50 protein-coding genes and 2 pseudogenes (1 of these 52 running past the window's edge) are annotated in these 53,569 nt (G+C 65.0%); 22 read left to right on the forward strand and 30 right to left on the reverse strand.

All coding sequences use genetic code 11. The annotated features are described in order from the left end of the window. Positions 1-40: the start of an HNH endonuclease gene (locus ACLBKU_RS13800; RefSeq protein WP_410180129.1), read on the reverse strand. It extends 791 nt beyond the left edge of the window; the window shows 40 of its 831 coding nt (coding positions 1-40); it begins with the start codon at positions 38-40; its stop codon lies off the left edge, out of view. A gap of 239 nt (positions 41-279) precedes the next feature. Between ACLBKU_RS13800 and ACLBKU_RS13805 the strand changes: the two genes are divergently transcribed. Then, positions 280-522: a hypothetical protein gene (locus tag ACLBKU_RS13805; RefSeq protein WP_410180130.1), complete on the forward strand. Its 243-nt coding sequence runs from the start codon at positions 280-282 to the stop codon at positions 520-522. Positions 523-619: 97 nt separating this feature from the next. Here the strand turns inward: ACLBKU_RS13805 and rtcR are convergent, their stop codons facing one another. Continuing rightward, on the reverse strand, positions 620-2,215 hold the full coding sequence (rtcR, locus tag ACLBKU_RS13810; protein ID WP_410180131.1) for an RNA repair transcriptional activator RtcR: 1,596 nt from the start codon (positions 2,213-2,215) through the stop codon (positions 620-622). Positions 2,216-2,412: 197 nt separating this feature from the next. On the opposite strand from rtcR, the gene ACLBKU_RS13815 reads away from it, so the two are divergent. From ACLBKU_RS13815 to rtcA, 3 genes are all read left to right on the forward strand, one after another. Then, the gene (locus tag ACLBKU_RS13815; protein ID WP_410180132.1) at positions 2,413-4,044 is read left to right on the forward strand and encodes a vWA domain-containing protein; all 1,632 of its coding nucleotides are present in this window, start codon (positions 2,413-2,415) and stop codon (positions 4,042-4,044) included. 661 nt (positions 4,045-4,705) lie between these two features. Further along, entirely contained in the window at positions 4,706-5,932 is a 1,227-nt protein-coding gene (locus ACLBKU_RS13820) for an RtcB family protein (protein ID WP_410180133.1), read from the forward strand. Between the two features lie 42 nt (positions 5,933-5,974). Next, the gene (gene rtcA, locus ACLBKU_RS13825; RefSeq protein ID WP_410180134.1) at positions 5,975-6,991 is read left to right on the forward strand and encodes an RNA 3'-terminal phosphate cyclase; all 1,017 of its coding nucleotides are present in this window, start codon (positions 5,975-5,977) and stop codon (positions 6,989-6,991) included. Between the two features lie 20 nt (positions 6,992-7,011). Here rtcA and prfH read toward each other — a convergent pair whose 3' ends face one another. Genes prfH through ACLBKU_RS13845 form a run of 4 tightly spaced genes read right to left on the reverse strand, consistent with a single transcriptional unit; the run spans position 7,012 to position 9,409 of the window. Next, positions 7,012-7,632 carry a peptide chain release factor H gene (prfH, locus tag ACLBKU_RS13830; protein WP_410180135.1) on the reverse strand — a complete coding sequence of 207 codons (621 nt, stop codon included), beginning with the start codon at positions 7,630-7,632 and terminating at the stop codon, positions 7,012-7,014. Then, positions 7,625-8,731 (reverse strand): RNA ligase RtcB family protein, encoded by a 1,107-nt coding sequence (locus tag ACLBKU_RS13835; protein WP_410180136.1) that lies wholly within the window; start codon positions 8,729-8,731, stop codon positions 7,625-7,627. The genes prfH and ACLBKU_RS13835 overlap by 8 nt, the downstream gene beginning before the upstream one ends. Then, entirely contained in the window at positions 8,728-9,216 is a 489-nt protein-coding gene (locus ACLBKU_RS13840; protein ID WP_410180137.1) for a hypothetical protein, read from the reverse strand. Before ACLBKU_RS13840 ends, ACLBKU_RS13835 begins: the two co-directional genes overlap by 4 nt. After that, complete coding sequence (locus ACLBKU_RS13845) at positions 9,209-9,409, reverse strand: hypothetical protein (protein WP_410180138.1); 201 nt, start codon at positions 9,407-9,409, stop codon at positions 9,209-9,211. Before ACLBKU_RS13845 ends, ACLBKU_RS13840 begins: the two co-directional genes overlap by 8 nt. Before the next feature lie 248 nt (positions 9,410-9,657). Here ACLBKU_RS13845 and ACLBKU_RS13850 point away from each other — a divergent pair, with 248 nt between their 5' ends. From ACLBKU_RS13850 to ACLBKU_RS13860, 3 genes are all read left to right on the forward strand, one after another. After that, the gene (locus ACLBKU_RS13850) at positions 9,658-9,909 is read left to right on the forward strand and encodes a helix-turn-helix domain-containing protein (RefSeq protein WP_410180139.1); all 252 of its coding nucleotides are present in this window, start codon (positions 9,658-9,660) and stop codon (positions 9,907-9,909) included. Next, positions 9,909-11,237 carry a type II toxin-antitoxin system HipA family toxin gene (locus ACLBKU_RS13855; RefSeq protein ID WP_410180140.1) on the forward strand — a complete coding sequence of 443 codons (1,329 nt, stop codon included), beginning with the start codon at positions 9,909-9,911 and terminating at the stop codon, positions 11,235-11,237. The genes ACLBKU_RS13850 and ACLBKU_RS13855 overlap by 1 nt, the downstream gene beginning before the upstream one ends. Positions 11,238-11,688: 451 nt before the next feature. Continuing rightward, positions 11,689-12,396, forward strand: coding sequence for a thermonuclease family protein (locus ACLBKU_RS13860; protein ID WP_410180141.1), 708 nt, complete (start codon positions 11,689-11,691; stop codon positions 12,394-12,396). 42 nt (positions 12,397-12,438) lie between these two features. Here the strand turns inward: ACLBKU_RS13860 and ACLBKU_RS13865 are convergent, their stop codons facing one another. The 3 genes from ACLBKU_RS13865 to ACLBKU_RS13875 are packed head-to-tail and all read right to left on the reverse strand — an operon-like array spanning position 12,439 to position 13,979. Further along, positions 12,439-13,380: a HEPN domain-containing protein gene (locus ACLBKU_RS13865; RefSeq protein WP_410180142.1), complete on the reverse strand. Its 942-nt coding sequence runs from the start codon at positions 13,378-13,380 to the stop codon at positions 12,439-12,441. A 46-nt stretch (positions 13,381-13,426) separates the two neighbouring features. Then, positions 13,427-13,648: a conjugal transfer protein TraD gene (locus ACLBKU_RS13870; RefSeq protein WP_410180143.1), complete on the reverse strand. Its 222-nt coding sequence runs from the start codon at positions 13,646-13,648 to the stop codon at positions 13,427-13,429. Positions 13,649-13,670: 22 nt separating this feature from the next. Then, on the reverse strand, positions 13,671-13,979 hold the full coding sequence (locus tag ACLBKU_RS13875; RefSeq protein ID WP_410180144.1) for a conjugal transfer protein TraD: 309 nt from the start codon (positions 13,977-13,979) through the stop codon (positions 13,671-13,673). A 168-nt stretch (positions 13,980-14,147) separates the two neighbouring features. On the opposite strand from ACLBKU_RS13875, the gene traA reads away from it, so the two are divergent. After that, positions 14,148-17,075, forward strand: coding sequence for a Ti-type conjugative transfer relaxase TraA (gene traA / locus ACLBKU_RS13880; RefSeq protein ID WP_410180145.1), 2,928 nt, complete (start codon positions 14,148-14,150; stop codon positions 17,073-17,075). A gap of 35 nt (positions 17,076-17,110) precedes the next feature. Here traA and ACLBKU_RS13885 read toward each other — a convergent pair whose 3' ends face one another. The 3 genes from ACLBKU_RS13885 to ACLBKU_RS13895 form a co-directional block, all read right to left on the reverse strand. Continuing rightward, on the reverse strand, positions 17,111-17,557 hold the full coding sequence (locus tag ACLBKU_RS13885; RefSeq protein WP_410180146.1) for a MucR family transcriptional regulator: 447 nt from the start codon (positions 17,555-17,557) through the stop codon (positions 17,111-17,113). 539 nt (positions 17,558-18,096) lie between these two features. Further along, positions 18,097-19,182 (reverse strand): HigA family addiction module antitoxin, encoded by a 1,086-nt coding sequence (locus ACLBKU_RS13890; protein WP_410180147.1) that lies wholly within the window; start codon positions 19,180-19,182, stop codon positions 18,097-18,099. A 33-nt stretch (positions 19,183-19,215) separates the two neighbouring features. Then, positions 19,216-19,542 (reverse strand): hypothetical protein, encoded by a 327-nt coding sequence (locus ACLBKU_RS13895; RefSeq protein ID WP_410180148.1) that lies wholly within the window; start codon positions 19,540-19,542, stop codon positions 19,216-19,218. Between the two features lie 125 nt (positions 19,543-19,667). Between ACLBKU_RS13895 and ACLBKU_RS13900 the strand changes: the two genes are divergently transcribed. The 6 genes and pseudogenes from ACLBKU_RS13900 to ACLBKU_RS13925 form a co-directional block, all read left to right on the forward strand. Further along, entirely contained in the window at positions 19,668-20,546 is an 879-nt protein-coding gene (locus ACLBKU_RS13900) for an AAA family ATPase (RefSeq protein WP_410180149.1), read from the forward strand. Then, entirely contained in the window at positions 20,533-20,991 is a 459-nt protein-coding gene (locus tag ACLBKU_RS13905) for a hypothetical protein (RefSeq protein ID WP_410180150.1), read from the forward strand. The genes ACLBKU_RS13900 and ACLBKU_RS13905 overlap by 14 nt, the downstream gene beginning before the upstream one ends. After that, positions 20,991-21,494: a hypothetical protein gene (locus tag ACLBKU_RS13910; protein WP_410180151.1), complete on the forward strand. Its 504-nt coding sequence runs from the start codon at positions 20,991-20,993 to the stop codon at positions 21,492-21,494. The genes ACLBKU_RS13905 and ACLBKU_RS13910 overlap by 1 nt, the downstream gene beginning before the upstream one ends. Beyond that, complete coding sequence (locus ACLBKU_RS13915) at positions 21,491-22,375, forward strand: CBASS oligonucleotide cyclase (protein ID WP_410180152.1); 885 nt, start codon at positions 21,491-21,493, stop codon at positions 22,373-22,375. Before ACLBKU_RS13910 ends, ACLBKU_RS13915 begins: the two co-directional genes overlap by 4 nt. Positions 22,376-22,378: 3 nt before the next feature. Beyond that, complete coding sequence (locus ACLBKU_RS13920; protein ID WP_410180153.1) at positions 22,379-23,218, forward strand: hypothetical protein; 840 nt, start codon at positions 22,379-22,381, stop codon at positions 23,216-23,218. Positions 23,219-23,446: 228 nt separating this feature from the next. After that, positions 23,447-23,789, forward strand: a pseudogene (locus ACLBKU_RS13925) (SLOG family protein); the annotation flags it as partial. A 21-nt stretch (positions 23,790-23,810) separates the two neighbouring features. Here ACLBKU_RS13925 and ACLBKU_RS13930 read toward each other — a convergent pair. The 4 genes from ACLBKU_RS13930 to ACLBKU_RS13945 all read right to left on the reverse strand — a co-directional run bounded on the left by ACLBKU_RS13930 (position 23,811) and on the right by ACLBKU_RS13945 (position 28,030). Beyond that, complete coding sequence (locus ACLBKU_RS13930; protein ID WP_410180154.1) at positions 23,811-25,616, reverse strand: recombinase family protein; 1,806 nt, start codon at positions 25,614-25,616, stop codon at positions 23,811-23,813. Positions 25,617-25,712: 96 nt separating this feature from the next. Further along, the gene (locus tag ACLBKU_RS13935) at positions 25,713-26,012 is read right to left on the reverse strand and encodes a hypothetical protein (RefSeq protein ID WP_410180155.1); all 300 of its coding nucleotides are present in this window, start codon (positions 26,010-26,012) and stop codon (positions 25,713-25,715) included. A 627-nt stretch (positions 26,013-26,639) separates the two neighbouring features. After that, on the reverse strand, positions 26,640-27,848 hold the full coding sequence (locus ACLBKU_RS13940) for a tyrosine-type recombinase/integrase (RefSeq protein ID WP_410180156.1): 1,209 nt from the start codon (positions 27,846-27,848) through the stop codon (positions 26,640-26,642). Continuing rightward, positions 27,839-28,030 carry a helix-turn-helix transcriptional regulator gene (locus ACLBKU_RS13945; RefSeq protein ID WP_410180157.1) on the reverse strand — a complete coding sequence of 64 codons (192 nt, stop codon included), beginning with the start codon at positions 28,028-28,030 and terminating at the stop codon, positions 27,839-27,841. The genes ACLBKU_RS13940 and ACLBKU_RS13945 overlap by 10 nt, the downstream gene beginning before the upstream one ends. Before the next feature lie 142 nt (positions 28,031-28,172). On the opposite strand from ACLBKU_RS13945, the gene ACLBKU_RS13950 reads away from it, so the two are divergent. The 3 genes from ACLBKU_RS13950 to ACLBKU_RS13960 all read left to right on the forward strand — a co-directional run bounded on the left by ACLBKU_RS13950 (position 28,173) and on the right by ACLBKU_RS13960 (position 29,945). Beyond that, positions 28,173-28,721, forward strand: a complete 549-nt coding sequence (locus ACLBKU_RS13950; RefSeq protein WP_410180158.1) for a hypothetical protein — start codon at positions 28,173-28,175, stop codon at positions 28,719-28,721. 71 nt (positions 28,722-28,792) lie between these two features. Continuing rightward, entirely contained in the window at positions 28,793-29,254 is a 462-nt protein-coding gene (locus ACLBKU_RS13955; RefSeq protein WP_410180159.1) for a hypothetical protein, read from the forward strand. A 280-nt stretch (positions 29,255-29,534) separates the two neighbouring features. Then, complete coding sequence (locus tag ACLBKU_RS13960; RefSeq protein ID WP_410180160.1) at positions 29,535-29,945, forward strand: hypothetical protein; 411 nt, start codon at positions 29,535-29,537, stop codon at positions 29,943-29,945. A gap of 68 nt (positions 29,946-30,013) precedes the next feature. Here the strand turns inward: ACLBKU_RS13960 and ACLBKU_RS13965 are convergent, their stop codons facing one another. The 4 genes from ACLBKU_RS13965 to ACLBKU_RS13980 are packed head-to-tail and all read right to left on the reverse strand — an operon-like array spanning position 30,014 to position 32,320. Continuing rightward, entirely contained in the window at positions 30,014-30,271 is a 258-nt protein-coding gene (locus ACLBKU_RS13965) for a hypothetical protein (protein WP_410180161.1), read from the reverse strand. Positions 30,272-30,293: 22 nt separating this feature from the next. Next, entirely contained in the window at positions 30,294-30,881 is a 588-nt protein-coding gene (locus ACLBKU_RS13970; RefSeq protein WP_410180162.1) for a TMEM175 family protein, read from the reverse strand. Next, complete coding sequence (locus tag ACLBKU_RS13975; protein ID WP_410180163.1) at positions 30,878-31,507, reverse strand: NADPH-dependent F420 reductase; 630 nt, start codon at positions 31,505-31,507, stop codon at positions 30,878-30,880. The genes ACLBKU_RS13970 and ACLBKU_RS13975 overlap by 4 nt, the downstream gene beginning before the upstream one ends. Positions 31,508-31,549: 42 nt before the next feature. Beyond that, a complete protein-coding gene (locus tag ACLBKU_RS13980) occupies positions 31,550-32,320 on the reverse strand; it encodes a type 1 glutamine amidotransferase domain-containing protein (RefSeq protein ID WP_410180164.1) in 771 nt (256 codons plus the stop codon). A gap of 92 nt (positions 32,321-32,412) precedes the next feature. Here ACLBKU_RS13980 and ACLBKU_RS13985 point away from each other — a divergent pair, with 92 nt between their 5' ends. After that, complete coding sequence (locus ACLBKU_RS13985; RefSeq protein ID WP_410180165.1) at positions 32,413-33,312, forward strand: LysR family transcriptional regulator; 900 nt, start codon at positions 32,413-32,415, stop codon at positions 33,310-33,312. A gap of 10 nt (positions 33,313-33,322) precedes the next feature. Here ACLBKU_RS13985 and ACLBKU_RS13990 read toward each other — a convergent pair. Continuing rightward, positions 33,323-33,511 (reverse strand): annotated as a pseudogene (locus tag ACLBKU_RS13990) (KUP/HAK/KT family potassium transporter); the annotation flags it as partial. A 108-nt stretch (positions 33,512-33,619) separates the two neighbouring features. Between ACLBKU_RS13990 and ACLBKU_RS13995 the strand changes: the two are divergent. The 3 genes from ACLBKU_RS13995 to ACLBKU_RS14005 all read left to right on the forward strand — a co-directional run bounded on the left by ACLBKU_RS13995 (position 33,620) and on the right by ACLBKU_RS14005 (position 38,041). After that, the gene (locus ACLBKU_RS13995) at positions 33,620-34,153 is read left to right on the forward strand and encodes a hypothetical protein (RefSeq protein WP_410180186.1); all 534 of its coding nucleotides are present in this window, start codon (positions 33,620-33,622) and stop codon (positions 34,151-34,153) included. 133 nt (positions 34,154-34,286) lie between these two features. Then, positions 34,287-36,428 carry a TonB-dependent receptor family protein gene (locus ACLBKU_RS14000; RefSeq protein WP_410180166.1) on the forward strand — a complete coding sequence of 714 codons (2,142 nt, stop codon included), beginning with the start codon at positions 34,287-34,289 and terminating at the stop codon, positions 36,426-36,428. Between the two features lie 11 nt (positions 36,429-36,439). Beyond that, complete coding sequence (locus ACLBKU_RS14005; protein WP_410180167.1) at positions 36,440-38,041, forward strand: PepSY domain-containing protein; 1,602 nt, start codon at positions 36,440-36,442, stop codon at positions 38,039-38,041. A gap of 50 nt (positions 38,042-38,091) precedes the next feature. Here the strand turns inward: ACLBKU_RS14005 and ACLBKU_RS14010 are convergent, their stop codons facing one another. Genes ACLBKU_RS14010 through kdpF form a run of 6 tightly spaced genes read right to left on the reverse strand, consistent with a single transcriptional unit; the run spans position 38,092 to position 45,766 of the window. After that, entirely contained in the window at positions 38,092-38,778 is a 687-nt protein-coding gene (locus tag ACLBKU_RS14010; protein ID WP_410180168.1) for a response regulator transcription factor, read from the reverse strand. After that, complete coding sequence (locus ACLBKU_RS14015; RefSeq protein WP_410180169.1) at positions 38,771-41,410, reverse strand: ATP-binding protein; 2,640 nt, start codon at positions 41,408-41,410, stop codon at positions 38,771-38,773. Before ACLBKU_RS14015 ends, ACLBKU_RS14010 begins: the two co-directional genes overlap by 8 nt. A 9-nt stretch (positions 41,411-41,419) precedes the next feature. Further along, the gene (kdpC, locus tag ACLBKU_RS14020) at positions 41,420-41,974 is read right to left on the reverse strand and encodes a potassium-transporting ATPase subunit KdpC (protein WP_410180170.1); all 555 of its coding nucleotides are present in this window, start codon (positions 41,972-41,974) and stop codon (positions 41,420-41,422) included. 13 nt (positions 41,975-41,987) lie between these two features. After that, the gene (kdpA, locus tag ACLBKU_RS14025) at positions 41,988-43,646 is read right to left on the reverse strand and encodes a potassium-transporting ATPase subunit KdpA (protein ID WP_410180171.1); all 1,659 of its coding nucleotides are present in this window, start codon (positions 43,644-43,646) and stop codon (positions 41,988-41,990) included. Positions 43,647-43,667: 21 nt separating this feature from the next. After that, a complete protein-coding gene (gene kdpB, locus ACLBKU_RS14030; protein WP_410180172.1) occupies positions 43,668-45,677 on the reverse strand; it encodes a potassium-transporting ATPase subunit KdpB in 2,010 nt (669 codons plus the stop codon). After that, positions 45,677-45,766, reverse strand: coding sequence for a K(+)-transporting ATPase subunit F (gene kdpF / locus ACLBKU_RS14035; protein ID WP_410180173.1), 90 nt, complete (start codon positions 45,764-45,766; stop codon positions 45,677-45,679). The genes kdpB and kdpF overlap by 1 nt, the downstream gene beginning before the upstream one ends. A 250-nt stretch (positions 45,767-46,016) precedes the next feature. On the opposite strand from kdpF, the gene ACLBKU_RS14040 reads away from it, so the two are divergent. Then, on the forward strand, positions 46,017-46,892 hold the full coding sequence (locus tag ACLBKU_RS14040; protein ID WP_410180174.1) for a TorF family putative porin: 876 nt from the start codon (positions 46,017-46,019) through the stop codon (positions 46,890-46,892). A gap of 298 nt (positions 46,893-47,190) precedes the next feature. On the opposite strand, the gene ACLBKU_RS14045 is transcribed toward ACLBKU_RS14040, so the two are convergent. The 3 genes from ACLBKU_RS14045 to rpoC form a co-directional block, all read right to left on the reverse strand. Beyond that, the gene (locus ACLBKU_RS14045) at positions 47,191-48,561 is read right to left on the reverse strand and encodes a glutamate--tRNA ligase (RefSeq protein WP_410180175.1); all 1,371 of its coding nucleotides are present in this window, start codon (positions 48,559-48,561) and stop codon (positions 47,191-47,193) included. Positions 48,562-48,601: 40 nt separating this feature from the next. Next, entirely contained in the window at positions 48,602-49,042 is a 441-nt protein-coding gene (locus ACLBKU_RS14050; RefSeq protein WP_410180176.1) for a DNA-directed RNA polymerase subunit beta', read from the reverse strand. Between the two features lie 149 nt (positions 49,043-49,191). Beyond that, positions 49,192-53,493, reverse strand: a complete 4,302-nt coding sequence (rpoC, locus tag ACLBKU_RS14055) for a DNA-directed RNA polymerase subunit beta' (protein WP_410180177.1) — start codon at positions 53,491-53,493, stop codon at positions 49,192-49,194. Positions 53,494-53,569: the final 76 nt, after the last annotated feature.

Below are 53,569 nucleotides of genomic sequence, written 5' to 3' on the forward strand. Positions count from 1 at the left end.
CCTCGCTCCAGCGTTTCCGCGCGGGGCCTTCGATCGCCATGACAAGGGTTTAGGGGCAGAGCGCAGCGCGGTGCAAGCGGGGGATGGCGGGGTTGGCCTGGGTGTCCTGCGGTTTGGCGGCTTCGTTCTGAGCACCCGCATTGGCCGCGCACGGTCGAGGGTCAATGTCCGGCCCGCGCCGGTTCCGTCCCGTCACCCGTGTTGGACATGACCCCGCGCCCTTTGCCGGGCGGCCTTCCTGTCTGGTGCAACGAGCCACCAACACGAAAGGAACATTCCATGGCCCGCACATCCCAAGCACCCGCACCCGCCACCGCGCCCGAGCCCAAGGCGCCGGATTTCATCGCCTGGCATGTCAGCAATCGCGGCGACAAAGCCTTCTGGACCAAGGTCGGAGCCGCCTGGTTCCACCGCGACCACAAGGGTCTGTCGCTCCAGCTCGAAGTTGTCCCGATCAATGGCCGGATCGTTCTGCGGACGCCGCTCGATGACGAGGCCAAGGACTTGCAGCCGGGCGCCTAGTGCCCGGCCTTGCAGGGAGGCAGCGGCTAAACAACCGCTGCCTTCCCTTAGTGTGATGCCCCACACCGCACGGTACTATGTTGGTGCCGTCGAGCGCTCAGCGATGCGCTGCTGCGATCCCCGCCCAGTCGAGGCCCCACTTGGCGAGGTACTTTCGTAGCCGGTCAGCATCATTGATCGAACTGCGCTGGCGGCGTGAGGCGGAGAACAGGCGACGACCGGCTTCCGAGAGGCTCAGGCATTGTCGGCACACCGTCACCACATATTCGAGCTGCACACGGTCGAAAGGGTCGATGTCGGCGAGCCGCTCCGCCCCCAGCAGCGCCTCAAGCCCCGGATTGTCCGACACCTTGCCCGACCAGAGCCGCGCAAGGCGTCCCGTTTCGAGCGCAACCGCATCAACATCAATTCTGCCGCCGTGGCTGAGCGTCGCCAGGCGGGTAACACTTGCTGCGAGATCACGAAAATTGCCCGACCATTGCGCGTCGGCACTGGTGGCAAAGGCGAGATAGCGTGCGCGCGCCTCCTTGTTGAAGGTGACGCGTGTGCCTTCCCGCTCGGCGAAACGGTCCAGCTCGAAGTCGAGGTTGGGCTCGATATCCTCGCGGCGCTCGGCAAGGCCCGGGAGGGTGAAGGTCCAAAGGTTCAGGCGGGCAAAGAGATCGTCACGGAAGGCTCCGGCGGCGACTGCACTCACCAGATCGCGGTTGGTCCCCGCGATCAGCTGGAACTCGCTCTTCGCCTCGCTGTCCGCGCCGACGGGAAGAAACCGCCCGTCCTCGATCGCGCGCAGGATCATCGCCTGTTCGTCGAGGCCGAGTTCACCGATCTCGTCAAGGAACAACACGCCCTTGTGAGAACTCTTGAGCAGGCCCGGGCGATCCTGAACCGCGCCGGTGAAGGCGCCTTTCCTGTGTCCGAACAGCGCCGACATCGCGCTGTCGCCCTTCAATGTCGCGCAATTGACCTCGACGAAGGGCCCGCTCACCTGATGGCGGAGCTTCTTGAGCTCATAGACCTTGCGCGCCAGCTGGCTCTTGCCCGCGCCGGTGGGCCCCATCAGCAGGATCGGCGCGCGGCTGCGCACCGCGACCTGCTCGATCTCATCGATCATGCGGTTGAAGGCCGCATTGCGCGTGTCGATGCCGCTCTTGAGGAAACTGGCGCTCTCCTCGCTCGCTTCGGCAAAGCGGGTGGCGATGGAATCGTAGCGCGACAGATCGAGGTCAATCGCGTTCCAGGTGCCGACCGGCTGCGGCAGCCCGCGCGCGGGCTGGGTCTGGAGCAGGCGGCCGGGCAGGTATCGCGCCTCGGTCAAGAGGAACAGGCAGATCTGCGCGACGTGGGTGCCGGTGGTGATGTGGACGAGGTAGTCCTGCGTTTCGGGGTCGAAGGGAAAGCCACGCGCGAAGTCGAGGAGCTTGCCGTACACCTCTTCGAAGTCCCAGGCGTCGGCGAAGTCCATGACATGCGGCACCACCTCGGTTTCGGGCGAGACAGAGCGAATATCCTCGGCAACGAACTCGGCGAGACGGCTATGGTAGCTGCCGTGGATCAGCACGAAGCGATCGACCCTGAGATCCTCCTGCATGCAGATGCTGACCGTAGGCCGCCACTTGTTCCAGCGAGAAGGCCCGAACTTGGCGGCATCGAGTGTGGAGCCGAGAAAGCCGATCACGGTGGTGGGTTTCATCACAAGCAGCGATAAATGTTTATCGTAGGCGATACAAGTTTATCCATCTGGCTTGGAGGCGACAGATTGCCGCAGCTCTCGGATGTAGAATTTAGTCTCATGATATCAGATGTTTGAATATTGAATGCCCAGCCACGCGCAGGTTTGGCACGCGCCATGCTGTAGGAAAAGCGCCGGGCGGTCGAACACCCGGTGCGATGCAGGACAAGGGGCGGCCGGAATGGGCCGGCCGCCCAAAGCCCGGCAGAACGAATTTACGATGGAGTTGGACAATGGCCAACAAGACGCTCTTTTCCTCGGCGCTCGCGCGCTTCCTGCCCCGGGCCGACACGGTCAACGAGGCGGGCGGCAAGGCCTATGCCTATGGCCCCGAAGCCCTGCTTGCGCAGCTGGCCGCGACCGGCACGCTTTCGGACGGGTTCTATGCCCATGCCGAAGGGCAGCTCGCCAAGGCGCTCGAAGCGGCGCGCGCGGTCGATCCCCTGTGGGTCGCCAAGTGCGCGGTCTACGCCCGGAGGTCGGGTGCAATGAAGGACATGCCGGCGCTGCTTGCCGCGCTGCTTTCGGTCGTGGACCCGGACCTGATGGTTCCCGTGTTCCGCCGCGTGATCGATAACGGGCGGATGCTACGCACCTTCGTGCAGATCATGCGTTCGGGCCAGGTGGGGCGGACTTCGCTCGGCTCGCGGCCCAAGCGTCTGGTGCGCGAATGGCTGGAGAATGCCTCGACCCGTCAGCTGATGCAGGCGGCGACCGGCAATGACCCGAGCCTCTCCGACATCGTCAAGATGGTCCACCCGGCCCCGGCCTCGGCCGAGCGGCGCGCGTTCTATGGCTGGCTGATCGGCAAGCCCTATGACGTCGCCGCTCTGCCGGCGGAGATCGCGGCGTTCGAGGCATGGAAGGCGGACCGTTCGCGGCCCCTGCCCGATGTGCCCTTCGAATGGCTGACCGCTTTCGACCTCACCGCCAAGCAATGGGCGGTGATGGCCGAACGGATGGGCTGGCAGGCGCTGCGGATGAACGTCAACACGCTGGCCCGCAAGGGTGCGTTCCAGATCGACGGCGTGACCGAAGCGGTCGCGGCGCGGTTGTCGGACGAGACGGCGATGGCGAAGGTTCGTCCCGCGCCGTACCAGCTGATGACCGCGCTCGGCCAGGTCGGTGAGGGTGTTCCGCTGGCGGTGCAGGCGGCGCTGGAAACGGCGCTCGAAGCCTCGCTGGCGCGGGTGCCGAAGCTGGAAGGACATGTCGTGGTCTGTCCGGACGTGTCGGGCTCGATGAGCTCGCCCGCGACCGGGTACCGGAAGGGTGCGACCTCGGTCGTCCGCTGCATCGACATCGCCGCGCTGGTGGCGGCCGCGATGCTGCGGAGCAATCCGCAGACCCGCGTTCTGCCGTTCGAGAACCGCGTCGTCGACGTGAAGCTTGATCCCAAGGCGCGCGTCGCGGTCAACGCGACGAAGCTGGCGGCGGTTGGCGGTGGGGGAACGTCGGTTTCGGCGCCCCTCGAGCTGCTCAACCGCGAGCAGGCCAAGGTCGATGTGGTGGTGATCGTGTCGGACAACGAATCCTGGCTCGATCCCTCCCGGCGCGGGGCGACGGCGACGATGAACGAGTGGACCCGGCTGAAGGCCCGCAACCCGGGCGCGAAGCTGATCTGCATCGACATCCAGCCCTATGGCTCGACGCAGGCCAAGGACCGGAAGGACATCATGAATGTCGGTGGGTTCACCGACGCGGTGTTCGACACGATGGCGCGCTTTGCCAATGGCGAGGCTCGCGATTGGGTCGAGATCGTCAACGAAGTGGAGATTGGAATGAACTGAACCGTGCGGCTCGCGGCGAATGCCGGGAAGGACTACATCCTGCCACGATGGTGGCTCTCAACCGAGGGCGCCCGTCTTTCCCGATCCTCGTCGCCGCGGCCGCACTCACATTTGGCAAGGGTCGGGGCAAATTCCGGTGGGACTACACCTCCACACCATAGGCCCGACGAGTAAAGCGCCGCGCGGGAGCAATCTTGCGGGGAGATGCGGGTTCGAACCCCGCCGCCGGAACGTAGCTTAAGGGCCGTCGTCTCACCACAACTCGTTGCCCCGACCCTTCCGCGCTCAAGCAGTGAAGCGATAGCGCAAACAAGAATCCAAGCTCACGGCGAATGCCGGAAGGACTACATCGACTGTTAATCGCCTGGTCGCGGGTTCGAATCCCGCCAGGTCCACCAAATGCGGACCTGTAGCTCAGTGGATAGAGCGGGAACGTCTTTCCAAACCCTCGTCGCCGTGAGCCGAGAACTTCAACCAAAATCGCTGGCGGATGCCGGCGGGACTACATGGGTAGAGCGTCTGCGAAAGCAGGAGGTCGGCGGTTCGAAGCCGCCCCCGGGCAACCGGAGTAGCTCAGCAAAACTGTCTCGCCACACCTCGCCGCCAGCACCTTGTGCCTGCGCCGCAAGGCGGTAGCACGAACAGACTACAGGAGGTCGCCATGACCCAGACGACGTACGAATTTCATCAGCCGGAAGGCGGCGCGCCGATCAAGATGTGGACGCGCGGCGTGCCGGTCGAAGACGATGCCCGCGCGCAGCTCGCCCGGGCGGCGCAGATGCCGTTCATCTTCAAGCATGTCGCCGCCATGCCCGACGTTCACGTGGGGATCGGCGCGACCGTGGGCTCGGTGATCCCGACCAAGGGCGCGGTGATCCCGGCGGCTGTCGGCGTGGACATCGGCTGCGGCATGATGGCGGCGCGCACCTCGCTCGTCGCCAGCGACCTGCCCGACAACCTTGCGAAGATCCGCTCGGCGATCGAGGCGGCGGTGCCGCACGGGCGCACGGCGGGTCGCGGGCAGCGCGACAAGGGTGCGTGGGGCGAACCTCCGCGCGTGGTGGTCGACGCCTGGGCCAAGCTTGCCGAGCGCTTCGGCCTGATCGTCGCCAAGCACCCGCGGCTGCGCAACACCAACAACGTCATGCACCTCGGCACGCTGGGGACGGGGAACCACTTCATCGAACTGTGCCTCGACGAGGAGCAGCGCGTGTGGGTGATGCTCCATTCAGGATCGCGGGGCGTAGGGAACGCCATCGGCACGTTCTTCATCGAGCTGGCCAAGCAGGATATGCGCAAGTGGCACATCAACCTGCCCGACCAGGACCTCGCCTACTTCCCGGAAGGGACCGACCATTTCGACGACTATGTCGAAGCGGTCGAGTGGGCGCAGGACTTCGCCAAGCTCAACCGGCACGTCATGATGGCGCACGTTATCGACGCGCTGCGGTCGCAGATCGCCAAGCCCTTCGATGCGGAGTGCGAGGCGGTGAACTGCCACCACAACTACGTGACGCGCGAGCATCACTTCGGCGAGAACGTGCTCGTCACCCGCAAGGGGGCGGTGCGCGCGGCGAAGGGAACGCTCGGGATCATCCCGGGTTCGATGGGAGCGAAAAGCTTCATCGTACGCGGGCTGGGCAACCCGGAGAGCTTTGACAGCTGCTCGCACGGGGCAGGCCGCGTGATGAGCCGCACCGCGGCCAAGAAGCTCGTGACCCTCGACGAACACCTTGCCGATACGGCAGGGGTCGAATGCCGCAAGGACGAGGGCGTGATCGATGAAACGCCCAAGGCCTACAAGCCGATTGAAGCCGTTATGGCCGCGCAGGCCGATCTGGTGGAGATCGTCCACACGCTGAAGCAGGTGGTGTGCGTGAAGGGGTAACGCCTTCGCGGGCATCACCTGCCCATTCTCAGAAGAAGACACATGATCACCATCGACGGATCGGAAGGCGAAGGCGGGGGGCAGGTGCTGCGCTATGCGGCGGCGCTGGCGCTGCTGACGGGGGAGCCTTTTACCATCGCCAACGTTCGCGGTGGACGCGCGAAGCCCGGGCTGATGCGCCAGCACGTCACCGCCCTGGAGGCGGCGGCTGCCGTTGGCTCGGCGGAGTGTTCGGGGCTGACGGTCGGCTCACGCGAGCTGACCTTCCGGCCCGGCAGCGTTGTGCCGGGCGAATATCACTTCGCCATCGGCACGGCGGGATCGACCGCTCTGGTGGTGCAGACCGTGCTGGTGCCGCTGATGCTGGCGGACGCGCCCTCGCGCCTCGTGATCGAGGGCGGGACGCATGCGGCTTCGGCCCCGCCCTTCGAATTCCTCAGCCAGACGCTCCTGCCGGTGCTGGAGCGGATGGGCCCGCGCCTGTCGGTAACGCTTGATCGCCACGGCTTCTACCCGCGCGGCGGGGGGCGGATCATGCTCGACATCACGCCCGCGCCTCTCACGGCTATTGCCTGCATGGAACGCGGGACGTTCAAGGCCGGCAAGGTCGAGGCGCTGGTTGCGGGGATCCCGTTCGACATCGCCGACCGGGAACTCAAGGCGGCGCGAAAAGTGCTTGCCGATTGGCCTGACGATGCCTTCGCTCCGGTCCAGCTTTCCGCCGAGCTCGGCCCCGGCAACGCCTTGCTGATCACCGCCGAATGCGAGCATGTGACCGAGGTCATGTCTGCCTTTGGCCAGATCGGCATTCCGGCCGAACGCCTTGCCAAGACGGCGGCGAAGCGGATGGCGGGATACCTCGGCTCGGGCGCCTTTGCAGGGCCGTATTTGCAGGATCAGCTGTTGCTGCCTTTCGCGATGGCCGGACAAGGTGCGTTCACCACGGTCAAACCGAGCGAACACTCCCGCACGGCCGCAGCGCTGATCGCCCGGTTCACCGGACGTCAGTTCAGCTTCGGCGAGGATGCCGAGGGGCGGTGGCTGGCAAGCCTCGGCTAGGCCAGCCACCGCCCCCGGCCTCAAGCTTTCAGCTTGAAGCCCGGCCCCGCATAGACCCGCACAGCGTTGCCGCGTTCGAGCTCCTGGTGGGCCTGCCATTGCGAGCGGCGCACATGGCCGAGCGCCTGCCCGTGCCGTTCTTCCAGCATGATCGCAAGCTTCAGGCGTGCCAGCTTGCGATTGGCGTGCTGCGATCGCTGCTCCTGTGCCGTAGCTACAAGACCGGTCGGCAAGTGCGTTGCCCGCACTGCGCTATCGGTCTTGTTGACATGCTGCCCGCCCGGCCCGCTTGCGCGCATGACCTGATAGGCAATGTCGTGCTCGCCCAGATAGGGAATGGCATCGGGCACGGGGGCCAGGGCCACGCCGACAAACCAGTTGCGGCGTTTGTGCGCGGGACGCTGCGGGCTGGTGCCGATCCACTGGTTCGTGCCGACCCGTGCTGCGGCGAAGCCGAGCGCGCCCTCGCCCGCGATCCGCAGCAGGACGGAGGCGGGCAAGTCCTCCGTCCCGTCGAGCAACTCGCTTGTCAGCCCGACATCGCGTGCCTCACCAGCGAAAGCGCGCGTCAGCTGCGCCACCACCCAGCGACATTCCTGCGGGCCTTTGCCTGCCGTGATGTGCAGGATCACCTCAGTCATGGCGCCCTCTCGTCTTGTAGCTCAGCAATGGGCGGAGCTGCGCGATCACGCGGATCAGGCCCGCCTGCTCCAGATCGGCGATCACCATGCCGATGTCCTTATAGGCATCGGGCGCTTCCTCGAAGATCAGGCGGCGGTCTTCGCAGATCACATGACTGCCGAGGCCGGTACGCTGCAAGTCAGCCACTTTGAATCGTCGCGAGAGCCGGGCGTGGGCGTCCTTGCGGCTCCACTTGCGGCCCGCGCCATGCGCGAGCGAATGGAGCGCATGATCGGCCCGATCGGCCAGCGGCTCGACCAAGTAGCTGAAATCCCCCCGCGAACCGGGGATTGTCACCAGCCCGCGATCGGCGGGCGCTGCGCCCTTGCGGTGCAGCCACCCGCCCTGATGCGGGATCACGCTGTTGTGGCAGATGTCCAGCACACGCCTGCCCGATATCCCGAGACAGCCGCAGAAACGGTGTGCGATGATCTGGCGGTTGACGACCGCCCATTGCACCGCCGCATCGTGATCCGCCAGATAGGCGCTGGCTTCAGGGGTATCAGCCATGATCCCTCGGCTGATATCCGCCCGGGCGTGCGCCTGCTGGACCGCCTGACCCAGCCCGCGCGAGCCGCTGTGGACCATCATCCAGACCCGGTCGCGCCGCAGCCCCAGTGCATCGAAGCGAGCATCCGCGACCACCCGTTCGATCCGCAGGAACTCCACAAAGTGGTTCCCGCCGCCAATCGTGCCGAGCGCCGGACTGACGAGAGCAGGCGGCACCCCGGCCTCTTCCAGAGCGGCGCGAGCATCGCCTGGCCATGGATCATCCAGCCCGTGCAATTTGCGTTCGGCGAACGCGAGCCTGAACTTGCGCACCGGGCAATCGGTTTCCCACAAGGCCATCCCGCAGCCGATGTCGCTGCCCACCAGATGCGGCCAGATGCGATCCGGCGCCCAGAAGGCTGCGCCGACCGCGATGCCATTGCCCGCGTGCAGATCCGGCAGCCCCACGACGCGGGCCATGCCGTCATAGGCAGCGGTTCTCTCAAGCTGGTCGAGAGCAAGGGGGTCAAACCGCCGATGATCGGTCGCGATCAAAGTGATCGGGTTCATGCCGTCACCCCCTTCCCGTCAGACTGGCCTGTGGCCAGTAGCGCTTCGAGCACGGCGATATCCTTGAGGATGCCGTCTCGCGGATCGACGAACAGCTCCCGGCGCCGGAACCAGCGTCCCTTGCGTCCGAGGACTTCGCCTTCGAACATCCATTCGCCATTTCGTCCGACCGAGATGCGCGTGAGAACAAAATCCTCGATGTGCTGGCGCACGTGCATCTTGACCGTGCTGCCGGTGTCGAGGCTGGCGCAGATCTCGCTGAACACTACGTCCCAATGGCGCCCACGTTGACGCCTGAGATAGCGGACCAGCGGAGCAAGGTTCTCGTTCAGTCCCTTGGTATAGGGCGCGCCGATCTTGGCGTGGCGCTTCATGCCGATTTGGCGGGTATCCGGGTGAAGAGTCCTTTTCAGCTTGGGAGACGCGGCATGGCTCGCGCCCCAGCGGGGACGCTCGACGATGACCTTGAACATGTCGTCACGCATGGCGAGTCTCCCCCGAAAGAGAGATGGCCGCAACGGCGACGAAAATTGGAATTTCGAAGAAATCCGCGGCTTCAATGCCGCCGGAAGCGAAGCAATCAGGCGAGACGCGTCGCCCGTGAAAGAATTGCCCATGCAATCTGTTCCTGAACACAGGGGAATAGGATTTGACGGTGGTGACGGGCGAAAGCTGCACGCATGGTCTTCTCCTTTCCTCGTTCAGAACAGGCCACGATTGGCTTCGACGCGCCGTTACTCCAGGACGGCACCTGAGACAAGTACTCCTGGCTTGCCCACTTTCATGCGAAAGCAGATGCAGCCAGTTGCTATAGGCATAGGGCTGCAAGTTGCCTTATGCCCGAAATCACATATTATCTGTTTATGCCATAAATAGCATATTGCTTTTTTATGTGATTCCTCGCATAAAAAGTCGAGGAGGCGCTCATGTCGCAAATCGCACGCTCGGCTCGCCAGCTTGGCAACCTCATTCAGCGAACCCGCAAGCAGCGGGGCCTGACACAGACCGAGCTCGCCCACCTGGCGGGCATGCGACAGGAAATGGTCTCAAAGATCGAGACCGGCTATGAGGGCACCAAGCTCTCATCGGTCTTCGCGCTCTTTGCCGCTCTTGACCTCGAGCTTCTGGTGGACACCCGGTCTGGACGCGCAACGCAGAACATCGAGGACATCTTCTGATGCCGCGCCGCAAGACCCACGCGCCACTCAATGTCCTGATCAACAATCGCCTCGTCGGGCGTCTGGAGAAGCAAGCGAACGGAGCTGTCAGCTTCACCTATGACCAGAGCTGGCTCGACTGGGCACCTGCCTTCGCGATCTCGCTGTCTCTCCCCTTGCGCGAGGCCGCCTATAGCGGGGCAGCGGTAGTCGCTGTCTTCGACAACCTTCTTCCCGACAATCCCAATGTCCGCACCCGTGTGGCAGAGCGTGTCGGCGCACAGGGAACCGACTACTTCAGCCTGCTGCAGGCCATCGGACGCGATTGCGTCGGAGCGATGCAATTTCTGCCCGAAGGCCTGCCTTTTGATGACGGGAAGACACTGCGCAGCGAGCCAGTCAACGAGGCCGAAATCGAGGCGATCCTTGCAGGCCTTGCTGCAGCCCCGCTCGGCATGACCCGCGAGGAGGAGTTCCGCATTTCCATCGCAGGCGCGCAGGAGAAGACCGCGCTGCTCTACCATGATGGACAATGGTTGCGCCCACTTGGATCAACCCCGACAACGCACATCCTCAAGCCGCAGCTCGGCGAAATCCCGACCGCTTTCGGGCCGATCGATATGGCCGCGAGCGTCGACAACGAACATTACTGCCTCGCGCTTCTGAGGGAATTCGGCCTTGCTGTCGCCCAGACGCAGATCATGACCTTCGGCGAACGGCGCGTGCTCGTGGTCGAGCGCTTCGATCGCCGGTGGCGCGGCGGCGATACTCTTCTGCGTTTGCCGCAGGAAGATTGCTGCCAGGCCATGAGCATTCCCTCAGCACAGAAGTACCAGAGCAATGGCGGACCTGGCATGGCCAACATCCTCCAGCTTCTGCAACGCTCGGATGAGCCGCAGAAGGACCAGATGGATTTCTTCAAGAGCCAGATCCTGTTCTGGCTGATCGGCGCAACCGACGGCCACGGCAAGAACTTCAGCATCTTCCTGAAGCCCGGTGGCCGTTACAGCCTCACACCCTTCTATGACGTGCTGTCCGCGCAGCCTGCCTACGACAAGGGGCAGATCCCCAACAACAGGTACAAGCTTGCCATGTCGGCCGGGACGAACCGACATTACCGCGTGCTGGAGGTAGTGGGACGTCACTTCGTTCAGTCAGGCAAGGAGGCCGGACTTGGCCAGACCCTGATGCGCCGAGTGATCGAGGAAATATTGTCCGAGGCTGACGCCGCGCCTGACCAGGCCCTGTCGCAAATGCCGCCCGACTTCGCTGGCGAAGTTTACGCAAGCATCGCCGCCAGCATGAAGCAGCGGCTGCGGATGCTGGAGCCCGCACTGGCGGAGCGTTAGGCTGCCCGCTGCTCACCTTACTCCGGTTCCAGCAGCGCCTCGCTACTTGCACGAACCGGCCAGAAAGGCGGCTGCAACCTGCCGTTCTTCGGGAGCTCGGCGCCTAGCCTTTGTAGCCCACGCGTGAGGCCTCGCTTGCGAGATACATTACCTCGGACAAATCGGTAATTTGTCCGAGGTATTGTATCAGAGCAGCAACCAGACTTGCGCTGCGAGCGAGCGCGGATACGGGGTGACCAGCCCATGCGTCACCGTTTCCGCGATAGCGGTACATGTAAAGAAAAGCCGGTTTCCTTGGCACGTCGTGAGAACGTGCAAAGCAACGAGGCAGATCCTTGGCATATCCAAGGTTTACGAATTGGCCGAAAGGCTAAGCCTCGCTTAGCGAAATCATGAGTTTGTAAACCTGCTTGTCATAAGACCGCATGCTATCGCCAACCGGACACCAGCGATGCCGAGAGCACACCTCCGCTTCATCCTCGCCGCGTTTGCCACGCCTGGCATACCGTCTTTCGCCGCCGCGCAGGTCATCGAAGGGCCTGCCGAAGTCATCGACGGCGACTCCTTGCGCATCGCCGGAAACGAGGTCCGTCTGTTCGGTGTCGACGCACCGGAGTTCTCGCAACCGTGCTATAGCAACGGCTCGGAAGTCGCGTGCGGTGCGATGGCCAAGGATGTGCTGGCCGGCCTGATCGGCAGCGCGGTGCTGACCTGCCAGCCACGCGATACAGACACCTTCGGCCGCATCGTGGCGACCTGCCGGACATCCGGCGTCGATATCGGTGAAGCGCTTGTGGAGGCGGGCTGGGCCACGGCGTTCCGACGGTATGGAAACGACTACGTCTCTGCCGAGATGCGGGCACGCGCTGCGCGCGCTGGCATCTGGCAATGGGACTTCCAGATGCCCGAGGATTATCGGGCGAGCCAGCAGACCGACCCGCAGCCGAGAACGGCGCAAGCATCGCCACGACCAGCGGGACGCGCACGCCGTTACGAAGGCAACGGACAGTGCCTCATCAAGGGGAATCACTCGCGGCGCGGCGACTGGATCTATCACTTGCCGGGGATGCCCTATTACGACGCGACCCGCGCCGAGGCCTATTTCTGCACCGAGGCTGAGGCCCAGGCGGCAGGGTATCGCAGGGCGATCGTTCGATAGGGCAAGAACTGAGGCTGGCGAGTTCAGCCCCGCAACGCTTGATCAGCGAACCTTGTCGGGCTTCGCTTTTGCTTCCGCTTTCAGCTTTTCGATCCGCTCGGAGCAGACAACGTGAACGACGCGGCCGAGCTCTTCGACCCGCGTGCCGAGCCATTCGAGCTCCTCTTTGGTGACGCGGTAGTGCTTCGAGTAGCGGGCCTTGACGTATGCGTCCTTGAGCTTCTCGAACCGCGCGCGATCCTTCTTGGTCTCGCGGGGCCAGACATAGGTGAGGCGCGGGTCGATCCGCTCAGCCTGGGTGCGCAGGAAGCCGAGGTTGTGCACGTGCGGGGTGTAGAAGGTGCAGACGAGAAGCACGCAGTGATAAAGAGACTCTGCAGCCTGATGCAACACGAACGACGCCTGCTTTAAATCCCCTTCAAAGACCCCTGATCGATACATTTTGTAGAATGCGTTGGATTGAGGCAGCCATTCACTCCGATACTCCTGCGCCATCTTCAGCGCCTGTGTCGGCGTCTTGGGTTTGGGCGTGTGCAGCTCGGTGTCGTCGGACTGGTAGACCGCGATCCCTTCCGCTTTCACGTCCATGAAGAAATAGCGCCCGTGGGCGAGCCCGTCGTTCACTTCCTGCAGGGCGTGGACGATAAAGTTGACCGGGGTGCGCAGCGTGCCGGTGAGGCCATACTCGCGCATCAGCCGCTCATCGAGCTTGGCCCAGTACTTGACCCGGTCGGTCAGCCGTTTGTCGCTGACGATGATGAGGAGATCGAAGTCGGACTGGTACCCTTTGGCGGTGTGGGGCTCGTCGACCCAGGTGCCGCGCGCGTAGCTGCCGTAAAGGATCACCTTGAGGATGCGTCCGGCCTTCTTCCACTCGTGCTTTGCGAGCGCGAAGGCGTCGTCGAACTCCTCGAAGATCAGCTGCACCACGCGTTCCAGCTCGCGCTGCTTTTGCGGGGGCAGATGATCGAGGTCCGTGCGCATGGTCGCATGAGTGTAGCAGGCGCGGACTCGCGGTGCACCTTTGTTCTTACTCGCTTTGTTCAAAGGCGCGTTTCCCGCGCCGCCGCCACAGGGCCAACACCTGTTCGCGTTCCTCGCCCTGCAACTTGGCGGCAATGGCGAGGAACGCGCCCAGCAGCACGGGCCGGTCATCATCGGTGAGTTCGATCAGCCCGGCCTTCTGGACCAGACCGCCCAGCTCGATCAGCTGCTTGGTTCGCTCGCGGCGCTTGATCTGCCAGTCGCGCATGCCGGTGCGGGCCTTTATTGCCTCAAGCCTGTGCCGCGCCGCTGTCAGCTTTGCGAGTGCTGTCCGGCTGCTGGTCAGTTCCTTCGCCAGCGTTGCGCCTTTTGCTCTGAAAGAACGCCTCTCCCCGCTTGCGCCACGCCTCCAGCTTGGCGGGATCCTTTGTTTCAGCGATCACCAGCATTGCACCGGCCAGGGTCTCGGCATCGATGCTGTCAGCTCCCGTGCCGATCACCAGCTCGCCCAGCTGCTGGACGCGGCGTTCCTTGAGTAGCTTCGCCTTCTCGGCCAGCGCCTTCAGTTCGGCATCAATATCGCGGGGTTTTCGCATCATGGTTCTCCGTTTGGGGTGATGCGCTGATTGTAGATGGTGCGTTCGCCCAAGGCTTCAGGGTCGTCGGGACCGTCTGACACCGGGTAGTCCCGAACAGGATTTTATCATGTGAGGGCGCGCTTATACGTCGTGCCGACGTGGCTTGCGGGGCGTAGATGGATGGCCGTCATGGCGATCTACCACCTCTCCGTGAAGGTCATCAGCCGCTCGGCCGGGCGCAGCGCTGTGGCTGCTGCTGCCTATCGCTCAGCCGGTCGGCTGCACGATGAGCGGATCGATCGCACCCACGACTTCACCAACAAGGGCGGTGTGGTTCATTCCGAAGTGCTGCTGCCCGAAGACGCGCCCCAGCACCTCTCTGACCGCGAACAGCTGTGGAACGCCGTCGAGAGTGCCGAGAAGCGCAAGGACGCGCAGCTGTCGCGCGAGGTCGAGTTTGCGATCCCGCGCGAGTTGGATCAGGCGGAAGGTATCAGGCTTGCCCGTGACTTTGTTGAGCGCGAGTTTGTCGAGCGCGGCATGATCGCTGACCTCAATGTGCATTGGGACATCGGTGCGGATGGTCTGGCCAAGCCGCATGCGCATGTAATGCTGACGATGCGCGAGGTTGATGGCGACGGCTTTGGCGCGAAGGTGCGCGACTGGAACCGCACCGAACTCGTCGAGCAGTGGCGCGAGCGCTGGGCCGAGCACGTCAATGAGCGCCTCGCCGAGCTCGATATCGATGCGCGCATCGACCATCGCAGTCTTGAGGCGCAGGGCATTGGCTTGGAGCCACAGGACAAGATCGGTCCCGCCGCCTCGCGCATGGAGGGGCGAGGGCTTGAGGCCGAGCGGATCGAGGAACACCGCGCCATCGCAGAGCGCAATGGTGCACGGATCATTGCCGATCCGACCATCGCGCTTGATGCGATCACGCACCAGCAGGCGACCTTCACCAACCGGGATCTCGCCCGCTTCGTTCACCGTCATAGCGATGGCAAGGAGCAGTTCGATCAGGTGATGAGCGCTGTGCGGAACGCACCCGACCTGGTCGCGCTGGGCAAGGATGGGCGCGGCGAAGATCGGTTCACTTCCCGCCAGATGATCGACACCGAACAGCGGCTTGAGCGTGCGTCGGAGTTAATGGCTGAGCGCAGGCAGCATGCGGTCGATGAGCGTGGCCGGGACGGAGCGCTGGCGCGCGCCGCAGAGCGTGGTCTGGTCCTTTCTGGCGAGCAGCGCGCGGCCTTCGAGCATGTTACCGGTGAGCGCGGTCTCACCGTCGTGGTCGGCTATGCCGGGACCGGCAAGAGCGCGATGCTCGGCGTTGCGCGCGAGGCCTGGGAAAGCGCGGGCTACACTGTTCGCGGGGCAGCGCTGTCGGGCATTGCCGCCGAGGGGCTAGAGAACTGTTCGGGCATTGCGTCACGAACTATCGCCAGCCTGGAGCATCAATGGAGCGAAGGTCGCGAGCTGCTTACCTCCCGCGATGTGCTGTTGATCGATGAAGCCGGCATGGTCGGCACGCGCCAGATGGAGCGCGTGCTTGGCGCTGCCGCCGAAGCTGGCGCAAAGATCGTGCTGGTCGGCGATCCGCAGCAGCTGCAGGCGATCGAGGCAGGCGCTGCCTTCCGCGCCATCCATGAGCGGCATGGCGGAGTCGAGATCACCGAGGTGCGCCGCCAGCGCGAGGACTGGCAGCGCGATGCGACGCGGCATCTGGCGACCGGGCGCACGGGGCTCGCGATCATCGCTTACGAAGAGCACGGGATGGTGCACGCCGCTGAGACCCGGGAGGCCGCTCGCGAGGATCTGATTGACCGCTGGGAACGCGAGAGGCAGGCAGCGCCCGCCGATACACGCATTATCCTCACCCACACCAATGACGAGGTGCGTGCGCTCAACGAGGCCGCGCGCGAACGGCTGCGCGATGCCGGCGAGCTTGGCGAGGATGTCACGATCAGCGCCGAGCGTGGGGTACGGCGCTTCGCCAGCGGCGACCGCATCATGTTCCTTCGCAACGAGCGCCAGCTCGGCGTGAAGAACGGAACGCTCGGCACGGTCGAAGAGGTGACCGCGCAGCGCATGAGCGTGCGGGTCGATGACGGGCGCAGCCTTGCCTTCGACCTCAAGGACTACGCGCATGTCGATCACGGCTACGCCGCCACGATCCACAAGGCGCAGGGCATGACCGTCGATCGTGCGCATATGCTCGCGACCCCCGGCATGGACAGTCACGGGGCTTACGTGGCGCTTTCCCGTCACCGTGACAGCATTGCCCTGCATTATGGCCGCGACGACTTCGCCGATCAGGCTCGCCTTGTGCGCACGCTCAGCCGCGAGCGCGGCAAGGACATGGCCAGCGACTACGCGCGCGCCGATCCCGCACAGGCCTTTGCGGAGCGGCGCGGGATCACCTTCCGCGAACGCGTCGCCGAGATTATCCGCAAGGTGCCGGAGAAGGTGCGCGGCATATTTGACGGGCTGCGCTTGCCTGGCACCAGAGCCGATGTTCCGGAACCCGCGGCTCCGGAAAGAAAGGTGGTCGAAGATCCGGAGGTAGAGCTGCGCCGCGCCCGCACCAAAGCGCTCATCCGCCATGCCCGTGCGGTCGACGGCATCTTCGCCGCTCACGATGCCGGGACCAAAGCCAGTCAGGAACAGTTGCGCGAACTCCGTGATGCCCGCAAAGCCTTTGAGGAAGTGCGGCCCTACGGCCCGGCTGATGCCGAGGCCGCCTACATCAAACACCCGGAACTCGCGCGCGAAGCTGGAAGCGGTCAGCTCCGGCGCGCCGTCCAGGCACTCCAGCTTGAGACCGAGCTGCGCACCGATCCGCAGCGCCGCGCCGATCGCTTCGTGGCGCGCTGGCAGGAGCTCAAGCAGACCGGCGAACGCCAGTACCGCGAGGCCGACATGCTCGGCTACAGAGCAACGCGCTCAGCCATGGGCGACATGGCTAAAAGCCTTCAGCGCGATCCGCAGCTGGAATCGATCTTGGCCAGGCGCAAGCGCGAACTCGGAATCGGCTACGACACGGGTCGCAAGCTAGGGGCTGAGCTCGCCTTCACCCACGGGATCGACCTTGGCAGAGGAAGGGGAATCGGGATCTGACGGCAGTCTGACCACCCCTCCCGTGCCTTGTTCGGTCAGACCTTCCTAGTGCGGCGCGTCTTAGGCGCAGGCGTGCCAGCCTTGCGGCCGAGGCCGATCTTCTTGGCGAGATCGCGGCGCTTCTCGGCATAGGCTGGCGCGACCATCGGGTAATCGGTCGGCAGGCCCCAGCGCGCGCGGTATTCCTCGGGGCTCATGTTGTAGTTGGTGCGAAGATAGCGCTTCAGCATCTTCAGCTTCTTGCCGTCTTCCAGACAGACAATGTAGTCGGGCTTGACCGAGCTGCGGATCGCAACAGCCGGTTGCGCCTTGGCTTCTTCCACGACCGGCGCCTCGCCGAGACCGGCCAGTGCTGCATAAACGCTGCTGATGAGTGCAGGGACGTCAGCGACCGCGACATCGTTGTTGCCGACATGCGCCGCAACAATGTCGCTGGTCAGCGTGATGAGGGTTTCGGACGGGAGCTTCTGGTTTTCTTCCAAGACTGTGTTCGCCTTCTTGATGTTCGACCCTTGGCACCGCCATGATAGAACCCGCGGGTCATGACAACTGCTGGATCAACTTCAGAAGGACCAATCCAATTCAGCAAGGTCTTCCGCTCTGCTTTGCGCTACCGTTTCAACCACAGCGCACCGCGTGATGACCGCTAAAAAGCCGACACGAGCGCACAAGGGACTCAGAGGCCGATTTTAGGGACTTCGCAGTCCTTCACCAGCGATGGGTTGAACGGCAGCTGTTGTCCGAAGCGGGCGTTCAGCGCTCGCTCCACCGCCACGGCAGAGCGAGTGAACCTGGACCGTCTCCGGACTGGCAGGTGCCAGGAGCGCGACCGACTAAGGCAGACGTAGCTCGCTTTCGCAAAAGGTGTTGTTCTTACATCGGTGGGCGCCCTCTAGCATGTCGTTGAGTTCGCCACGACAGTCATGGCTAACACCATTGGACGCATGCTCGCCTAGAACAGTAGAGTGCAACGCGCTGCCTCCCGTCTCTTAGAGAGTTGGGCGACCAACTGCTGAATTGATCATTCTGACCATTGGTAGTGATCCTTCAAGCTGTTCATTTGGCTATAGGCGAGAACCCCGCGTTTCTGCAGCTGGCCGACGACGATCCCCGGAGCAATGCCCTGCTCGGCTGCGAACGCGCGCACTTCCTCTGCCGTCCCGTCAAACCTAGCGATGAATTTGCGCAGCGCGGCCTGAGGCACCAGGAAGTTGGCAGCCCATTCATTGGCCTCTTCCTCTTGAGCGGCGTCGGCATTGCTGAAGCCATTGCCATCCAGGAAGACTGTCTTGCGGCTATGGAGCAGCAGATGCGCCGCTTCGTGGAAGAAGGTGAACCAGAAATGGTCGTTGGCTTTGTGCCGCAAAGATTGCTGAATCAGCGCCTTGCGAGGACTGAGCCAACGCGAGATGCCGCTTAACGCGACTCCTTTTAAAGGTTTGACAACCGCGAAGGCCACGCCTGCACGCGCGCAACGCTTGCGGACTTCGGGCAGGAAGTCCTCGACCGAAAGAATCGTCAGCTCGCGGATACCGCGAAGCTCCTGTAGGAACCGCGCCTTGCTATATTCTGCGCAATCCAGCGCCTCGGCTTCTCGCTCGCCGAGACGTAGCCAGACGAGAAGCGCCTCTTCATGGCTTTCGAATGACGGTGAGTGACGATAGGATACTGCGGCGAGCTCATCGAAACGCTCGCGGCACGCGTCCACACTCCCCACTCCGAAGAATTCGAGCAGTTGCCGAACGCGGTTTCCTCCCTGCGCGGGCGCGAACAGACCGCGCTTCTCGAGTTCCTTAACCGGAAACCGGGCAGCCCAGACAACGTCGGAGGCAAGCCGCTCCACCTCCTTCGCCTTAGCGAGCTGCAGCCGGTAATTCGCCTCAAGACCTAGCCAAAGGTCGGCGTCCATATCGAGCACGCGTTCGAACTGGAGGGCTGTCTCCGGCTCAATCGGCGCTTTACCGGCGAGGATCTCGACGATGAGCTTGCCCGACCGACCGCACCGTCTCGCAAGCTCGCGAGCCGACATGTCACGCGCGTCAAGAAACTCTTCCAGCAGCTTGCCGGGTCGGATGCCGCAGCTCGGATGATAAGACAGGTCTGTCATCAGCGGACAATGGCAGAGGTCGCGAGGCGGTTTCTAGACATCTTTGATACCGATCACTTGAATCTCCTTGATCGCTTCCAATGCCAACGCTCTTTTTCCGCGCTGCGCTTTTTCACCAACGCCTCTGAATCGCAAGCGGTGCTGCGCGCCCACATCGAGCGAGAACAGCCCTAACGAGCGGTCTTCGGGGCGAAAACGGATTGGCGGACGGACCGGCAATTTCGCGAGATTAGGGGCGACGCTCAGCAATGCCATGCGGGACGCGATCTTGTCCGCGACATCCGAGCCATAGTGCGCCTCCAGTCGGCCGTGATCGTTGAACAGCTGCTGGGTGCGGCTGTTTTGGAACTCGATCTTCACAGGTAATCCAAAATTGTTACCTGATGGGTAACACAAAAGGTTGACTCTTCGCAAGCCTTGATTGACCCTCTGCCAATGCTCGCCGACCGAGTCGGCGGGGGCACCAACAGTGGGTTCCACGCGACATGAGCAATGGTATTGCCTTCAAGATCACGCTGCCCGACCCGACCTTCGACGCGGCATGGGATGCGATCAAGCTTCCGCCGGCGATTAAGCAGCGGCTGATTGCTCAAGCCATTCTCAGTCTGACGATGCGCCGCAAGGTCGCATTTGAGATCGCTCCGCTGCACGGTATCATTGCTCTGGCTGGTCCGCCGGGCACTGGCAAGACAACGATTGCGCGCGGACTTGCGAGTAGGGTCGCTGGGGCGCTCAAGGGGGAGACGGTCACGTTTCTCCAGATTGACCCGCACGGCCTCGCCAGCGCCGCTCTCGGCAAGAGCCAGCAGCAGGTCACCACACTGTTCAGTCGCACGATACCTGAAGCCGGCCTCAGGGGGCCAGCCATCGTGCTGCTCGACGAAGTCGAGACGCTGGCCGCCGATCGTCGGCGTATGAGCCTTGAGGCCAATCCTGTCGATGTCCATCGCGCGACCGACGCCGTGCTCTCTGGTATCGATCAACTCACGCGCGAACACCCACACATCCTGCTGGTGGCGACGACCAACTATCCCGAAGCTGTCGATACCGCCTTTCTTTCGCGCGCTGACCTGCTCGAGATATTCGCCTTGCCGGGCGCTGAAGCTCGGGCTGAAATCATCGCCGACACGTTGAACGGCCTCGCCGAGACCTGGCCGGCCGTCGGCCAACTCAAGCGTGATGTCGGTCGCTTCGTGACGGCTTCGGACGGGCTCGATGGACGTCGCCTCCGAAAGGCGATCGTCGGCGCGGCTGCTTTGTCGATCGAGACCGCGCGTGATCCTGGCATGTTGACGAGCAATCAAATCCTCGAGGCGCTGCGCGGAGTGGCCAAGAACAAGGGAGGCTGTCGTGAAGTTGCGTAGAGATATTGCCTCAGTTCCGCTGCGCAGCGGCGAGGCGAGCTGGGCGGCGATCACTGGGCTGATCACCGGATCTGACACGGTCGATGGTGGGCAGCTGACGGCGGCGGCTTCGATCATGGCGATGCTGATATCAGAGGAAATTTATTCGGTGGAGCCGCTGACGCTCGTTGGCGGCAGCGCGCGCGTCGTTCTCTACTGCACCTTCGGTAGCGACGCGCTGATAATGGGCGACGAGATCGATCCGCTTCCGATGAATCCCACCAGCGGGGAATGGACGCTTTATGTGCCTTGCCCCGAGAGCGATCTTCGCTGGGCGAGCGAGACGCTCAGCGCCCGGGCACCGAGGATTGTCCTGCACAAGCCGGGTGCCATGCCGTCGGGTGTTGAGGAAGCAACGTCGACCTCAGCCAAGACCTTCGACATTGACTGGGGAGCGCTGAGCTGATGGGCACCTCGACTTTCACCTTCACCCGGACGCACACCGCGACGTTCGTGGCGGACAACATCCGCAATCAGTTGCGCGAACTCATCAAGGCGGCCAGTCTGGATCCGACTAAGTTGATTGATGATTGGAGCGTGCTCGGCTCCGCCGCCAAATATTGGATGGAAACCGGCTATCTCACCGGCGTAACGATCGAATTCTTCTATCCGGGCGCCAGCCGGGCCCAGCATCGCTGGGATTTCGATATTTCCTACGGCGGCAGCGGCGTCGACGGCGACATGTGGGTCGACCGCGATCATATCCAGCGCACCATCGCTAAGGCCGGCAAGCCGCCGGCCGGGTGCATCTATCGCGTGATTCTGACTTGCCTGCCTGGACGTCCCGACTTTCCTGGAATGTCGAGCACTGAGTTCAAGTCCACGGATGGACTTATCAGCCGGTCGTCGGGCACCGCCATTGCCACCCAAGATATCATGGCGGGGCTCCGTTACTGGAGGGCAGCGTGATCAGCGTCAAAGAAGCATTTGCAACCTATAAGGGCCGGCTTGAGATCACCCAGACCGAGCAGGACGACGCGAGCCGCCGCCAGAAGGATGTGCGCGCAACCGTTCAGGCTGCTTTCGATGTAAGGTATGATTTCCTTACCGGTTCCTATGGGCGCCACACCAAGACCAAGCCTCTCAAGGACGTCGATATCTTTGTGGTGCTGAGCGCCGGCGAAGAGCATCGTCGGAAGAAGCACCCGAAGTTCGTGCTGGACGATTTGGAGAAATGTCTGGTCGAAAAATATGGCAGGGATCAGGTCGAGCGCGATCGACGCTGCGTGACCGTGTGGTTCGAAAAGCGTAACAAGACCCAGGATGAAGACGGCAAGGTACTCAGCCTCGATGTCGTCCCTGCCTTCGAGAATGGCCATGATTACGAGATCCCCGACGATACGTTGGGAACCTGGATTGCCACGAACCCCTCGGTTCATGCGGAAAGAGCGACGGCCAAGAACAAGGAGTTGAGCGGCAACTGGGTACCCCTCGTCAAGATGCTAAAGGGCTGGAACCGCCATGCCGGCAAGCCGATCCGCCCGTCCTTTCTGGTCGAGGTCATGGCGCTCGAACTGGTCGATGGCCCGTTCAACACGTTTCCGGATGAAAGTCGGCGCTTCTTTTCAGCGGCGGCGGCAACCATCGGCGACGATTGGCTCGACCCGGCAGGTCTCGGGCCCGCGGTTTCGGACGAGATGACACCAGCGCTCGCAGATACGGCAAGAAGGGCGCTCAGCAGTGCAGAGGTGCTCGCGACCCGGGCTTTTCGGGCCGAACAGCAGGGCCGCCAAGGCGAAGCAATCGCGCTCTGGAAGCAGATCTTCGGCCGATATTTTCCCAGCACCTAGGTTATGGCGACGACGACGATGTCGATTACACAATTGGTTGGATTGCAACGGGCTGAATTTGCGAAGGCTGCGCGTCTGCAACGGCAAATCCTTCAGATTCAGTGCTCGATCGCGGCGCTGGCCGCCATCGGCGTGTTCTTTGAAGCACCGATTATTAGCTATGGCGTGGCCATTGTCGCGCTTGGGTTCGCCGGGGTCTGGGCGCTCATCGGATGGCGATATCGGGCGAGCCGGGGACAGGCTGAACGCGCGAGACGGGCAACGCTGCTGATGCAGGGCTTGGACGAGACGATCTCCGACGGTGAGCTGCGCAAGCTCAAGCTTGATTTCACTGTGACGACGGAGCAGGGGCGGGCTTGCGAGGACGATAATTATTATGCGGCCCAGGCAGCGCCGGGGTTGCCGCGCCTCGTTGAGATGCTCGAGGAAACCTGCTTCTGGTCCTGCCACCTGCTCAAGGGCAGCGCCCGACGGTCTTGGTTCTCGTTCATCGCACTTGTCGGGACGGGACTGCTTCTCTTCCTGCTCTCCGTCTTGGTTTTCGACGGCGATCGTCTTCAAACTGCAGCGCGCCTGTTCTGTGTGCTTCTGACTTTCGTGGTTTCCACGGAGGTCGTGGGCGCGGCTTTGGCCTATGGCGATGCGTCTCAGGCGCTCTCAACGATCTTGCCGAGGATCGAAGCCGTGCGGGCCTCGGGCAACCGTACCGTAGATCTACTCATGACCTTGTCGGATTACAACTCGGCCGTAGAGGGCGCCCCTATGTTTTGGCCCGGCCTCTATGAGAAAGAGCGCGATCGTCTGAACCAGCTTTGGTCGGAACGCATACGATGGACGACGTGATGAAAGTATGAGAAACGGCTAAGGAAAAGGAAACGTTACGGGTAAGAAGGCGGCCTTGAACGCGGCTAAGGTCCTGTGTGATCCCAAGGTAAGTGAGGCGGCCAAACGCGCCGCTGGCTCGCCATTTGCCTTCCTACCCACGAGCAGTCATCCCGCCGAGCCGGCGCGATTTCGATAACTGCCGGGCAGCTTCAGAGGGTTTCTCGCCATTAGCCCACGTTGTGAAGCCGATCCCCGGACATGGTCCTCCTGCATGGCGGCGACAGCAAAGGCGTCGATCGGCTCACCGTGAGCTGGGCTGAATGCCGCAACGTCTAACAGCTCGTATTCTCCCTCCACCGACGGCTAGGCGCGCGTGCCGGCTTCAAACGCGATGAGCAGATGGTGAGCCTGAAATCACGCTACCTCTTTGCCCGGCAACGGGATGCTCGAACGCCTCATGATTGAGGCCAAGGCCCGCCGAATTACAGTGGTTGATCGCCACACGATTGTGACCGGCGGTGGCGCATGGTTGCTGCGCCGCCACAGTTTACGACATCTCGGCATCACGCCCGTTCCATTACGGGCGTGATGCGCCGTCCTACGCGTGAGCCTAAGCGCCATTGTCATCCATCTGACCTGCTGCTGGCCACATCCCTCTTCCAAAGAGGTGTCTTGGATTGATTGCTCTCTCGGGTGCCGGGAAGCCGAACAGCTTTCGCTGCACAGCCCAGCTGGTGGGAACATTGGAATCAAGCAACGTTTTGCGATCGAGATTTGCTGGCTGCGTGCCATCAAGGATTGCGGTGGCAATATCGGGTGCAAGGTAGTTCAACCGGATCAGGCGCGCAAAGTGCGTCGGCCGGCAGCCCTGCTCCCTTGCGAGTTCTTCGATTGATAAGTTACGATGCTCGTCAACGAGGATCTGGGCTCTTCGCGCCGCCTTGATCAGCTCGACCAGCTTTGGGTTTGGGCGCGTGTCGCTTGTCAGGGCGCGCGGTGTGATATGGAGCGAGGGCCAGCGCTCGGCGGTGATGACCCGCACGTCGACATCGAGCACATAGCGGGCATCGCTGCACGGCCAGTCTGCAGGCCTGCCCCTGAATGCCGTCTTGCCGTCCCATGCCATAAAGCGGCGCAGCTCGAGCGATCGGAAGGTGATCGAGACTGTCTCTTCAGCGATTTCAACCTGGTGCACGAGGGCCGCGAAAAGGTCAGGCAGCCATTCGGCTCGCGTAACCTCGAGCATCTGGCCAATCGCTTTACCGCGGTTGGCCAGCCGATCGAGATCATCTCCGAAGAGACCAAGGGTTTTGAGCGCGCCCCGGAGCTTGCCCCTGTCAGCAAGGAAGTCGCCAACCGCGGCCATAACTGTCTTGTCGAGGTGATCGGCATTGCACCGATAGGCACGGCGATATTCGACTTGCGACCAGGCCGCGTTGCTCGACACATAGGCGCAGTAGGTTCGCCCGCGCTGCCAGTTCAGGTCGAGCAGCATGTGCCGGCCGAGGTCATCCCACAGCAATCCGGCGAGGAAATGGTGTGTCTCCTTTGCATGAGGCGAGCGCTTCTTGCGCTCCTCGCTTAGCGCCTGCGCTGCCTGCCACGTTTCTTCGCTGATGAGCGGTTCGTGTACGCCCTGATAAGTCGTATCGTGTCCGCGGATCTGCCCGACATAGATCGGATTGCGCAGGATGCCGTACACGGTGCCCGGCGACATCGGCGTGCCGCCGCGCGGAATGCCCCGCCGAGACAATTTGACGGAGCTGCAGAAGCCCGCCTCCCGAACTGCCGTCATCACTGATGTGTAGCGCCGGGTGCGCAGAAACTCGGCGAAGATAAAGCGCACGATGTCGGCCTCAGCCTGGTCGACGTGGATACCATCGCGACCGGCGACATAGCCGAACGGCGGTAGTCCGCCATGGATGCGACCATGCCGTTTGCGCGTGCGGATGCTGTCACGCACCCGTTCGGCGATCAGCTCGCGCTCGAACTGCGAAAAGGTCAGCAAGACGTTGAGGATCATCCGCCCCATGCTGTCCGAGGTGTCGAATGCCTGAGAGATCGACACCAGCGTGATCGATTGCCGGTCGAACATCTCGATTAGCCGCACGAAATCGAGGAGGCTGCGGGTCAGCCGGTCGATCTTGTAGACCACGACCGTGTCAATCTTTCCGGCCTCGATATCCTGCATCAACCGGGCAAGCGCCGGGCGCTCAAGGCCGCTCCCGGAGTGCCCGCCATCATCATAGTGCTGTGGCAGTTCCACCCAGCCCTTGTACTGCTGGCTTCTGATGTAGGCGCTGCTGATCTCCCGCTGCGTCACCAGCGAATTGACGTCGTGTTCGAGCCGGTGGGTGGTGCTCTTGCGGGTATAGATTGCGCAGCGCTTGATCGGCAGGTTCTCGTCACTCGGCATGGGTCCTCTCCTCTTGTGAGAGGCGGAACCTGCGCTATTTTCGACGGCACGTCTTGAACGTACCGTGTTGGCCAATCGTGCAAGGTCTTTCTGCCTTCAGATCACCTTCGACCTTTCATGCCAGTGCCAGCCGCTGCGAATGCCGGCGGGGGTCAACACGATTTCGTTCGGCAGGAAGATGAAATCCCGGTGGGCCGCATCGCGCCAGTTCTCGACCCGCATCGGGGTCTCACGCTGATTGAGAAGAAGATGGTGCTGCGAAAGGATTTCGTGCGGTATCCGGGCAGGCTCTGCCTCGAAATACTTGAGATTGAGCAACTCGGCAGCACGCGGGCGGACAATATCGAAGCTACGCAGGATCGCGGGAGAGGGATAGATGTCCTGGTAGCTGACCAAGGTGGAAGCTCTCCGTGTCGATCATGAGTGCGGTCGCCACTCTAGCTCTGATGCGAGCCCCCGGGCATAGGCAATGCGGTGACTTGAATCTTCGCCGAAACACGATCGAGGGAGATCTGCCATTCGGCTCGCAGCATTAGCTGTCAGTGGTGCGCCACGGCTTTCTTCACCACGACTGGCTAAATTGAACGGGATGTCATGGGTTGCTAAAAGACGAATCAGAACGTACAGAACTCGAGTGGTTCGAATAGAAACAAGAACGCGAACCGCTAAAATGCACAAATGGTGATGCCAGCACTTGTGCCACCGAGAAAAACCAAATCGACATTGAAAAATAATAACAATTTATTACCTGCTATTATTGTTTTCTCTTCTGGGACTCGAACCTCCCACCACTGAAAATACTGAAGAACTTGACCCCAAACCCGAGGCTGACAGCTTCGAGTCCTCGCTCAATCCTCTTCTGGGCACCAGGTAAGCTTTCGTGACGAGCTGCGAGAGCGCAAAAACCCTCTGAAATACAGAGATTAACCAGAGCGCCTCGTCCGCTGGGGTCCGCACCGGGGTGGGGGCTTTCGCGCCTTTTGGGGGTCAATTTGGGGGTCAGAATGGGGGTCGTCAAACCCCTTATTCCGGGGCTCGCAGATCACCGGCTCGCAGCGAGTCGAGCCAGTCCGACCACCACTGCATCATCGCCACCCGCTCGGGCCAATATTGCGTGCGATTGTAGATGGCGCGCACCGCATTCCCGTCCTGGTGCGCGAGGGCTCGCTCGATCGCATCCGCGCTCCACTTCCCGCTCTCGTTGAGCAGCGAACTCGCCGTCGAGCGGAACCCGTGCGCCGTCATCTTGCCCGCATAGCCGAGCCGCTTGAGCGCGCCGTTGACGGCGTTCTCGGACAGCGGCTTCTTGGGGTTGAAGCTCGGGAACACCCATTCGCTGTAGGTCGCGACCTCCTCCATCGACCGGATGATTGCGATCGCCTGGCGGGACAGAGGCACGCGGTGCTCCTTGCGCATCATCATATCCTCGGCCGGAATGGTCCAGACCGCCTTGTCCAGGTCGACATCGGCCCAGCGCATCGCGCGGATCTCGCCTGGTCGCTGAAACAGGTGCGCCGAAAGCTTGAGGGCCGCGTTGGTCGACTGGAACCCCTCATAGCCGTCGATCGCCGCGAGCAGGCCGGCCACGTCTCGGGGTTCGAGAAGAGCAGGATGGTGGCGCACCTTCGGGACGAGCAGCCAACGATCCAGTGAAGGCGCGGGGTTGTGCTCGGCTCGACCAGTCGCGATGGCATAGTTGATCACGCGGCCTACAAACGAGCGCAGGCGGCGCGCTGTTTCTCGCCGGCCGGAGTTCTGCACGTCCTCCAAGACAGAACGTAGCATCGGCGGCGTAATCGCCGAAACATGGATCTTGCCCAGTTTCGGCTCCACCAGCGAGAGGAGCCATTCGGTTTTGACGCGGGTGGTTTCGCAGATCGCGCTATCGCCATCCGCGGCACGCTTGGCGATGAACTCGCGGGCGACTGCAGCGAAGGTGTTCTCGCGCACAAGACGATCCTCAAGCTTGCGCTGCTGCCGGTGCTCGGAGGGGTCGACACCCTCCGCGAGCAGCGCCCTCGCCTCATCCCGCTTGGCACGCGCCGCCTTCAGGCTGACCTCCGGGAACGGCCCGAACCCGATACGCTTCTCCTTGCCGTCGAACCGATACTTGAGGTGCCAGCGCTTGGAGCCGGAGGTGGAGACGAGAAGGAACAGGCCCTTCTCGTCCGTCAGCTTGCGGTTCTTGAGTCCCGGCCGCGCAGCTTCGATCTCCTTGACGCTCAACGGCATTCCGCTGCGCCCCCGGCAAGGTCGCTGGGGAGCAGGGCGTCGACCGAGGCTGCGGTGATGAGGGTGGTGGCGCCCAGCTTGATGCGCTGGAGCAGGCCCTCGTTGATGAGCTTGTAGATGGTGGTCCGCCCGATGCCGAGGAGCTGGGCGACTTCGTGAACGCGGTAGGTCTTACGTTGCATTGATCATTTCCTTGATGGTCGCCCGCGATCGCGCCCGAAGGGGAGAGAACGGCGGCGAGTGGCTGTGCGAGTGTTATAGCACACACAGCAAGGGTGAGCAACTCTGGTTGACGTCCTTGTGTGACTCCGCATACAGCGAAGCATGACGCGAGCGATCAATCCCCAGCTCACTGACAGCGAGGCGGCACGGATGTTGTCGACAGCCCTCGCGATCGCGGCACGCGAGCGAGGTCTAAGTCTTCGCAAGATTGCCCCCCTGGTCGGCTACAAGCAGGCCGTCGTCCTGAGTCACATGGCCACAGGGCGCGTGCCGATCCCCGTGGAAAAAGCCGAAACGTTCGCCAAGGTCTTGGATATGGATGCAGGTCAGTTCCTGAAAGCCATTCTAAAACAACGCCATCCCACAGTCTCTTGGGCGCTTCTGAACGGCGATACGACCGGCAAGGAGCTATCATTCGAGCAGGGGCTCGCTGCCGGCTTAGGTGGCCACACGAGCGCCTTGAACGAGGAGCAACTCGCCGTGGTAAAAGAAGTGGCGGCCGATCCAAGCCCCCGGCGAAGGTGGCTGAGCGCGGAGGAGGCCGCGGCGGTCGAGATATTTCGTCGTGCCAGGAGAGACGAAGGGGACGTCGACAAGGCGGTGAGGGATTATACACGACTCGGACCCGTGCGAGAGCAGCCGAGCGAGTGAAGGCGAGTGTGTGTGCCCGCGCATAGGTATTCAACTTGCCAACTGTGTGTTATTTCGCATGTGATGCGCAGATGCGGACCCGCCGTCAGATGCGCATGGAGCGCGATGCACTCGTCGATTGGATGGGTGACCAGCCCTTCACGCACGCGCTAACCCTCAACACCGAGCGGGAGCTCAGCTCGGCGCGCATGCGGCAGATTTTTTCCAGCTTCTGCCATCAGTTCGACAAGTCAATCCTTGGGAGCCGCAATGTGCGGTCTCTCCCAACCTCTATGCGCCTGCATGCCATCGCCTTCCCCGAAAACCTGCTGACCAACGCGCACGTCCACGTCTTCGCTGACCTTGGGCCTGCGATCAGCGCAATCGGCAACGAGCGTGAGGTTCTCGAACGAGGTCGCTGTTGCTGGCTGGAATCGACCAAGGGGGCAGGTTCATTCCATAACGAGCCCGATCCTGATCGGGGCTGGGGCTACTATATCACCAAACGCTACAACGGTGACTTCTACCTCGCCGCGGACTTCTGGCCGCACTGACCTCGTCTTCTCTAAGCCGCCCGTCGCGGGAACAGTGCCCCAGCCGCCGGCGGGTCATCACTGAGGCCATTCATGGCAGCTGCCCCGACCAGGGCGGCATTCCTGATCCTATGGGAATCCATGGATCGCGCCGAAGGGTCCGCGGCAATGATGTGAACCATGTCTCGCGGCCTTCATGTCTCCTCCCACTCATGGTCATGGTCATGATGGTCTCCATGCTCACCATGGCCCTCACGCTTCCATGGCTACCATGCACCCCCACTGAGGTTGATGTTGACTCATGACCAAGAAAAACACGGTTCCCGATGCTGAGTGGGAACGACAAGGAAGGCTTCTGGAACTCGGGGTCAAGCATGCCTCCCAGATCGCCATGGAACTCGGTGTCTCCGCCCAAACCGTCTCCCGGGAACTGAAGCGTCGAGGGTATCGAAAGAATGCCCTTCTGCATCGCAGCGTGGAGGAGATCGAGCGCTACCACACCATGAAGGCTCGACAGCGAGCGATCATGCATCTCCCGGAGGCTCGGCGGCGTCAGATTGCAGCCAAGGTAACCATGGAGGCTCTGGCAGGCATGATGCAGGCTATCATCCAGGCTGACATGGATGGGGACATCACCAAGGCCAACGTGGTGATCGAGCCCCTTGCTGCTGCGGTCGGGGTGAAGTTTCATGGCAAGCGCCGTCGAGCTTGATGGGTGTGGAGGCCTTTGAGACATCGAAGTGCACTCTGTCGCACATTTCAGCCCACCACCGGCGAGCATCAGGATTGGCGGTTTTCTGAGTGTCCAGGGGTGGGCAAAGATCCAAGACTGGTTGACTCGATCAACTTCGCCGCGCCGCACGCATTTCCCATGACGAAGCCACCCGCACCCATCGCGGTGCTCTCGTATGACCTGGTCATCGGTAACATCACAAGGTCCACGAAATGCCCAGCAAGCTCTACCAGTTCCGCATCAAGCGCACCGGCGAGGAGATCGCCCTCGCCCACGTTATCGCTCCGACCGAGGAGGACGCGCACCAGTTTTTCCTCGATCGCGAGTTCACCCTCGGCCTTGCGAACGAATGGTTTGCAATCGAGCGCGTGGACCGCCAGCTGCCCGGCGACGAACGCGACGGTCTCGCACCGCTGCTGAAGTCCACAAGCTCGCTTTCCGGGCCTGTCCCGTCGGCGGCTCATGCTCGGCAAGGCTGCGGTTCACGCCCACGTATAGCCGCATCGCCGCGAAGGCGAGCGAGGTCACCGCCATCGAAAGTGAGAGGATCACGAGCGGCAGGGTCATCCCCGGATATTCCCCGACCAGCCCGGTGGGGAACGGCGTCGCACTGATGCACAGCAGGAAGAGCCCGTTGAGCCATAACAGGCCCCGGTCGGCCTGCCGCAGGCTGGCGATGAAGTAGTGATGGTTCACCCAGAACACGAGCACGAACAGGAAGCTGATCACCCATGCCGCGACGGCCGGGGCAAGATGCGCCAGCGCATGGCGAAGCCCCGTCTCGTCGGCGATGCCCGCGGGCACCTTCAATTCGAGCACCAGCAAGGTGATGACGATTGCGATCACCCCGTCCGAGAAGGCTTCGAGACGGTTCTTTTCGATCGCGCCGGTGCGGAAGATCGGCCTGGCCCTCATCGCGCCGGGTGCTCCAGCATCATCGCGAAGTCGCGGCCGCGACCCTGGGCGTAGGCTTGGTCGATCCACAGCATGGCATAGGCTTCGAGCAGCCGCGCGTTGCGCAAGGGGCCACCGTCGAAGCTGGCGAAGCCGAGGTCGCCTACCAGCCGCATGACCACCGCCTTGCCCTCTGGTTCGTCGCCAGCCACGAACATTGCTGGCTTGTTCGCATAGCGACCGGCATCGCCGAGGTTCTCCGCCCCGGTCTGGTTGAGGGCCTTGTAGACCCGAGCCCCCCCGGCCCATTCGGCGACCAGCTCTCCGCCGGAAGTGTCGAAACCGAGGGCAAGCTCCAGGCCGCCTTCACCCATGCGCAAGGGGTTGGTTGCGTCGATCACGATGCGGCCCGCAAGATCGCCGAGGCCGCGCACCGCTTCCTCAGTTGCGGGCCACGGGGTGGCCAGAAGGATCGCCTCGGCGCCCTCGATGGCCGCGGAAGGCTCCAGCAGCCGCTCGCCGGGGAGCACGGGATAGCGGCCGGGCGCTGCATCCCGAACGCCCCAGCGCACGTCATGCCCGGTCTTGAGCCAGGCGAGGCCGATCCCGCCGCCGACGGCACCGGCTCCGATGATTGCGATGCGCATCTCAGATCTCCTTCATGTAGCAGTCCAGAGGTCCGGCTCGCCTCACGCGCCGAGCGCCTCGATCACCTTAGCGGCCGTCTCGGCGCCCGAGAAGTTCTGCTGCCCGGTGACGAGGTTGCCGTCACGCACCGCGAAGCCGCGCCACAGGCCGGCCTGGATGTAGTTCGCGCCGAGCGCCTTCAATTCGTCCTCGATACGCCAAGGCATGACATGCTTGTCGCGCGGCAGAGCACCCATCGACCACACGGCGTTGTCGGCGAAGTCTTCCTCGACATTGGCGAAGCCGGTGACCGTCTTGCCGCGCACCAGCGGCTCGCCGTTCGAGAGCTCGGCGTAGCGCAGGATCGCGGTCCCGTGGCACAGGGCCGCGGCGACCTTGCCCGCTTCGTAGAAGGCGACGAAGGTCTCGTGCAGCGTGGTCGCGGTCTCGAAGGTGAACATCGGTGCCTGTCCGCCCGCGACGACGATGGCGTCGAAGTTGGCGACAGCGAGGTCGCTCACCGGCTTGGTGTCCTCGACAAGCGCGGCAAGCCTCGGCGTGGCGATGAAGCCCATCGAAATGAGGTCGGTCTCCGAGTAGCCCGAAGGATCGCGCGGATCGCTCATCGCATCCGGCTCGCAGCGACCGCCATCGGGCGAGAAGATCTCGACCTCGTAGCCAGCCTCGGTGAAGGCAAGATAGGGATGGGTCAGCTCCGACCACCAGAAGCCCACCGACCAGCCTGTTGTGGTCGAAACCGCAGGGTTGGCAATGACAATCGCCACGCGCTTGGGCTTGGCGGCGTTCACGGGGTTCACGTCCTTGAGGCTCATCGTCGGGTCGCTCCACTTGTTCTGTTCATATCACTTGCAGAACGATATGAATGAGACTGCGGCTTCGCCAATGAATTGGAGGCATATCGGATATGAGCGATCTCGATCTCCGGCGGCTCGACATGGGACTTCTAATCGTCTTCGCCGAGACGATGCGCTTGCGGCGCTTGACCGCGGTTGCCGAGCGTCTGGGGCTGACCCAATCCGCGATCAGCCACGCGCTCGCGCGGCTGCGCGATGCGGTTGGCGATCCGCTGTTCCTGCGACGCCCCCACGGCATGGAGCCGACGGCGCGGGCTGTCGCGCTCGAACCCGCGGTGATCCGCATCCTCGATCTCGCCCGGGAGGCGTTCAGCACACCTGCGGCCTTCGACCCCGCGAGCGCGCGTGCGGAGGTGCGGATCGCGGCGCAGGACTACCACTGCGGACTGTTCGCCGCGCCGCTCATCGCGCGCTGCGAGGCAGAGGCGCCGGGCCTACGCCTCTCTTTCCTGCCGCTGTTCCGGCGCCAAGCGCTTGATGCACTGGAGGCGGGCGACGTGCAGCTGGCGATCGGCTTCATCCGGCAACCGGGCGAGCGCATCCTGGCGACGCCGCTGTTCGAGCAGGACTACGCGGTTGTCGCCCGCGCTCACCATCCCCGGCTCACGGCGCTGGGCGAGCTCGACGCCTATGTCGCGGAGCGCCACCTGCTGGTGAGCCAGTCCGGCGACTGGACCGGAGTGATGGACGACGCGCTTGCCCGCGAAGGCAAGAGCCGTGTGGTTGCTGCAAGCCTGCCATACTACCTCGCTGTGCTCGCCACCGTGGCCGAAACCGACATGATCGCAACCGTGCCGCGGCGGCTGGCCGAACGCTACGCCGCGATGTTTCACCTCGCGCTTGCCGAACCGCCCCTGCCGGTTCGGCGCTTCACCGTCTCGCTGTTCCGCCACCAACGCGACGCGGCCAATCCGATGCTCGACTGGATCGCCGAGACGCTGAGGGGGTGAGCCCGACCCGTCAGATCTGCAACTGGCTCCACAGTTCGACCACGCGGTTGGTCGGGAGCTTGAAGCTCTCCATCGCGCTCTCGGAGCTCTTCGACATCCATGCGAACAGCCCCTCGCGCCAAAGCGACATGCCGGGGTGATCGCGCGAGGGGATGAGCTTCTGGCGGCCGAGGAAGTAGCTCGTCGCCATGGGATCGAAGGAGCGAACTCGAATCGCCCATGCAGAAATACGATCGCAGGCAGTGTCACCGATCTTTCGCGATGCGGCGGGGTGCCCTATGGGGCGGTTGTGCTCCCCCGACCCTCCTTGAGGCGTCCCAACGCCCTGCTGCTGCTCGCGGCCCTCGCGGCGGTGCTGCAATGGGCGGTGCCGCATGGGTGGATGGTCGGGGCGGATGCGCTGCTCGTCCCTTGCCCGAGCGTCTCGCCTGAGCTGGCGGCGCTCCGACGGTCCGATCCCGATCCAGTCTCGCCTGCACCGCCAGCGAGTGACCATGCGGCGCACATGCATCACGGGCACCATGGTGCCGATGCCATGGCCAAGATGCCCCCTCCGACCGGGGCAACGGGACATGAGCACCACACGGTCGCCCACACCGCTGCCGCTCCGGCCGATCACGCAGGCCACGCCAAGCACGACAAGCACGACGACGATGCGAGCGCGCTGTGCGACTTCGCGGCGCTCGGGGCGCCCGTGCTGCTCCCCAGCCAGCCTGACCTGCTGCCACCGCCGCCTCAGCCGGTGGTGCTGCTGGCAGCGGCGCTTCCCGGTATCGTTCCCGGTCGCGGGCTTGCCGCGCCCCCGCCGCCGTCCACCGGGCCGCCGCACCTCCCAGCCTGATCCAGCCTGAGCCGAACCTCGCCCCCGCGGGCGCGGCGCGGTTCGTCATTCTTGCTGCCCGGCGGGTCCGGGCGCGCTGGCGTTGCCCCGCATGGATGGGGTCACGCTGGCAGATCACGCATTGGGATTATTCATGACGTTCATCACACTCCGGCGCTCGCTGCTGAGCGCCACCATGCTTGCCGCCAGCGCAGGCACCTTCACCGCCCCGCTTCATGCCCAGGGCATCGGCCAGCGGCAGGACGAGATCATCGTCACCGCCACCACCGGCGGCTCGCCCACCGCTCCCACCCCTGAGCAGGCGCGCAAGGAGCTGGAGCGCGTCCCCGGCGCAACCGGCCTCGTCGAGGACGAAGGCTTCGCCGACATCTTCGCGCAGTCGATCGGCGACGTGCTCGAACTGACGCCGGGGGTCTTCGCCGACACCAGCGCACAGCGCGAGAGCCGCATTGCGATCCGCGGCTCGGGGCTCAATTCCAGCTTCGAGCGGCGCGGGCTCACGGTGCTGCGTGACGGTGTGCCGATCAGCCGCGCCTCGGGCGCAACCGAGTTCCAGGAAGTCGACCCGCTCACCATCCGCTACATGGAGGTGTTCAAGGGCGCCAACGGCCTGCGCTACGGCGCGGCATCGCTCGGCGGCGCGGTGAACATCGTCAGCCCCACCGGCCTCACCGCCCGCGCACCGATTGCGTTGCGGGCCGAGGGCGGCAGCTTTGCCACCTTCCGGGGCAATGCCTCGGCATCGGGCAAAAGCGGCGATGTGGATTACTGGGGCGGGATCACCGGCCTCACCAGTGACGGCTACCGCGAGCACAGCGAAGTGCGCAGCCTCTATGGACACGCGAACCTCGGCTGGCGGGTGTCGGACCGGGTCGAGACGCGCTTCTACGTGACCGCGCTGTCGGACAACTTCGAGCTGGCGGGGAGCCTGCGCCTCGCCGATGCGCTCGCCAACCCGCGCGCGGCGGGGCGCCCGGTCACGGTCGGTCCGTTCCGACCCGGCGGGCCGGTGACGGTGCTCGACCCCGGCCCGATCGCCGACGACTGGGACCGCAACCTCGACGTCTACCGGCTCGCCAACCTGACCGTGATCGACCTCGGGGGCACGAACCTCGAACTCGGCAGCTGGTATGCCCGCCGCAACCTCGACCACGCGATCACGCGCTTTGCCGGGATCATCGCACAAGGCGAGGACGAGGTCGGCGGATCGCTGCGCCTGTCGGGCAAGCTCCCGCTACTCGCCCCGCAGAGTCGCTGGCAGCTCGGCGCGATCTATGCCTGGGCGAGCAACGACGCGAAGACCTACGCCAACAATTTCGGCCAGCGCGGGGCCCTGCTGACGCGGTCGGACCAGAAGTCGCAGGCGCTGACGCTCTACGGGCAGGCCGATCTCGGGCTGACCGACAGCGTCACGCTTGTCGCCGGGGGGCAATATGCCCGCGCGGTGCGCGACGTCACCGCCCTGGTCAACACGGTCACAGGGCGCGGCGCCTATGACCAGTTCAACCCCCGCGTCGGCCTGCTGGTCGATGTCGCCCCCGCCGTGCAGGTGTTCGGCAACATCAGCCGCAGTTTCGAGGCGCCGAGCCTTGCCGACCTCACCAGCGGCGGGGCGACGCCCTTCGCGCCGCTCAAGCCCCAGCGCGCCACCGTCTTCGAAGTCGGCACGCGCGGGCAGGCCGGGATCGTCTCTTGGGACATCGCGCTCTACCGCGCCGAGTTGGAGAACGAGTTCCTCGACCTCGCCGTCCCCGGTGCGCGCGGGCTGATCACGGTCACCACCAACGGCGAGCGGACCATCCACCAGGGCCTGGAGTTCGGCCTCGACGTGCGGCCCTTCAAGGCGGCGCTGGAGGCGCGGGGTCAGAGCCTGCGGCTGAGCGCGGCCTACACCCTCAACGACTTCACCTTCGATGGTGACCGGGTCTACGGCGACAACCGGCTCGCCGGCGTTCCGCGCCATGTGCTGATCGCCGAGGGGCGCTTCGACCAGTTCGATGCGTTCTACGTTTCGGGGCAGCTGCGCTGGATTCCGCAAGGGCCGTGGGCGGACTACGCCAACACCGAGAAGGCGCCCGGCTACGCGACCGTGCAGCTGACCGCCGGGGTGACGCTGACCAAGGGCATCGAGCTGTTCGGATCGGTCGAGAACCTGTTCGACGAGGTGTTCATCTCCAACGTCACCACCAACGCCAACCAGCGGCTCACCAACGAGGCGCTCTACACCCCCGGCCAGGGTCGCGCCTTCTTCGGCGGCCTGCGCGCGAAGTTCTGAGGAGCGAGACGATGTCCACAAGGAACAAGCTCGCGCGCTGGAGCAACTCCAAGCACGCATGGCTCGCGCTGGTCGGCGGGATCAGCCTGTTGATCTGGGGCGTCTCGGGCCTCACCCACATCGCGATGGTGCTGTTCGGCCCGCAGCAGGCGGTGTTCATGCCGCCGCCTGCAAGGGTGGCGCTGGAGGGGGCGAAGCCGATCGCCGAGACCCTTGCCGGGCATGGCATCGCCAAGGCGGTCGCGGTCAAGACCGTGGCGGCGCCGGGCGGCGGGGTGCTGTGGCAGGTGACCGGCGCTCCGCTCGCACCGCGGCGCTACTTCCGCCCTGCCGACGGGAGCGAGGTGGCGGGGGGCGACCGCGCGCAGGCCGAGTTCCTCGCCCGCCACTTCCTCGCCACCCAGCGGCCGATCTCGCGCGCGACCCTCCAGACCGCGTTCGATGGCAGCTACCCCTGGGTCAACCGCCTGCTGCCGGTGTGGAAGCTCGAGTTCGCCGGCGACGACGGCCTCACCGCCTATGTCCACACCGAAAGCTCCAGCCTCGCCGCGGTGAACAACAACGCCAAGGACGTGCAGCAGGGGGTGTTCCGCGCGCTTCACACGTGGGAGTGGGTGCCGGACGGGATGGACTGGCTGCGCGTGGTGGTGATCGCCGCGATGGTCGGGAGCCTGCTCGCCCTGGCGCTGACCGGAGTGATGATGCTGGTGACGGTGCGCCGCAAGAAGCGCGCGCCAGGTGCGCGGGGCTGGCACCGGATCGCGGGCTACGTGCTGGCGCTGCCGCTGATCATGTTCTCCACCTCGGGCATCTACCACCTGATCCAGTCCGCGCTGGTCAAGCCGCAGAGCCAGCTGCGGATGGGCCCCCCGCTCGATGTCGCCAGCGGCAAGTGGCCGGTCGAACGCGACTGGTCGGCGATCGCCAGCGGCCGCGACATCGCCTCGGTAGCGCTGGTCGAAGGCGGGGACGGCAGGCCGCTTTACCGCATCGGTCTTGCTCCCAAGGGTCCGATGGGCGGCGGCGAGCATGACCATGGCGAGGGCGGCGGTGCCAAGCCTGCGCATGGCATGGCGGGGCACGATCACGCCGCGATGATGGCGGCGCAGGCGAAGGCCCCCACCACGCCCGAGGAAATCCGCGAGGCGCGCTTTGCCGGCATCAAGCCGGACAGCCCCGCGATCTACCTCGACGCTGCGACCGGAGCGGTTGCTCCGGCGAGCGACAAGGAGCTGGCCCGCGCCATCGCCCGGCGCTTCACCGGCGCCCCGGACAGCGCGATCACCGGCGTCGAACTCGTCACCCGCTTCGGCCCGGACTACGACTTCAGGAACAAGCGCCTGCCGGTCTGGCGGGTGCACGTCACCGACCCCGTCGATGCCACGCTGTTCGTGGACACCGGCGCAGGCGTGCTGGTGGACAAGGTCGCCGACTGGGAGCAGCCCGAGCGCATCGTCTTCAGCTTCGTCCACAAGTGGAACTTCCTGTTCCCGATCGGCCGGATCGGCCTCAATGTGGTGGTCGGCCTCTTCGCCGTCGCACTGATCGGCTTCATGGCGGTGCTGGGGCTGCGGATGGACCTCGTGCGCCGAGGCAAGGCACGGCGGGGATGATCGTTATCATCCTTGCACCGGCCTGAGGCACGCGGCTTGCGAGGCGGGGTCTATGCAGCCCCAGCGATGCGGTAACCGACCCCCGGCTCGTTGATGATGAGCCGGGGGCTGCCGGGATCGACTTCCAGCTTGCGTCTGAGCGCGCGCACGGCAACGCGCAGGTAGTTGAGGTCGTGACGGTGGGCCGGTCCCCAGACCGTCTCCAGCAGCCGGTCATGGGTCACCACGCGGCCAGGCTTGTCGGCGAGGGTCCAGAGCAGGTCGAACTCGCGCGGGGTGAGCTCGACGGGCCGGTCACGCACCGTCACCGCATGGCTTTCGCGGTCGATATGCCCCTCCGCGAAGTCTCGCCGCGAGGTGCTGGCGAGCGGCCCGGCCTTGCGCCGGAGCGCGGAGCGGATGCGTGCCAGCAGCTCCTCGCTGTCGAAGGGCTTGGTCACGAAATCGTCGGCGCCGAGATCGAGCGCGGCGACCTTCTCGTCGGTCGCGTCGCGTGCGGTGAGCACGATCACCGACAGGCCCTGCGCGGCAAGCTGGGGCACCACCTCGAGGCCGTCGCGATCGGGCAGGCCGAGATCGAGCAGCGCAACCAGCGGCGCCGGTGTTACCTGTGCCAGACGCAGGGCTTCGGCGGCGGTCGCCGCCTCGGCATGGGTGATCGCCGCGCGGTCGAGCGCGCCGATCAGCAGGCGGCGGATGGCCGGTTCGTCATCGACGATGAGAACGTCCTTACGCATCGCGCCCGGTTTCTGCCCCGGAACCGAGCGGCAGGGCAATGGTGAAGACCGCCCCGCCGCCTTCGCGGTTGCCCGCGTCGATCGTCCCGCCGAGTGCCTCGACGAGGTTCTTGGCGATCCACAGGCCGAGCCCCGAGCCGCCGACGCGGTCGCTGCCTTCGAGCCGCTCGAAGCGTTCGAACAGCGCCGCGTGCTCGGCGGGCAGGCCCGGTCCGCGATCGAGCACCCGGCACAGGGCATGGGTGGCATCGCGCTCCAGAATGACCTCGACCAGCGTCGAGGCGGAGGAGAACTTGAGCGCGTTGTCGATGAGGTTGATGAGCGCGTGGCGAAGCAGAACGGGATCGGTCGGGATCAGCGGACAGGCGGGATCGACGCGGGTGACGACACGGCTTTCGTCCTCGCCCTGCCTGAGGTCGCGCAGCACCGCGGAAACGATGTCGGTGAGATCGACGGTCTCCATACGCGGTTCGAGCGCGCCGTCCTCTATGCGGGAGGCTTCGAGCAGGTCGCCGAGGAAGCGCTGGAGCCGGCGCGCCTCGCTCCGGGCAATGCGCACCTCTTCGGCATAGGCGCCCTCGTCGGGGATGGCTTCGGCGGCAGCGATGACGGCGGTCAGCGGGGTCTTCAGATCGTGCGCAATGCTGCCGAGGAGCGCGCCGCGAAGCCGGTCGCGTTCGCGCAAAGCGCCGACCTGGCGGGCCTCCTCCTCCAGCACGAGCCGCTCGTGGGCGAGCGCCGTCTGGTCGAGCAGCGAGGCGAGCAGGGTCGCATCGTCCGCACGCACAATCCGGCCGCGCTCGCCGCGGGCCAGGCCGAGAGCGCCCATCACCCCGAGCGATGTGCGCAAGGGGTGGAACTGCCAGTCCGAAGCGTTGAGCGTGCCGGTGTCGCGGCCCGTGGCCTCCCCCTTGTCGAGCGTCCAGCGCGCCGCCGCCTCATCGACAAGATCGAGACGGGTAACAGCCGGATTGCCACGCACCGCCAGAGCCCCTTCCTCCTCGGCCACGATCACCGCCGTGACTCCGAGCAGCGCGCCGATCTCGCGGCAGGCGATCTCGGCTGTGGTCTCGCGGTCGGAGACGCTGGCAAGCAGGCCCGCATAGCGCGCCAGCGAGGCATTGAGCCGCGCGACGCCGGCATTGGTCTCGGCCTGCCGGCGCAGCTTGTCGGCGAAGGCTCCGATCACGCCCGCCACGAGCGCCAGCGCGGCGAAGGTGATGACGTCGGCGCCGCTATGGATGAAGAGGGTGAAGCGTGGCTCGGTGAAGCAGAAGTTGTAGCCGAGTGCCGCCCAGAGCGCCGCCCAGAGCCCGGCCTGAAGCCTCAGCGTGCTCGCGGTGAGGATGACCGGCAGCAGCAGCAGCATGTCGATCGCGCCGGGTGCGAGCCATGGCTCGGCGAGCAGCAGCACCGCGATGCTGGCACCGACCAGCGCGAGCGCCACCAGCGGGGCGAGCCAGGGGTTGGCATCGCGCGGCGCAGCGGGCCGCTCGTCGGCCTCGTCGAGCGGCACGACCTGAACAGCGATACCGCGGGCCTTGCGGATCACGGCCTGCGCGACCGAGCCGTGTCGCCACTCGAACCAGCGGCTGCGGCGGCTCTTGCCGATGACGATCTGGGTGGCCCTGAGGTTGCGCGCCTCGTCCACCAGCGCCTGCGCGACGTCTGTGGCTGCGACCGTAAGGATCGAAGCCCCGAGCGAGGAAGCGAGCGCGAGGTTCTCGGCAAGCTGCTCGCGCTGTTCTCCTGCGATGCTGCGCGCCCCGCCGCTTTCGACCACCACCGCGGTCCACGGCGCGTGGGCGAGGTCGGCGAGGCGTTTGGCGTGGCGCACCACCTGCGCGCCGCCCTTTCCGGCACTGATCGCCACAAGCAGCCGCTCGCCAACCGCGAAGTCGCCTTCGGCCCGGCTCAAGTCCAGCTCATCGAGCAGGCGGCGATCGACCGATCCTGCGGCAAACCGTAGCGCCAGCTCCCGCAGCGCCGCAAGCTTGGGCAGGGTGAAGAAATTGGCGAGCGCGCGGCCCGCCGTTTCCGGCATGTAGACCTTGCCCGCCGTGAGACGCTCGATAAGGGCCTCGGGCGGGAGATCGACGAGGATGATCTCGGCCGAGGAGAGGATCGAATCCGGCACCGTCTCGCGCACCCGCACATGAGTGAAGCCCGCGACGATGTCGTTGAGGCTCTCGATGTGCTGGATGTTGAGCGTGGTGGCGACGTCGATCCCCGACACCAGCAGCTCGGCCACATCCTGCCAGCGCTTGGGATGGCGGCTGCCGGGGGCATTCGTGTGGGCGAGCTCGTCGACGAGGATCAGGTCGGGTCGGCGTCCGAGCGCGGCGTCGATGTCGAACTCGTCGAGGGTGTGCCCCTCGTAGGCCATGCTCCGGCGGGGCAGCACTTCCAGCGGTTCGACGAGTAGCGCGGTCTCGCTGCGCCCATGGGTTTCGGCGATGCCGACCACCACGTCCTTGCCCTCGGCCCGCTTGCGCGCCGCCTCCTGGAGCATCCGGTAGGTCTTGCCGACCCCCGGCGCCATGCCGAGGTAGACGGTCAGCCGCCCGCGCTCCCCGCGTTGCACGAGCCTCAGGAAGCGCTCGGCGTCGTTGGCGGGGCGGCTGTCGATCATGCGGCTGGACTACCGCCCCAGCCGGTCGAGCGCCAGATTGAGCTGGAGCACGTTGACGATCCGTTCGGGCGCAAGCGGGCCGCCGACGCTGGCCGCCTGGGCTTCGATCAGCCGCTCCACCTCGCCGCGCGGCAGGCCCCGCGCCTCGGCGACCCGTCCGGCCTGGTAGAGCGCACCGGCAAGACTGATGTGCGGGTCGAGCCCGCCGCCCGAGGCCGCGACGAGATCCGCGGGCAGCGGTCTGTCGGGCGTCGCGCCATAGGCCGCAATGGTCTCCTCGGCGCGCTTGGTCAGATCGGGGCTGGTCGGGGACTTGTTGCTGCCCGCCGCGCCCATCGCATTGTAATCGACCGCCGACGGACGCGGCCAGAAGTAGCGCGGGCTGGTGAACTTCTGTGCGACGAGTTCGCTGCCCACCGCCTTGCCGCCGACCGCGACGATAGAGCCGTTCGCGGCAAAAGGGGTGGCGGCCTGCGCGAAGCCGAGGATGAGCGCGGTGTAGAGCACAACGCAGACGAGGAAGGTGACCAGCCACAGGCGGATCGAGGGGAGGATGTATTGCATCGCCGGGAACTCCTCAGCGCATCAGGGTGACATGCTCGGCGATGGGTCCGAGCGCGGCAGCGGGGAAGAAGGTGAGCGCGCCGAAGATCACGATCACGACGAACAGCATCACCCCGAAGGTCGGTCCCTCGACGCTCAGCGTGCCCGCGCTCTCGGCGCTGCGGCGCTTGGCCATGAGCGAGCCGACGATGGCGAGCGGCACGATGATCGGCAGGAAGCGCGCGATCAGCATGACGAGGCCGGTGGCGATGTTCCAGGCAGGGGTGTTGTCGCCCAGCCCTTCGAACCCGGAGCCGTTGTTGGCGGCGGACGAGCTGAATTCGTAGAGAATTTCGGAGAACCCGTGCGCGCCGGTGTTGTTGAGAGTGTCGAGACCCCAAGGTGTGGCGGCGAAAAGCGCCGTGCCGCCGAGGATCAGCAGCGGGTGACTGATAAGCGCGAGCACCACCAGCCGCATCTCGCGCCCCTCGATCCGGTGGCCGAGATATTCGGGTGTCCGGCCAACCATCATCCCCGCCACGAACACGGCGAGCGCGATGTAGAGGAACATGTTGATCATGCCGACGCCGACGCCGCCGAAGGTCTCGTTGAGCCACATCCCGGCCATCGGCACGAGGCCGGTGAGCGGATTGAGGCTGTCATGCATCGCGCCGACCGAGCCGTTGCTCGTGGCGGTGGTGAGCACCGCCCAGAGTGGTCCGGTGATCGCGCCGAGCCGCAGCTCCTTGCCTTCGAGGTTTCCGACATCCTGCTGAACGGCGAGCGCGGAGAACGCCTGCGTCGGGGCGGCCTCGAAGGTGACAGAGGCGGTGAGCTTGATCGCGAGCAGCGCCGCCATGACGCCGAAGATTACCACGGCATGACGCGGACGATTGATCATCCGCCCGAACATCCACACGCACGCCATCGGGATGAGGATGATCGCGCCGAGCTCGACGAGGTTCGACCAGAAACTCGGGTTCTCCAGCGGGTGCGTCGAGTTCGGCCCGAAGAAGCCGCCGCCGTTGGTGCCGAGCTGCTTGATCGCGACAAAGGCTGCGACCGGCCCGCGCGCGATAGTCTGCACCGCGCCTTCAAGGGTCGTCACGCTCGCCGCGCCCTCGAAGGTCATCGGCACGCCTGCGAGCGCCAGCCAGACCGCAACGATGATCGACAGCGGCAGGAGGATCAGGAAGCTCGCGCGGGCGACGTCGAGGAAGAAGTTGCCCATGCTCGCCTGCCCGCCGATGCCACGTGCCAATGCAGCGAGCGCGGCAATCCCGGTCGCAGCCGACACGAATTGCAGCCACATCAGCCCGCCAAGCTGGGCGAGATAGCTCCAGGTCGCCTCGCCCGAATAGTGCTGGAGGTTGGTGTTGGTGACGAAGGAGGCGACGGTGTTGAAGATCAGATGCAGGCTTGCCGCCTTTTGCCCGTCGGGGTTCAGCGGCAGCAGGTGCTGGGTCGCCAGCAGCAGGAAGACGAAGCCGAACATGAGGATGTTGAACGCCGCGAGCGCGAGCGAATAGGTCTTCCAGTCCTGTTCGCCCGCGCCGCCCACGGCGCGGGTGAAGAGCCGGTCGGCGGCGACGAAGCGGCCCGAGAACAGCGCGGCCATATATCGGCCGAGCGGCCAGGACAGGAGCGCCGTGCCGCCGACGACGAGAGCGATGGAGAGAAGGCTTGCCAGCATGGGAAGGGTTCCTTGTGCCGCTCAGGCGAGGCCGAGCGCGGCGACCGCGAGGTCGATGAGCTTGATGCCGATGAAGGGCGCGATCACCCCGCCGCCGCCATAGATCGCGAGGTTGCGCAGGAGCTGGCTCGCGGCCGGCATGGGGCGGTAGGCGACACCCTTCAGCGCGAGCGGCACCAGCAGGGGGATGATGATCGCATTGAAGATGATCGCCGAGAGGATCGCGCTGTTGGGGCTCGCCAGCCCCATCACGTTGAGCGCACCCAATCCGGGATAGAGCACCACGAAGATCGCCGGCAGGATCGCGAAATACTTCGCGACGTCGTTGGCAATCGAGAAGGTGGTGAGCGCGCCGCGGGTCATGAGCAACTGCTTGCCGATGCCGACGACCTCGATCAGCTTGGTCGGGTCGCTGTCGAGATCGACCATGTTCCCCGCCTCGCGTGCGGCCTGGGTGCCGGTGTTCATGGCGACGCCGACGTCCGACTGGGCGAGCGCGGGCGCATCGTTCGTGCCGTCGCCGCACATGGCGACGAGCTTGCCCTCGGCCTGTTCCTTGCGGATGTAGGCGAGCTTGTCCTCGGGCGTGGCTTCGGCGAGGAAATCGTCCACCCCCGCCTCGGCAGCGATGGCGGCGGCGGTCAGCGGGTTGTCGCCGGTGATCATCACCGTGCGGATGCCCATCCGCCGCAGTTCGACGAAGCGCTCGCGGATGCCCGCCTTGACGATGTCCTTGAGGTGCACCGCGCCGAGCAGCCGCCCGTTCTCGGTCACCGCCAGAGGGGTGCCCCCGGCTTGCGCGATCCGGTCGGTTATACGGCGCAGTTCGGTGACCGCAGGCTCGGGATACGTCCCGAGCTTGAGGACGGCATCGACCGCACCCTTGCGGATGCTGCGACCCTGCTGGTCGATGCCGCTCACCCGGGTCTGGGCGGTGAAGCCCACCACCTCGGCGTCGGGCGCGAGCGGTTCGCCTTCGCCTGCCAGCACCACGATGGAGCGGCCTTCCGGTGTCTCGTCGGCGAGGCTGGCGAGCCGGGCCGCGGAGATCAGGTCGGCCTCGGCCACCCCGGTCAGCGCGACGAACTCGCTCGCCTGGCGGTCGCCGATGGTGATAGTGCCGGTCTTGTCCAGCAGCAGCGTGCCGATGTCCCCCGCCGCCTCGACCGCGCGGCCCGACTTGGCGAGCACGTTGAATCGGATGAGGCGATCCATGCCCGCGATGCCGATGGCCGACAGCAGCCCGGAGATCGTCGTCGGGATCAGCGCCACGAACAGCGCGATCAGCACCGGAATGGCGATGCTCCCGCCAGCATAGGCAGCGAAAGCGGGCAGCGTGCCGACCGCGATCAGGAACACCAGCGTGAGGCCGGTGAGCAGGATCGTCAGCGCGATCTCGTTGGGCGTCTTCTGCCGGCTCGCGCCTTCCACGAGCGCGATCATCCGGTCGAGGAACCCGCTGCCGGGTTCCGCCGTCACCCTGATCTGGAGCTGGTCGGAGATGACGGTCGTCCCCGCGGTAACCGCCGACCGGTCGCCGCCCGCCTCGCGGATCACGGGCGCACTCTCGCCGGTGATCGCCGCCTCATTGACCGAGGCAACGCCCGCGACCACTTCGCCGTCGGCAGGTATCTGCTGCCCTGCGACCACGATCACGACATCGCCGCGCTTCAGCTGGGTTGCCGGGATCTCTTCGGTGGCGCCGCCCTTGCCGACCCGGTGCGCGACGAGCTGGTCCTTGGTGGCCCTGAGCGATGCCGCCTGCGCCTTGCCGCGGCCCTCGGCCAATGCCTCGGCGAAGTTGCCGAACAGCACCGTCACCCACAGCCAGGCCACCAGCTGCCCCTCGAACAAGATGTCGCCCGTGCCAGTCGCGAGGTGCTTGACCAGGATCACCGTCGCCGCCGCCGCGACCACGGCGGTCGCGAACATCACCGGGTTGCGCGCGAGCGTGCGGGGGTCGAGCTTGACGAAGGCGTCGCGCACCGCCGGTCCCAGCAGCGCGCGGTCGAACATGCCGGCGCGCGCCATCAGAACCGCTCCGGCCGCAGCAGCACCACGGTCAGGTAGGCAAGCAGGCCCAGCGCAACGAGCGCGGCCAGCAGAAGGTCGAAGGTCATGGGGACTCCGGGTTCGCAATCACGATGCGTCCCGATGCGCCCGATCCGCGTGAAAAATCGCCGCCGGAAAGGGGTCTGCGGCATTAAATCCGAGTGAAATCAGCAGCGCATGGTGAGCCGGGCGGCGCTGCCTTCACGCTGATTTCACGCGCTCCGCCATCAATCCGCATCGCGATTTAACCGCCTCTGGAAGGATCAGGCGCCTCATCGGCGGCCCAGCGCCGCGCAACCGACCAAGGAGCCTTACCCGATGCACTACCATCTCATCGCCGCCCTCGCGGCGCTCGCTGCCGTGCCCGCCCACGCCCAAAGCACGGGCGATCCACTCCCGGAGGATCGCGCCGACAAGCCGGCCGCGAGCGAACCGATCACGATCTCCGGCAGCGCGACCATCACCTCCGACTACCGTTTCCGCGGGGTCTCGCAGACCGACCGCGGCATGGCCGTGCAGGGCGGCGTCACCGCCACCCACGAGAGCGGCGTCTACGCCGGCGCCTGGGGCTCGAACCTTGCCGGTTGGGGCACCTTCGGCGGGGCCAACATGGAGCTCGACCTCTTCGCAGGGGTCAAGGTGCCGGTCGGCGCAGGCCAGCTTGACACCGGCCTCGTCTGGTATCTCTATCCGCGCGGCGCCGACAACACGGACTTCGGCGAACTCTACGCCAAGCTCTCCGGCAATGTCGGACCGCTCGGGCTCACGGCAGGGGTCGCCTATGCTCCCAAGCAGGAGGCGCTCGGCAAGTGGTTCCTGACAGGCGCAAATGCCGCCGCCGGGCGGCCCGACAATCCGGGCGACAAGGAAGACAACCTCTACCTCTCGGGCGACGCGACCTATGCCCTCGCCGGCACGCCGGTCACCCTCAAGGCGCACATCGGCTACTCCGACGGCAATTCTGGTCTCGGCCCCAACGGCACCAGCCTCGCTCCGACCGGCACCTACTTCGACTGGTTGCTAGGGGCAGACGTCACGCCGGTAAAGGGCCTGACCCTCTCGATTGCCTATGTCGATACCGACATCGGAAACGCCGAGAGCGCCTATCTCCAGCCAAACTTCTCGCGCGGTCAGGACGGCATCGGATCAATCGCAGGCGCTGCCGTGGTGATGTCGGCGACCACCGCGTTCTGATGCGCAAGGTGCGGCGGTGGATCGAGAGTCTTTCATCGCCCGCCCGCAGTCTGGCACTGCGAGGCGACCGGCTCTCGAACCCAACGCCCACCGCATTGCCCACCCGCGTCCAACGCGCTGCACAGCTAAGTTGCATGCATCACCAAGACACACGTAATTGATTGCAATGCGTTGAACCTGCCCGAGACGCAGCAACTGAACCTCGACGACTTCCTCGAAAGCGCTGCGTGCGTGCGCAACTTGGTCTTCCCAAGCCAGGTTGCGGCATGGCCCTGGATCTCGCGGCACTGGCGCGCGCTCAGGCCGCTGCGTGGGCCAACCGTGCCCTTGCCTCGGTTTCGCCGATGAGGGGGAGGAGTTCGCCCATGTCGGGGCCGTGGTCCATGCCGGTGAGGGCCTGGCGCAGCGGCAGGAACAGGGCGCGGCCCTTGCGGCCCGTGGTCTCCTTGAGCGCGGCGGTGAGCGTGCCCCAGGGGTCTTCGCCCCAGGTCAGCAACTCCGCGGCGCGCGCGAGGAATTCGCGGTCTTCGGGAGCGAAGGGGGGCGGCGCGATCGGGCCGGTGACGAGGCGCCACCACTCCGCGGCCTCACCGACATGGGCGAGGTTGGGGCGGATCGCGTGCCACCCGGCGGCATCCATGCCCTCGGGCAGGCGCGCCGCGACGGCCTCGTAGGGCAGCTGGTGGACGATTGCGGCGTTGAGGCGCTCCAAGTCCTCCTCGTCGAACTTGGCGGGGGCACGGCCGAAGCTCGCGAGGTCGAAGCTCGCGGTGAGCGCCGCCCGGTCGGCGATCGGCTCGACCGGCTGCGAGGTGCCGAGCCGCGCGAGCAGGGCGACAATCGCCTCGGGCTCGATCCCGCGCTCCCGGAAGGCGTCGCAGCCCAGCGAGCCGAGACGCTTCGAGAGCTTGCCCTCGCGGCCCACCAGCAGCGCCTCGTGCGCGAAGGCGGGGAGCGGTTTTGCTGCACTTTCTGCCGCAGCAAAACCTGCAGCATGAAGTGCGGTAAAGATCTGTATTTGCACGGCAGTGTTCGAGACGTGATCCTCGCCGCGGAGCACCTGCGTGACGCCCATGTCGATGTCGTCGACCGCGCTCGGCATCATGTAGAGCCATGAGCCGTCGGCGCGGCGGATGACGGGGTCGGAGAGCTGCGCGGGTTCGAATGACTGCGGGCCGCGGATGCCGTCCTCCCAGCGGATCGGCTCGGCGTGGTCGAGGAGGAAGCGCCAGTGCGGGGCGATACCCTCGGCTTCCTTCGCGGCGCGCTCGGCATCGGTGAGCTTCAGCGCCGCCCGGTCGTAGATCGGCGGCAGGCCGCGCGAGAGCTGGATCTTGCGCTTGACCTCGAGTTCCTGCGCGCTCTCGTAGCAGGGGTAAATCCGCCCCGCCGCCCGGAGCGCGTCGAAGGCGGCCTCGTAGCGACCAAGCCGGGCCGACTGCCGCTCCTCGCGGTCCCAGTCGAGCCCCAGCCATGTCAGGTCGGCGCGGATCGCCTCGACATATTCCTCGCGGCTGCGATCGGCGTCGGTGTCGTCGATGCGCAGGATGAAGGTTCCACGCTCCGGTTCCTTGGCCTGCCGCGCGAGCATCCAGTTGTGGAGCGCGGTGCGGATGTTGCCGACGTGGAGCCGGCCGGTCGGCGAGGGGGCGAAGCGGGTGGTGGTCATGGCGGGTGCGGTAAAGCGCCCCCGCCCGCCCCGCAAGCGCTCACAGGCTGCGCAATTCCGCGGAGACGAGTGCGAGGGCGGCCTCCCACAGGCGGTGCGCGCGCTCGGGGCGGACGAGGCCGTAGAGCGCCCGTTCGAAGCCCCGCCGGTCGCCGGCTGTCGCCGCGTCGACGAAGGCGCCGATGGTCGCCTCGTCATGACTCATGTAGCGGCAGCACGAGCGCTTGACGGTGATCTTCTCAGGCCAGGTCGCCGCCAGTTCCTGCGCAAGAATCAGCGCCTTGGCGGCGACGTCCACGCTGTCGAGCTTCGCGGCCAGATCAGGGACAGGATCGCGGCCGATCCGCTCGTAGAAGGCGATGAGGCGCAAGGCGTGGACGAAGCGGGCCGCAATCGGCCCGAGCGAAGTCAGCGGGGGCGGCGTTGCCAGAGCTTCGAGGAGGTTCTGGGTCTTGGGGAAGAAGAACGGTTTGCCGGACATGGAACCTCGCTTTCGAGCGATACGCGCTGCGAGATTCGATGCTATCAACTTGCGAGTGATTTGCAATAGCGACCTTGGTTGATGGATAAAGAAAACCCCTCCGAAGGCGTCCTCCGGAGGGGTTTTATCAACTTGCGAAGGCTAAAAGCTTACGCCTCGCCGTCGTCCTCGATCTCGGCCGCGGGGGCGGAGGCCGCCATCGCGGCCATCGCGGCCTTCATCTTCTCTTCCGAGCCGATCGCATCCGCCTCCGGCTCGATCTCGCGCTGGCCCGAGGCCGAGAGGGCCTCCTGCTGGCGCTTCCACGCGGCCTTCAGCGCCGCATCGCGGCTGTTGGCGGTGACCCGCAGGCGGTTCATGCCCGCGCCGGTGCCGGCGGGGATGAGACGGCCGACGATCACGTTTTCCTTCAGACCGATCAGGGTGTCCTTCTTTCCTTCGACCGCCGCCTGGGTCAGCACGCGGGTGGTTTCCTGGAACGAGGCTGCCGAGATGAACGAGCGCGTCTGGAGCGAGGCCTTGGTGATCCCGAGCAGCACCGGCTTGCCTTCGGCGGGCTGCTTGCCCTTGGCGAGCTTGGCGTTGATCTCGAGCATCTCGGCAACGTCGACCTGCTCGCCGGGCAGCAGGGTGGTGTCCCCGCCTTCGGTGATCTCGACCTTCTGCAGCATCTGGCGAACGATCACCTCGATGTGCTTGTCGTTGATCTTCACGCCCTGCAAGCGGTAGACTTCCTGGATCTCGTCGACGAGGTACTCGGCGAGCGCCTCGACGCCCAGCACCTCGAGGATGTCGTGCGGGTTGGGCGAGCCGGAAATCAGGGTGTCACCCTTCTTCACGTAGTCGCCTTCCTGCACGTCGATCACCTTGGTCTTGGGGATCAGGTACTCGACGGGTTCTCCCTCCTCGGGGATGATCGCGATCTTGCGCTTGGCCTTGTACTCGCGGACGAATTCGATCCGGCCGGAGATCTTGGCGATGATCGAGACGTCCTTGGGCATGCGCGCCTCGAACAGCTCGGCCACGCGCGGCAGACCGCCGGTGATGTCGCGGGTCTTGGCGGCCTCGCGGCTCGCACGGGCGAGAATGTCGCCCGCCTCGACCGTCTGGCCGTCCTCGACCGACAGGGTGGTGCCCGGAGCGAGCATGTAGCGCGCCGCCTCGGTCTCCCCGCCCGCTTCACCCAGCAGGGTGAGGCGCGGACGCAGGTCTTCCTTCTTCTTGCGGCCGGTCGCCCGGTTCTCGGTCACCACGCGCTGGGCGATGCCGGTGGCATCGTCCATCTGCTCCTCGAGGGTGATGCCCTCGATCAGGTCCTGGTACTTCACCACGCCCGACTGCTCGGTGATGATCGGCAGGGTGAAGGGGTCCCACTCCGCCAGACGATCGCCGATCGTGACCTGGTCGCCGTCCTTGAACTTGATGACGGTCCCGTAGGGCACCTTGTGCATCTCGCGCTCGCGCCCTTCGGCGTCGATCACGGCGATCTCGCCGCTGCGCGACAGGCTCAGGATGCGGCCCTGCTTGTCGGTGATAGTCTGCATCTCGCGGTACTCGACGCGGCCTTCCGAGATCGCCTCGAGGTGCGAGGTCTCGTTGAGCTGCGCCGCGCCGCCGATGTGGAAGGTCCGCATCGTCAGCTGGGTGCCGGGCTCGCCGATCGACTGCGCCGCGATGACGCCCACCGCTTCGCCGATGTTCACCGGGGTCCCGCGGGCGAGGTCACGGCCGTAGCAGGTCGCGCAGACGCCCTGTTCGGCTTCACAGATCAGCGGCGAGCGGATCTTGGCCGACTGGACTTCGGCCGCCTCGATCGCCTTGACCATGCTCTCGTCGAGCAGGGTGCCGGCCGGAACGATCACTTCGCCGGTCGCCGCGTTGACGATGTCCTCCGCGACCGTGCGGCCGAGGATGCGCTCGCCGAGCGAGGCGATCACCGAACCGCCCTGCACGATCGCGCGCATTTCCAGCGCGTTCTGGGTGCCGCAGTCCTCCTCGACGATGACGCAGTCCTGCGACACGTCGACGAGACGGCGGGTGAGGTAGCCCGAGTTCGCGGTCTTCAGCGCGGTGTCCGCGAGGCCCTTGCGCGCCCCGTGGGTCGAGTTGAAGTATTCAAGGACGGTGAGGCCCTCCTTGAAGTTCGAGATGATCGGGGTCTCGATGATCTCGCCCGAAGGCTTGGCCATCAACCCTCGCATCCCGGCGAGCTGCTTCATCTGCGCCGGGCTGCCGCGCGCGCCGGAGTGGCTCATCATGTAGATCGAGTTGATCTGGGCTTCCTTGCCCGTCTCGGCGTCGATCGGCTGCGCCTTGATCTCGGCCATCATCGCGTCGGCGACCATGTCGCCGCACTTCGACCAGGCGTCGATCACCTTGTTGTACTTTTCCTGCTGGGTGATGAGACCGTCCTGGTACTGCTGCTCGTAACCGGCAACCAGTTCCTTGGTCTCCTCGACCAGCTTCTCCTTGGCGTCGGGGATGATCATGTCATCCTTGCCGAAGCTGATCCCGGCCTTGAACGCGTGGCGGAAGCCCAGCGCCATGATGGCGTCGGCGAACAGCACCGTGTCCTTCTGGCCGGTGTGGCGATACACCTGGTCGATCACGTCGCCGATCTCGCGCTTGGTGAGCAGGCGGTTGATGATGTCGAAGGGCACCTTGTGGTTCTTCGGCAGGCACTCGCCGATCAGCATCCGGCCCGGGGTGGTGACAAAGCGCTTCATCGACACCACGCCGTTCTCGTCGGCCTGCGGAACGCGGGCGATGATGCGGGTGTGGAGCGTGACCGCCTTGGTCTCCAATGCCTGGTGCACTTCGGCCATGTCGGCAAAGCGCGGGAGCTTCTCGATCTTGCTGCCGTCGGCGTCCTCGATGAACTCGGGGTGCTTCTCCTGCCGCTCCATCGAGAGGTAGTAGATCCCCAGAACCATGTCCTGCGAAGGCACGATGATCGGCTTGCCGTTGGCGGGCGAGAGGATGTTGTTGGTCGACATCATCAGCACGCGCGCTTCGAGCTGCGCTTCGAGGCTGAGCGGCACGTGGACCGCCATCTGGTCACCGTCGAAGTCGGCGTTGAAGGCCGAGCAGACCAGCGGGTGGAGCTGGATCGCCTTCCCTTCGATCAGCACGGGCTCGAAGGCCTGAATGCCGAGACGGTGCAGCGTCGGCGCGCGGTTGAGCAGCACCGGGTGCTCGCGGATCACCTCGTCGAGGATGTCCCAGACTTCCTTGCGCTCCTTCTCGACCCACTTCTTCGCCTGCTTCAGGGTCATCGAGAGACCCTTGGCGTCGAGGCGGGCGTAGATGAAGGGCTTGAACAGCTCGAGCGCCATCTTCTTCGGAAGGCCGCACTGGTGCAGCTTCAGCTCAGGCCCCGTCACGATCACCGAACGGCCCGAATAGTCGACGCGCTTGCCGAGCAGGTTCTGGCGGAAGCGGCCCTGCTTGCCCTTGAGCATGTCGGAGAGCGACTTCAGCGGCCGCTTGTTCGCACCGGTGATGACGCGGCCGCGGCGGCCGTTGTCGAACAGCGCGTCGACCGCTTCCTGGAGCATGCGCTTTTCGTTGCGCACGATGATGTCGGGCGCGCGCAGTTCGATCAGGCGCTTCAGACGGTTGTTGCGGTTGATGACGCGGCGGTAGAGGTCGTTGAGGTCCGAGGTCGCGAAGCGGCCGCCGTCGAGCGGCACCAGCGGGCGCAGTTCGGGCGGGATCACCGGGATCACTTCGAGGATCATCCATTCCGGGCGGTTGCCGGATTCGATGAAGCTTTCGACGACCTTGAGGCGCTTGATGATCTTCTTGGGCTTGAGCGCCGACTTGGTCGTCGCCAGCTCGTCCATCAGCGCTTCACGCTCGGCTTCGAGGTCGAGCTGCATCAGCATGGTGCGCACGGCTTCGGCGCCGATGTCGGCGGTGAAGGCGTCCTCGCCATATTCGTCCTGCGCTTCGAGGAGTTCATCCTCGGTGAGAAGCTGGTACTTCTCGAGCGGGGTCAGGCCCGGCTCGGTGACGATGTAGCTTTCGAAGTAGAGCACGCGCTCGAGCTGCTTCAGCTGCATGTCGAGCAGCAGGCCGATGCGGCTCGGCAGCGACTTCAGGAACCAGATGTGCGCGACCGGCGCAGCCAGTTCGATGTGGCCCATGCGCTCGCGGCGGACCTTGGTCACCGTGACTTCTACGCCGCACTTTTCGCAGACGACGCCCTTGTACTTCATGCGCTTGTACTTGCCGCACAGGCACTCGTAGTCCTTCACGGGGCCGAAGATGCGCGCGCAGAACAGCCCGTCACGCTCCGGCTTGAAGGTGCGGTAGTTGATCGTCTCGGGCTTCTTGATCTCGCCATAGGACCACGAGCGGATGCGCTCCGGCGAGGCGATGCCGATCTGGATCTGATCGAAGGTTTCGGGCTTCGCCAGCTGGTTGGTGAATTTGGTCAGGTCGTTCATGACTGTGTTCCCTTAGGGGGATGAAACTCGTTTGCGGCGGTGGCGGGGGGGAGTGTGGGCCCCCCACCCCCCCCCC

It is taken from the genome of Erythrobacter sp. NE805, assembly GCF_046452355.1.
Classification (GTDB): Bacteria; Pseudomonadota; Alphaproteobacteria; order Sphingomonadales; family Sphingomonadaceae; genus Erythrobacter.

Bases quoted from the DNA above. Each gene is read 5' to 3' on its own strand.
- ACLBKU_RS13955 (WP_410180159.1), top strand. From the start codon at position 28,793: ATGCGGACCCGCCGTCAGATGCGCATGGAGCGCGATGCACTCGTCGAT.
- kdpC (WP_410180170.1), bottom strand. From the start codon at position 41,974: ATGCAATACATCCTCCCCTCGATCCGCCTGTGGCTGGTCACCTTCCTC.
- ACLBKU_RS13920 (WP_410180153.1), top strand. From the start codon at position 22,379: ATGGCGACGACGACGATGTCGATTACACAATTGGTTGGATTGCAACGG.
- ACLBKU_RS13945 (WP_410180157.1), bottom strand. From the start codon at position 28,030: ATGCAACGTAAGACCTACCGCGTTCACGAAGTCGCCCAGCTCCTCGGC.
- ACLBKU_RS13910 (WP_410180151.1), top strand. From the start codon at position 20,991: ATGGGCACCTCGACTTTCACCTTCACCCGGACGCACACCGCGACGTTC.
- rpoC (WP_410180177.1), bottom strand. From the start codon at position 53,493: ATGAACGACCTGACCAAATTCACCAACCAGCTGGCGAAGCCCGAAACC.
- kdpB (WP_410180172.1), bottom strand. From the start codon at position 45,677: ATGGCGCGCGCCGGCATGTTCGACCGCGCGCTGCTGGGACCGGCGGTG.
- prfH (WP_410180135.1), bottom strand. From the start codon at position 7,632: ATGACTGAGGTGATCCTGCACATCACGGCAGGCAAAGGCCCGCAGGAA.
- ACLBKU_RS13870 (WP_410180143.1), bottom strand. From the start codon at position 13,648: ATGCGCGACTGGCAGATCAAGCGCCGCGAGCGAACCAAGCAGCTGATC.
- ACLBKU_RS13850 (WP_410180139.1), top strand. From the start codon at position 9,658: ATGTCGCAAATCGCACGCTCGGCTCGCCAGCTTGGCAACCTCATTCAG.
- traA (WP_410180145.1), top strand. From the start codon at position 14,148: ATGGCGATCTACCACCTCTCCGTGAAGGTCATCAGCCGCTCGGCCGGG.
- ACLBKU_RS13815 (WP_410180132.1), top strand. From the start codon at position 2,413: ATGCAGGACAAGGGGCGGCCGGAATGGGCCGGCCGCCCAAAGCCCGGC.
- ACLBKU_RS13975 (WP_410180163.1), bottom strand. From the start codon at position 31,507: ATGCGCATCGCAATCATCGGAGCCGGTGCCGTCGGCGGCGGGATCGGC.
- ACLBKU_RS14010 (WP_410180168.1), bottom strand. From the start codon at position 38,778: ATGCGTAAGGACGTTCTCATCGTCGATGACGAACCGGCCATCCGCCGC.
- rtcR (WP_410180131.1), bottom strand. From the start codon at position 2,215: ATGAAACCCACCACCGTGATCGGCTTTCTCGGCTCCACACTCGATGCC.
- ACLBKU_RS13960 (WP_410180160.1), top strand. From the start codon at position 29,535: ATGACCAAGAAAAACACGGTTCCCGATGCTGAGTGGGAACGACAAGGA.
- ACLBKU_RS13875 (WP_410180144.1), bottom strand. From the start codon at position 13,979: ATGATGCGAAAACCCCGCGATATTGATGCCGAACTGAAGGCGCTGGCC.
- ACLBKU_RS14045 (WP_410180175.1), bottom strand. From the start codon at position 48,561: ATGACCACCACCCGCTTCGCCCCCTCGCCGACCGGCCGGCTCCACGTC.
- ACLBKU_RS13985 (WP_410180165.1), top strand. From the start codon at position 32,413: ATGAGCGATCTCGATCTCCGGCGGCTCGACATGGGACTTCTAATCGTC.
- ACLBKU_RS14005 (WP_410180167.1), top strand. From the start codon at position 36,440: ATGTCCACAAGGAACAAGCTCGCGCGCTGGAGCAACTCCAAGCACGCA.
- ACLBKU_RS13890 (WP_410180147.1), bottom strand. From the start codon at position 19,182: ATGACAGACCTGTCTTATCATCCGAGCTGCGGCATCCGACCCGGCAAG.
- ACLBKU_RS13950 (WP_410180158.1), top strand. From the start codon at position 28,173: ATGACGCGAGCGATCAATCCCCAGCTCACTGACAGCGAGGCGGCACGG.
- ACLBKU_RS13840 (WP_410180137.1), bottom strand. From the start codon at position 9,216: ATGCGTGACGACATGTTCAAGGTCATCGTCGAGCGTCCCCGCTGGGGC.
- ACLBKU_RS13940 (WP_410180156.1), bottom strand. From the start codon at position 27,848: ATGCCGTTGAGCGTCAAGGAGATCGAAGCTGCGCGGCCGGGACTCAAG.
- ACLBKU_RS13820 (WP_410180133.1), top strand. From the start codon at position 4,706: ATGACCCAGACGACGTACGAATTTCATCAGCCGGAAGGCGGCGCGCCG.
- ACLBKU_RS13835 (WP_410180136.1), bottom strand. From the start codon at position 8,731: ATGAACCCGATCACTTTGATCGCGACCGATCATCGGCGGTTTGACCCC.
- ACLBKU_RS13805 (WP_410180130.1), top strand. From the start codon at position 280: ATGGCCCGCACATCCCAAGCACCCGCACCCGCCACCGCGCCCGAGCCC.
- ACLBKU_RS13860 (WP_410180141.1), top strand. From the start codon at position 11,689: ATGCCGAGAGCACACCTCCGCTTCATCCTCGCCGCGTTTGCCACGCCT.
- ACLBKU_RS14040 (WP_410180174.1), top strand. From the start codon at position 46,017: ATGCACTACCATCTCATCGCCGCCCTCGCGGCGCTCGCTGCCGTGCCC.
- ACLBKU_RS14015 (WP_410180169.1), bottom strand. From the start codon at position 41,410: ATGATCGACAGCCGCCCCGCCAACGACGCCGAGCGCTTCCTGAGGCTC.
- ACLBKU_RS13900 (WP_410180149.1), top strand. From the start codon at position 19,668: ATGAGCAATGGTATTGCCTTCAAGATCACGCTGCCCGACCCGACCTTC.
- ACLBKU_RS13855 (WP_410180140.1), top strand. From the start codon at position 9,909: ATGCCGCGCCGCAAGACCCACGCGCCACTCAATGTCCTGATCAACAAT.
- ACLBKU_RS14050 (WP_410180176.1), bottom strand. From the start codon at position 49,042: ATGTCCGGCAAACCGTTCTTCTTCCCCAAGACCCAGAACCTCCTCGAA.
- ACLBKU_RS13980 (WP_410180164.1), bottom strand. From the start codon at position 32,320: ATGAGCCTCAAGGACGTGAACCCCGTGAACGCCGCCAAGCCCAAGCGC.
- ACLBKU_RS13865 (WP_410180142.1), bottom strand. From the start codon at position 13,380: ATGCGCACGGACCTCGATCATCTGCCCCCGCAAAAGCAGCGCGAGCTG.
- kdpA (WP_410180171.1), bottom strand. From the start codon at position 43,646: ATGCTGGCAAGCCTTCTCTCCATCGCTCTCGTCGTCGGCGGCACGGCG.
- kdpF (WP_410180173.1), bottom strand. From the start codon at position 45,766: ATGACCTTCGACCTTCTGCTGGCCGCGCTCGTTGCGCTGGGCCTGCTT.
- ACLBKU_RS13970 (WP_410180162.1), bottom strand. From the start codon at position 30,881: ATGAGGGCCAGGCCGATCTTCCGCACCGGCGCGATCGAAAAGAACCGT.
- rtcA (WP_410180134.1), top strand. From the start codon at position 5,975: ATGATCACCATCGACGGATCGGAAGGCGAAGGCGGGGGGCAGGTGCTG.
- ACLBKU_RS14000 (WP_410180166.1), top strand. From the start codon at position 34,287: ATGACGTTCATCACACTCCGGCGCTCGCTGCTGAGCGCCACCATGCTT.
- ACLBKU_RS13930 (WP_410180154.1), bottom strand. From the start codon at position 25,616: ATGCCGAGTGACGAGAACCTGCCGATCAAGCGCTGCGCAATCTATACC.